We start from the raw sequence: 57,671 nt of genomic DNA, 5'->3' as shown, positions 1-57,671 counted from the left end.
CCTATGACTAAGTGGACATGCTTGCTTCGCGAACGGGCTTTGCCTGCCACCGTGGCAGGTTTTTTGGCTTTATCCCGGTCAGCTTTCAAATCCGCTCAATACAGCGAAAAACTCTCTGAGGAATTCGTAGAACAGCTTCTCTGTGGGCGGCAGTTCGCGGTCGCTGGGGATGATAACGCCGACCGTGCGGGTGACGGCGGGCTCGGTCACAGGGATCTTTACGGTTGTTCGCGGTATGCTGTCGTACAAGGTGATTTCGGGAAGCAGCGTTATGCCAAGCCCGGCCGCGACCAACCCCTTGATCGCATCGATGTCATCTCCTTCAAAGGATACCTTGGGTTGGAATCCGAGCTGGCGGCAAGCGTTGACCACGATCTCCCGAAGAATGAACCCTTCCGGAAACAGTACGAATGAATCTTCCCGCAGCTGGCTCAACTGTAAGGTGGACTGGCCTGCCAGCGGATGACTGGTCGGCAGCAGCGCAACAATGTTTTCCAAAAAGAGGGTTTCCCCTTTGATTTGCTTCTCCTGTTTTGGCACCGGCCCGAGCAGCGCCAGGTCGATTCCCCCTTTGATCACCGAGTCGATCAGACTGCGGTAGGATCCTTGGCAGAGTTGAAACTTCACGTTGGGGTACTTCTCGCGAAAAGCCGAAATAACCGTCGGCAGTGTATACGCTGCCAAGCTGCTGGGAAAGCCGACGCGAATCGTTCCTCGCTGCGGGTCAAGAAATTCCTCGATTTCCAGCTTCGCCTTTTCGATGACCTGCATCGCTTGTTTCATATGCTCCAGAAAGACTTTCCCGACCGGTGTCAGCCTGACATTGCGCCCTTCGCGAATGAACAGCGTCACGCCCAGTTCAGCCTCCAGATTAAAAATCTGCCGACTCACAGCCGATTGTGCTACATGCAGAACATGTGAGGCCTCTGTCACATGCTCCCGTTCCGCTACTTCAATGAAGTACTGAATTTGCCTCAATTCCATCTTTTTCACCCCTTCTTTATTCATCTCATACCGGCATCATTGTTATCTAAATTCTATATTGTTTCGATCAATTCTGGAACCGTAAAATACAGGTATGGTTACATCTATGAATGTGAAAAAAAGTACAACCTACCATCCGTTCGCAGATATATTTGATCGAAAAAAATCATAGAAGGCGGGAGAGAACAATGGCGACTGTGCAAGAACTGCAAGCAAGCGATGTTGAAACCCTAAATCCTTATGAAATTGTTCAGACACAAATTGAGAATGCGGCCGCAATCCTTGGGCTGAAACGCGATATAGTGGAAATTCTGAAAAAGCCGAAGCGGGTGCTTTGCGTCTCTTTTCCGGTAAAAATGGATGACGGCAGCGTTCGGGTATTCGAAGGCTTCCGGTCCCAGCACAACGACGCGATCGGACCGACCAAAGGCGGCATCCGCTTCCATCCTGACGTGACGCTCGACGAAGTCAAGGCGCTGTCCATGTGGATGACCTTCAAATGCGGTGTCGTAAGTCTGCCGTACGGCGGCGGAAAGGGCGGCGTCATTTGCGACCCCCATACCTTGAGCAAGGGTGAAATCGAACGGATCAGCCGCGGTTTCATGGAAGCGATCGCAGACATCGTCGGACCGGATAAAGACATCCCTGCACCGGACGTGTATACCAATCCGCAAATCATGGGTTGGATGATGGATACCTTCAGCCGGATCAAGGGTTCCTTCAACCCTGGTGTCATCACCGGCAAGCCGCTTATCGTCGGCGGATCAAAAGGGCGCAATGAAGCGACAGCGCGCGGATGCGTATTTACGATCATGGAAGCGATTAAAGATGCCGGCAAGAGCCTGCAAAATGCAACCGTAGCGATTCAGGGATTCGGAAACGCCGGACGGATCGCCGCTGATCTGCTGGCCGCAGAGGGCTGCAAGATTGTAGCGGTGAGTGATTCCACGGGCGGTCTGTACAATCCCGAGGGATTGGATCTGGATACGGTGAAAAAGCTGAAGGACACTACCGGAATCCTGAGCTACGACTCCCGTCATCACCTGCAGCGTCCTGAAGAAATTCTCGAGTTGGATGTAGATATCCTGATTCCGGCCGCGCTTGAAAATGTCATCACACGGAAAAACGCTCACAAGGTCAAAGCCCGGATCGTAGCGGAAGCGGCCAACGGCCCAACTACTCCGGAAGCGGATAAAATCCTGCACCAAAACGGCGTACTCGTCATCCCGGACATTCTAGCCAATGCCGGCGGCGTTACCGTATCCTACTTCGAATGGGTACAAAACCTGATGAACTACTACTGGAGCGAAGCGGAAGTGAATCAAAAGCTGCGCGATGTCATGGTGCAGTCTTACTGGGCAGTGCGCTCGCTCGCGCAAGAGTACAAGTGCGATTTCCGCACAGCCGCTTACATGATCTCCTTAAAGCGTCTCGCCGAGGCGATGAAAGCCCGCGGTTGGGTAAATGAATAACAAACGGAGACGAAGCAGTCCGGCCTATCTCAGCCGGACTGCTTCTTTGCTTATTAAGACTAGGACATCTTCACATACGCTCCGTCAACGTAAGCTGTTTTTCCTTCAAAGGAAATTTTCATCCGGCCTTTGGGCGTGATTCGTTCTTTTCTTATCATGCAATTTCCCGTTTTCTACACATATGTATGCATTCTGACAGCCCCTGTTATTAGACTACTAGATGACTGGGGATTAGACAATCAGGTTTTGTCAATGAAAACCGGCGCAAACAAAAAATGCTTCACCCCTCGCAGGAGTGAAGCACTTTCGTTTGAGCGCCGGGATTACACGACCTCTTTTTTGCGGTTTTTCCCGGTAAACTGGCTGTTGTAGAGGTCGGCATAAAAGCCGCCGGCCGCAAGCAGCTCTGTATGGCTGCCCTTCTCGATAATGCTGCCGTTTTTCATCACCAGAATCAAATCGGCGTCGCGAATCGTCGACAGCCTGTGGGCAATCACGAAGCTGGTTCTGCCTTTCATCAGTTCGTTCATCGCTTTTTGAATATGCACTTCGGTCCTGGTATCGACGCTGCTCGTCGCTTCATCGAGAATCAGGATGGCCGGGTCGGCCAGGATCGCGCGGGCGATCGTCAAAAGCTGCTTTTGTCCCTGCGAAATGTTGGACGCTTCTTCGTTTAATACCGTGTCGTACCCTTCGGGGAGCGTACGGATAAAGTGATCCGCGTGTGCCGCTTTTGCCGCCTGCACGATTTCCTCTTCCGTTGCGCCCTCACGGCCATAGGCGATATTATCCCGGATCGTGCCGTTAAACAGCCACGTGTCCTGCAGCACCATGCCGAACAAGCTGCGCAAATTGCCGCGCTTCAGTTCGGTGATGTCAACGCCGTCAATGGTAATTTTGCCGTCGTTGATTTCGTAGAACCGCATCAACAGGTTGATCAACGTCGTTTTCCCCGCTCCGGTCGGGCCGACAATGGCGACAGTCTGTCCGGGCTTGACGTCGATATTCATGTTCTCGATCAGCAGGGCGTCTTCCTTGTAACCGAACTTGACGTCCTGGAACCGTACAGAGCCTTGCGGAGACTGCAGTTCTACGGGGTCGGACGCATCCGGCAGCTCCTCTTGCTCGTCGAGGAGTTCAAAGACCCGCTCCGCCGAAGCGATCGTAGACTGAATGACGTTGGCGATATTCGCCAACTGTGTGATCGGCTGGGAAAACTGTCTGGCGTATTGGATGAACGCCTGAATATCCCCGATTTCGATCGCTCTTTTTGTCACCAATAGACCTCCGACGACGCTGACCAGCACATAGCCGATGTTGCTGATAAAACTCATCAGCGGCATGATGATGCCGGAGATAAACTGCGCCTTCCAGCCCGATTGGTAGAGCCTCTCGTTAATCTCGTTGAATCTCTCAAGCGATTTCGTTTCGTGACCGAATGCCTTTACAACCTTGTGGCCCGTGTACATTTCCTCCACATGTCCGTTCAGTTCGCCAAGAGCTTTTTGCTGCCCGACAAAATAGCTTTGCGAGCGGGAGGCAATCGCTTTGGTAATCGCCAGACTCAGCGGCAAGGTCAGAAATACGATCAACGTCATCAGCGGGCTGATCGTAAGCATCATCACGATGACACCAGCCAGGGTGACGACAGAAGTGATCAGCTGGGTGAGACTTTGCTGCAAGGTACTGCTGATGTTATCCAGGTCGTTCACGGCGCGGCTGAGAATTTCCCCGTTCGGACGCGAATCAAAAAATTTCAGCGGCAGCCGGGACAGCTTGTCATTCACCTGTTTGCGCAGATCGTAAACCGTTTTCTGGGCGACGCCGGCCATCACGAATTGCTGAATGTAGCCAAACAACGCGCTGGCCAGGTAGAGGCCGCCCAAAACCAACAGAATTTGCGTGATGTAGTGGAAATCGATCGCGGCACCCGGTACGCCCTCCCATTTCAGCTTAACGCCTTCGAACAGCTTCGTCGTAGCCTTCCCCATGATTTTCGGGCTGGCGATACTGAACACGGTGCTGAGCACAGCCGCCAGGAAAACGACCGTCAACTGGACCCTGCGGGGCTTCAGATAGCCCATCAGCCTTTTTAACGTGCCTTTGAAATCCTTCGCTTTTTGCACCGGCATGCCGATCGCAGGCCCCCTGCCGTGGCCCATTCCGCGGCCAAATCTCATCTCTCTGCGTTCCCCATTCATGCGATTTCCTCCTCTGACAGCTGCGAGGACACGATTTCCCGATAAACGTTGCAGGTATCCATCAGTTCCCGATGAGTGCCGATGCCGGCAATTTTCCCCTCGTCCAGGACGATGATCCGGTCGGCGTCCATCACCGTGCTCACTCTTTGGGCGACGATCATCACCGTGGAATCTCCCGTTTCCTCCTTGAGTGCTGCCCGCAGCTTTGCGTCTGTCTTAAAGTCAAGCGCCGAGAAGCTGTCGTCAAAAACGTAGATTTCCGGTCTTCGCACCAAAGCCCGGGCGATGGAGAGCCGCTGCTTTTGCCCGCCGGAGACGTTCATGCCGCCTTGGGCAATCACCGAATCGAAGCCGTCTTTCATCTCCGAGATGAACTCGGTCGCCTGTGCTATTTCAGCGGCATGCCGGATCTCCGCGTCTGTCGCGTCTTCCTTGCCGTAGCGGATGTTTTCTGCGATCGTTCCGGTAAACAGGACGGCTTTTTGCGGAACGAATCCGATGCGCTCCCGCAAACTCGCCTGGGACATCTTCCGCACATCGACGCCGTCAACCAGGACGCAGCCGCTGTCAACGTCGTAGAAACGCGGAATCAGACTGATCAGCGTTGTTTTTCCTGAACCGGTGCCGCCGATGATCGCGGTGACTTCGCCCGGTCTGGCCTGGAACGAGATGTTGGAGAGCGCCGGCTTTTCAGCGCCGGGATAGCTGAAGGTCACATCGCGAAATTCAACGTACCCTCTCTTGCTGTTTGTCTCCTGCAGCTGCTCCCCGTCCTTGATGTCGGGATCCATCTCCAGCACCTCGTTAATTCTGACTGCAGAAGCCGCGGCGCGGGGAATCATGACAAAAATCATCGTCACCATCAACAGGGAAAACATGATCTGCATGGCGTATTGGATAAACGCCATCAAGGCCCCGACCTGCATATGTCCGTGATCGATGCGGATGCCGCCGAACCAAATAATCGCAATGGTCGAAAGATTGAGCACCAGCATCATGGTCGGCATGAGCGAAGCCATCAGCCTGTTCACTTTTACCGAAGTATTGGCAAGATCGAGGTTTGCCTCGTCAAAGCGCTGTTTTTCGCGGTCAATGCGGTTAAATGACCGGATGACGCGAATACCGGTCAGGTTTTCCCGGAGGACGAGATTTAATTTGTCCAGTTTGACCTGTATCGCTTTAAACAGCGGCATTCCCTTGGTGGCAAAGAACGCAATTACAGCGATCAGGACGGGGATGACGACGACCAGAACCAGTGACAGCTTGGCATCCTTGGACACCGCCATGATGATCCCGCCAATGCACATCAACGGAGCCATCACCATCATCCGCAGCATCATGTTCAAGACCTGCTGGACTTGCGTGATGTCATTCGTTGTCCTGGTGATCAGCGAAGCCGTGCCAATCTTGTCAAACTCCTGCAGCGAGAAGTTTGTGACGTGGGAGAAGACCATCGAGCGAAGTCTTTGGCCGAAACCTGCGGAGACTCTGGATGACAGGAAGCTCGCAGTGACGGAGCAAAGCACTCCTCCGGCGGCAACCAACAGCATGAAACTGCCAATTTTCAGGATGTACGGAGTGTCCCCATTGACGATCCCGACATCGACGATATCTGCCATCAAGGTTGGCAGGAACAGATCTGACAGCGTCTGCAAAAAGATGAGCAGCAGAACCGCAATCACCAGCCAGCGGTACGGCTTGATAAAGCGAAACAACTTGATCATGCTTCATCACCCTTGCTTTGTGACTGCTCCAAACGCTTCTTTCTTTCATCGAAGTACTGGAACACCTGGTCGAGCAGATCGGCAAGCTGTTTGCTTTGTTCTTCTCCCAGGTACTCGACCAAGCCGTTGAAGGAATCGGAAAACTCCTTGAACGCCTGTTCCGTCACCTTTTTTCCGGCATCCGTAAGCGTAATCCGCACGACCCGCCGGTCTTCCTTGTCGATGCTGCGCTCAACCAGGCCGTTCGCTTCAAGCCCTTTGATCAACTGTGTAACCGTCGGTGAGGTAACATTCAGCATACTGCTGATTTTCGATACCATCACTCCTCGGGAATCGTGCTTTAGCTCTCTTCTGATACAGATCAACACCATCATTTCGCTAGGCACATGGCCTGCAACAAAACGCTTGCGCCAATCGGCCCGCCTCAATCTCCGAAATGCCTGCATCAACCTCTGTGCCGTTGGATGACCGTTGAATTCCATATGTTCACCTCAAATATATGTTGGTTTGCAAATAGTTTGTTATATAATTTATTTGGCTACCTAATTATATGGGTGTGTAAAATTCTTGTCAATCGCATTCTGCCTGCGTCCCTTTGGAAAATAAACCAAAAAGAAGGAGCCGACGAATCCGGCTCCCTTCCAAGTCTTTAAGGTTCGTCGGCCCTGATCTTTTTCCGCTGCAAGGCCAGCAATCGGCCGAACAAAAAGACTGCTCCCGCGGCAAGTCCGGTAATTAATCCGATCCAATAGCCAAACGCAGCGAATGAAGTGTAATTCGCCATCAGATAACCGAGCGGCAGCCCGATCACCCAATAGGAAATAAGCGCAACGACGAAAGTGACGGTGACCTCCTTGTAACCCCGCAGAATTCCCTGGATCGGCGCCGCGACTGCGTCCGACAAAAGAAACAGAATCGAATACATCAGGAAATGCTGAGTCAGGCGAAGCACTGCCTCATCGGTGGTGTACAAACCCGCCACCTGTTCATTGAACAACAACAGGCCAACGGCAAACAGCGCCGCCATCACCAATGCGATACTAATCCCCAAGTAGCTGTACTGCCGGGCATCTTTGAATCTTTTGGCCCCGGCTTCAAACCCGACGAGAATCGTCAATGCCATCGAGATGCTCATCGGAACCATGTAAATAAACGAGGCGAAATTCATCGCAGCCTGGTGAGCGGCAATCGTAATCGTATTGAACTGACTCATGAAAAGCGTGACGGCAGCGAAGATGCTTACTTCAAAAAAAATGGAGAAGCCAAGCGGCACTCCAATCCTCAGCAGTTCCTTCCAGGCTGCCATGGAAATGCGGTAAACCTTCGTTAATATTCCATACTCGGAAAAAGCCTGCACCCGGTGAACGACGTACAAACTGATCAATGTGATGCACCAATACGTGATCGCTGTCGCATATCCTGCCCCGACTCCCCCCAGGCGCGGCATGCCGAAGTGGCCGAAAATGAGCACGTAATTGAGCAAGACGTTGATCGGCAAGGAAACCAGCGTAATCAACATGGTGATCCGCGTCCAGCCCAGCGCGTCAATGAAGCAGCGAACGACGGTGTAGACGAACAGCGGAACGATTCCGAACGCCAGAGCGATCAGGTAGCGCCAGGCAATGTCATGAACCTCTGGTTCCAACTCCATCATGTTTAAAAGCGGACCAAGCGCAACCGCACCTATGAGGACGACCGCGATGGCAATCGCGACAGCCAGGTACATCGCCTGCACAACGGTAAACGGCACTTGCTCTTTGCGCATCGCGCCGATCATTTGCGCCACGATCGGAGTCACAGCCATCAATATCCCGGTCAATCCCGCCTGCACCGGACTCCAGATGCTCGATCCGATGGCTACCCCCGCCAGATCGATCGGACTGGCGTGGCCTGACATAATCGTATCGAAAAAGATCATTGCAAACAGCGCCAATTGCGATATGAGAATCGGCAGCAAAACGATCAGCAGCTGGCGCGTTTTCTCCCAAACCGTGAATGTCTGATTCATTTTTATCTATTCCATCCTCAATGTTTTTTCCATATTCTTGATTTTAACATCATTCGAATGAACATCAACCAAATGATTTTTACTGCCTTCCCATCCCGATCTCTTTCTTTCCCCTGCTGCCGCTAAGCAATTCTTCGAAAGCGCCTGAGCCGAGCACGACGCCCATCAGGATCAAGAAGAAGCCGACGATATGTACGCCCGCTATTTTTTCGCCCAAAAACAAGACTGCGCCGACTAATGCGAAAAAGGTATTTAAATTGATAAAAACAGCGGATTTCGCTGCACCAACCTTGCCGATCGCGTAATTGTAGACCATGTGTCCCAGAGCGGTAGCGACAATAGCCGATGCAAAAAACACCGCCCACACGCCGGCAGAGCCGGTTGCCATGCTGGCCAGTCCTGCCGGTTCGATGAACAGGCTGAGAGCGAACAGCACAACCGAGCCGATCAGCAGCATATACCCCGTCATCAGCCGCGGATCCAGCGTATCCGATACCTTCTTGATGATGACAAAACTTGCCGCTTGAAAGACAATCGCCATGAATACATCTGCATCTCCCAGTGAGACTCCGCTTAAGCCGCCATTTCCCCCCAATACGATGAAGGAAACACCCGCGATCCCCAAGATGACCCCGATCATTCGCGTCACTGTCACCTTGCTGCCCAAAAAGAGGATAGCCAAGACTGTAGTCAACAGCGGACCCAAGCCCAAAATCAGCCCCCCGTTGGTTGCTGACGTTTTGGACAGGCCGATCGATAAGAAATAATGATGTCCGACGACGTTAAACATCGCTCCAAAGAGAACATACCAAAACTCCCGCTTCGTCAGAGCGCGTACCTGCTTGCAGCAAAGCATGATGAGCAGCACACTGATTCCCGCCGTAAAATGCGGAGGGCTGTCATGGTAACCGGCAGAAAATGGGCTACCAGCACCTTCGTCATGATGACATTAAAACCCCAGGCAATCATGACGCAAAATAAGGCGAAATAAATATGATACTTCTTCAAGCGTCCCCACTTCTTTCCATCATGCTGGACTTTTTATCTTTTTTCCCACTTTCTCTCTGTCAATCATACAAAAAAAAGACGTCATACACGTCTCTTTGGATATCTGCCAAAAAGTCTTGAACCAGACTTATCTCTTATGTTAGAATGGAAAAACGGCTTACACTCAAAACGTAAAAATCAACATTATTTCCCTACGATAATCTTACCACAAAGGATCCATCTTGTCAAACCTTTCAGTGAAGATAAATCATCCCAACGAAAAGGAGCGATTCCATGAGTACAGTCGAACAGGATTGGCAAGCGGAACAACAGCGGATCGAGCGGGTCACCCGCCTTATCGACCAGCGAATCTCCGGTTTGGAGCAGGATGTCGGCGGGTTAAAAACGGATATCGTCAAAATCCGCAAAAACTTTTGGGAGGACGTAACCGTCAACTTTGACGACGCCCATGAGGCAGCCGAAACCTACGCTAGCATTAAGCAGCATGCGGAATTGCTGGCAGAGCGGGAACGCAGTCACCTTCACTCCCAGAAGCAGTTGAACACGCTCGTCCGGCTCAGACAATCCCCCTACTTCGGAAGAATCGACTTTAAAGAGGAGGACGAAAAGGAGTCCGAACGCATATACCTGGGGATCACCTCCCTGCTCGATGAGGATGACGAACACTTCCTCGTCTACGACTGGCGGGCTCCGGTGGCCAGCATGTACTATGACTATCCGCCGGGACCTGCCCGATACGAGACCCCTGGCGGCACGATTGTCGGCACGATGGAGTTGAAGCGGCAGCTGATCATTCGCGAGGGGCGCATCCGCAGCATGTTTGACACGGGCGTCACGATCGGAGACGAACTGCTTCAAGCGGTGCTGGGGCAGCAATCCAGCACACAGATGAAAAGCATCGTGGCGACGATCCAGATGGAGCAAAACCGGATCATCCGCAATGAGCGAAGCCCGCTCTTGATCGTGCAGGGCGCAGCGGGCAGCGGCAAGACATCAGCGGCCCTGCAGCGCGTTGCCTATCTGCTGTACCGCTACCGGAAAACATTGCAGGCCAACCAAATCGTGCTGTTTTCGCCAAATGAGATGTTTAACAGTTACGTTTCTACCGTTCTCCCCGAACTGGGTGAAGAAAACATGCAGCAGACGACCTTCCAGGAATACCTGGAGCGGCGTCTGGGAAGAACCTTCCGGGTAGAAGATCCGTTCGGCCAGTTGGAGTATGTCCACACCGCAATGGATGAGCCAGGTTATGCCGCCCGCCTTGAGGGAATCCCCTTTAAATCCTCAACCGGCTTCTTGGGGATCATCGAGCAGTACATCCAACTTCTTGGACAGGAAGGCATGCGTTTTTGCAACCTGGAATTCAGGGGCAAGACGCTCATCTCGGCAGAAAGTTTGTCCGAACAGTTCTACTCACTGGATCGTTCCCTGCCGATTCCCAACCGGATGAACCTGCTTGCCAAGTGGCTGCTCGCCCAACTGGAGACCCGAGCGCGGGCAGAGCGGAAAAAGCGCTGGGTAGAGGAAGAGATCGAACTGCTCGATCAAGACGATTATCGGGAAGTGGAGCAGGAGCTGCGGAAGCGAAAACGGATGCGCGGAAATACCTTCGACGACTATGCCATGGAACAGAAGCTGCTCGCCTCCCTCGTCGTGAACCGCCATTTCGACCCGTTGCGTGCGTCGGTAAAACGTCTGCAGTTCATCGACATGCCGGCCATTTATCGTCAGCTGTTTGCGGATCCAAGGCTCAGTTTTTCTTTGGACAGCAAATATCAGCCCCCTGGCAGATGGGCGGAAATCTGCGATTGGACCGTTGAACGGTTAGACCGCGGCGAGATCGCCTATGAAGATGCCGTCCCCTACCTGTATCTGAAAGAGCGGATCGAGGGCTTTCGCTCCAACAATGCGATCCGGCACGTCTTTGTTGACGAAGCCCAGGACTACTCTCCCTTCCAGTTCGCCCTTTTGCGAAGGCTCTTTCCGAACAGTAAAATGACGGTGCTCGGCGATTTGAATCAAGCGATCTACGCCCACGCTGCCGGCACCGACTTTTCACAGCTAGCCCAAATATTGGGTTCTGAGCATGCAGAGAGTATCGTCCTGACCCGCAGTTACCGCTCGACCCGGCCGATCGTTGAGTTTACCCGCGGGCTGATCCCCGGCGGCGACGCCATCGAGCCGTTTAATCGCGAAGGCAAGAAACCGACTGTGACTCGAGCCAAGGACGCCCTCGACCTCGCTGATAAGGTAAAAGATTGCATCCGTTCTTTGCACGGGAACCGGACGATTGCCGTGATCTGCAAAACGGCCCGGGAGTGCCGGGAAGCCTATCAGGCACTGCAAGGCGAAGAGCCGCTTCACCTGGTGGAAAAAGAGACGGGTTCCTTTCAGGCAGGCACGCTGGTCATCCCCTCCTACCTGGCGAAAGGCATCGAGTTTGATGCAGTGATCATCTACAACGCGTCCCAGTCCCGGTACGGCAAGGAACAGGACCGGAAGCTGTTCTACACGGCCTGCACCCGGGCCATGCATGAATTGCATCTCTATTATACCGATGAGATCAGCTGCTTTCTCCGCGACCTTTCACCGGAAACGTACGTCAGCCAGGGTCGTTGAACCTGCACCCTGGCTGTTTTTTACCCGTTTATCACCCGGATATCCGCTTGACAGGCGGAAGCTTGTACCCTTTTTCCAGCATCCTGGGTTTGGGTTCGAACATCCTCAGGACCAGGTTAAAATCCCCTGGCGGCGAGGGAAGCCAGTTGGATTCCTTGCCCTTCACCTCCACCCGCCCTATCAGCCAAACGGTGTTGGTCGGAGCCTGGATTTTTTCTTCCGCTGCCTTCCCCTTCCAGGTCGGGCCGACGATCGCGTACTGACCCGGCTTGCCCCCTGTCGATCGACTGGAGACGTTTCGAAACGTATTCGTATAGGCGTCAAGCATTTGAACCGTATAGTACCGGCCGCTTTATTCTCCGGAACACGAAGAATCACCGGACCGGAAGCGAGGTCGAGCCATGCGGAAACATACAAGGTATTGCTGTTGGGAGCGACGATCTCTTTAAAGTCTGGACCGGCTAAGGACTCCGAGTAAAAAAACTGATGGATCGGTGCTCTGGTCCTGACCATCTGCTGTTTGGTTTCTTCCATTACGACCAGCGGGTGTTTTCCAGGTCCTTGTCCAGCCCGGGGGCAGCCGCCGAGCGGCGAAAAAAGCGCCGTAAGCGCTGCAATCAATGGCATGATGACCTGATTCTTTCGCTGCATTCGTTAACCCCTTTCGCCATGCAAATTTGCCCTGATATTTACTGGGTTATGTTTCCTCGCGAATAACAGATTATTCGCAACTTCTCCCCGGAGCTTTATACGGCTGTCAGCATGCGATATGCTATGATGATAGTTGTGCAGGCAAAACAAGTCGTACAGTAAAGAACAGGGTGATGGACGATGCGCAACATTCTCGTTGTCGATGACGACAGGGAAATCGCCCAATTGATTTCCTTGTATTTGACCAATGAAGGCTTTCACGTTCTCCATGCGCATAACGGGCGGGCGGCACTGGAGCTGTTGGAAGCGGAAGCGGTGGATCTGCTCATACTCGATGTGATGATGCCGGAGGTGGACGGGATCGAAGTGTGCCGCAAAGTGCGGGAAACCAAGACCCTGCCCATTTTGATGCTGAGCGCCAAAACAGAGGATATGGACAAGATTCTCGGTTTGATGACGGGCGCCGATGATTACATGATCAAACCGTTCAACCCGCTGGAGCTGATCGCCCGGGTCAAATCGCTGCTGCGCCGCAGCTTTTTGTACAACCACGATGCCAACGGGCAGACAGATGAGATATTAAAGATTCACGATGTGGCGATCAACCGGACCGCTCATTCAGTTACGGTGAACGATTCACCTGTTGTGCTGACGTCAAGGGAATTCGACATCCTTTACCTGCTGGCCAGCAACCCGGGAAGAGTCTTTGCCGCAGAGGAAATCTTCCAGCGGGTCTGGAAGGAGAAATACTACGCCTCCAACAATACCGTCATGGTCCATATCAGCAATCTGCGCGACAAACTGGAGAAACAGCTCGGATACAAACTGATTCAAACCATTTGGGGAGTAGGGTACAAAATAGATGCGTAGTCCGTTGTCAGGAATCCGCTGGAAAATCATCGCTTTGTTTTTCTTAAGCATGGTGCTGTCCATGTTTACGGTCGTTGTGCTCTATGTTTTCGCGATCTTTACAGTAACCAGGCACATTCAGCCTTTCAGTTCCCTTCTCCAGCTCCTGGATGCCTGGGTTGGCGCACCGGTCGTATTTGCCTTGACCGGGATTGTGTTTTTCGTCTTTTACGTCGTCTTGTTAAGCCGCGGTACCGTCAAGTACCTGGTGGAGATAACAAGAGGCGTTCAGCAGCTGTCACACGGCAACTTCGACCTGCAGATTCCGGTTAAGTCCAATGACGAATTGGGCAATCTGGCGGAGAACATCAACTGGATGGCCCGCCGGCTGCAATCATCCATCGCCGAAGAGCGCCTCGCCGTCCAAGCCAAAAATGAATTGATCACCAATGTGTCCCACGATCTGCGCACGCCACTCACTTCCATGATTGGCTACCTGCGGCTGATCGAGGAGGACCGTTACCGGGACGAAGTGGAGCTGCGCTACTACGTAAACATCGCCTATGAAAAGACCCGCCGCTTGTACCGGCTGGTAGAAGACTTGTTTGAATATACCAGGGTAAGCTACGGACAGGTGCGTCTGGAGCTTTCCCCGATCAATCTGGTCGAACTGCTTGGGCAGCTGGCCGCGGAATATTCGCTGCAGCTGCGCGACAGTCAGATGGAGATTCAGTTGGCTTTCTGCGAGGAGAAGGTCATGATTACGGCTGACGGGGACAAGCTGATGCGCGTCTTTGAGAACCTGATTGCCAATGCGATTAAGTACGGCCGGGAGGGAAAAAGAGTGGAGATTGCGGTATCGCGCGAGAACGACATGGTCGTCATCGATGTCGTCAATTACGGCGATCCCATACCCGCGACTGATCTGCCGCATCTTTTCGAGCGATTCTATCGGGTGGAGAAATCCCGTTCAGAAGAAACAGGCGGTACGGGATTAGGGTTGGCCATCGCCAAAAGCATGATCGAATTGCACCAAGGGTCGATCACAGTCTCCAGCAGCACAGCCAAAACGGTCTTTCGGGTAAAGCTTCCCGTCAACCTTTCGGAAGTCCCCTGAATATCGAATCCGCAGAGAACTCGGCGAAAGCCGGGTTTTTCATTTTTTAGGGATCCTTAAGAAATTCTTTAACTTTCCTTTCAAAAAATTTATAGACGAGTCTGTAAAGTAGGGAACAGATTGAGTCATCGCAAAGCGAGGGCGCGAGCAAAGCTGCGATGGCAGGAATGGATACAGGAGGCTTACCTTATGGACAAGAAAAATATTGCCGTATTGTTTGGCGGCTGTTCCAACGAATACGAGATATCATTAAGCTCTGCCGCCGCGGTTCTCGATCATCTGGATCGAGATCAGTACAACATCATTATGGTAGGAATTACCCGTGACGGGCTGTGGCTCAGGTACAGCGGCAGCGTAGATGACATACGAAATGATGTCTGGCATGCGCATCCCAGCTGCTCGCCCGCCTTTATCTCGCCATCCCGGGAGATGAGAGGGCTCGTCGAATTGGCAGACAGTGAGTTTCACCTGACAAAAATCGATGTGGTATTCCCGGTCCTGCACGGCAAGAACGGTGAAGACGGAACCATCCAGGGACTTCTGGAGCTCTCGGGCATTCCGTTTGTCGGCTGTGACACGCTCTCCTCTGCGATCTGCATGGACAAGGAGATTGCCCATACCCTGGTGCGGGCAGCCGGAATTGCAACACCCGAATCATTCGCTTTGGCCAATGGCGAAAAAATCGAAAAAGCAGTGGCTGCCGCGGGCAGGATCGGATATCCGCTTTACATCAAACCTGCCAGGTCGGGTTCTTCATTCGGGATTACAAAGGCGTACAACGAGCAGGAGCTGATCAACGGTGTGAAGCTGGCGCGCATGCATGACCACAAGGTCGTCATTGAACAAAACATCGACGGCTTTGAAGTAGGATGCGCGATTTTGGGCAACGCCGAGCCGATCATCGGCGAAGTGGATGAAATCGAAATCGCCAGCGAGTTTTTTGACACCAAAGAAAAATACTCACTCGAAACGGCGGCCATTCATCTGCCCGCCAGAATAGCAGCCGTGACAGCGGCCAAGGTAAAGGAAACGGCGCTGCTCATCTATAAAACGCTGGGCTGCAAAGGGCTTGCCAGAGTAGACATGTTCCTCACCCGCGATGGACAGCTTGTGTTTAACGAGGTAAACACGATGCCCGGCTTCACATCCAAAAGCAGATACCCGAATATGCTGCGTTCGATCAACCTTTCCTACCAGGAGATACTTGACCGATTGATACAGCTTGCCGCAGAGGAGGATGAGATCGCATGGGGCAGATAAGAGACCTCTTTATCCCCCGCAGACCGCCTGCCGCCAAGTACGATCAGATTAGGCTGGACCGGACAAAGATTCACGAAGGCCATTTGATTTTGGTAAACCGCCAACATCCCGTAAAACAAAGCGGAACAGGACCAAACCTGCTGCCGGTAAGCGCCGTGCAAGCTGTTCAACTGCCAGGTGCGGAAATCTCCCTCGAGAAGACATGCCTGGAGCGTCTGGGCGCATTGCTGCATGCGTGCCGTGCCAGGGACCGCATCGTGATCGTCAGCGGTTATCGTTCGAAAAAAGAACAGGAAGAGCTCTACGAAACCTCTTTGCAGGAAAACGGCGCCGTTTTTACGGCAAGCTATGTGGCGCGTCCCGGCGAAAGCGAGCACCAGACCGGCCTCGCCGTTGACGTCGGAGAAAATGCCGGGGACGTGGATTTTATCTGCCCGTCGTTCCCCGACTACGGCGTCTGCCAAACCTTCAAACAGCTTGCGGCCGAGTACGGCTTTATCCAACGGTATAAGGCAGACAAGGAGCACATCACCCACATCGCTTGCGAGCCGTGGCATTTTCGCTACGTCGGCTATCCGCACTCGGCCATCATCGAGCAGCGCGGCTTTTCCCTGGAGGAATACACCGAATTTTTAAAACAGTACACCTTTGATCGCGGTCATCTGTTTATGGAAACGGACCGCTCGCTCATTGAAATCTACTACGTCCCGGCTGAGCAGGGTACGACAGCGGTCCCGGTCAATCCCGCTGCCAGGAACAACCTGTCCGGAAACAACCAGAACGGCTTCGTGGTCACAGCATTCCACCCAAAAGGCAGTGAAGATCGTGGCCGCTAAGCACAACTACATCGGACTGGACCGCTTTAAAATCATTGCAGCTTTGCTGGTCATCGCCGTTCATACGGGTCCCTTGACATCCTACAGCGAATATGCAGATTTTCTTTTGACCGGCATTTTGGCGCGCCTGGCCGTGCCGTTTTTCTTTTTCGTTTCCGGCTTTTTCTTCTTTCAAAAGCTGACGGGAGAGCACGGGCAGGACAGGAAGGCGCTGCGCCGCTTTGCCTCCAGGATAGGGTGGCTCTACCTGTTTTCCATCGCGCTATACCTTCCGTTGAATTGGTATGCCGGGCATTTCGCAGATGCAAGCCTGTCCTCCCTGTTCAAAGATCTTGTCTTTAACGGCACTTTCTATCATCTTTGGTATCTCCCGGCGTTGATTCTGGGAATGTACATCACCTATTTCCTCTATGGAAGGATGCCATCGGCGCTCCTGCTTGCCGTGACCGGGTTCTTGTATCTCATCGGTCTATTAGGCGACAGTTACTTTGGCCTAGCGGAACAAAACGCGCTCCTGCATTCCGTCTATACCAGTATGTTTACTCTGTTTGATTACACGAGAAACGGACTGTTTTTCGCTCCCGTCTTTCTTGCATTGGGTGCGTGGACGGCAAGAGCGTCTGAGCAAAAAATACCCGCAGGCGTCAGCGCCATCTGCTTTGCGCTGTCACTGGGCATGATGTTCATCGAAGGGATGATGCTGCACGCGCTTCACCTCCCGCGGCACGACAGCATGTACGTTTTTCTCATTCCCGCCGTCTACTTTCTCTGCCAACTGCTGCTCTTGCCGCAGGGAGAGGGAAGCCGCGGCCGATACCTCAGACAGGTAAGCACCTGGATCTACCTCTTGCATCCCTGGTCGATCGTGCTCGTGCGGGCAGCGGGCAGGGCGACCGGTCTGACAGATGTCCTGGTGGCGGACAGTCTGATTCATTATGTCGCCGTGACTGTCTTGTCGATCGTGCTGTCTGTCGCTGTTGTTCGCTTGACCCGTTTTCGTAAAAAAAAAGATGGCAAGTACAGGGCTTGGGCCGAGGTGAATCTGAGCAATCTGGAACACAATCTAGCCCAGCTGCAAGGCGTTCTACGTCCAGGCTGCGGGATCATGGCGGTCCTCAAGGCCGATGCATACGGGCACGGAAGCGTCCAAGTGGCCAGACGCCTCAACAAAGCCGGTGTAAGGCACTTTGCCGTGGCAGAGGTCGCTGAAGGGATTGCCCTGCGCAAGCACGGGATAAAAGGGGAAATCCTGGTCCTGGGGTATACAGCAGAGAGCCGGTTTGGCGACCTGACACGCTATAAGCTTACGCAAACGGTGATTTGCGCCGATTATGCAGAGGCCTTGCAAAAGTACGGCAAACAAATAAAAGCCCACGTGAAAATAGACACCGGAATGGGCAGACTCGGGGAAAATCACGAGAACTTCGCGCGCATCTGCTCGATGTACCGCCACAAAAATGTACAGGTGACGGGTACCTTTACCCATCTGTCTGCATCAGACAGCCTGGAATTGGCGGATGTCGCATATACGCACCGGCAAATCGAACGCTTCAACGAGGTGATCGATCGCCTGAGGGTCGAAGGAATTCACCCCGGTGTGCTGCATGTCCAAAGCAGCTATGGGATTTTGCATTATCCCGATATGGAGTACGAACTGGCGCGTCCGGGAATTGCGCTGTACGGACTGCTTGGCAATGAAGCCGATACGGATCGCGTGAAGAGGCAGGTTGACTTGCGTCCGGTCCTCTCCCTCAAAGCGAGGGTGGCGCACGTCAGGGACATCAAGGCCAAAGACCCTGTTGGCTATTCGCGCCGTTTTCTCGCAAAGGCGGACAGCAGGATCGCAACGGTTTCTATTGGATATGCTGACGGCATCCCCAGAGATTTATCGGAAACAGGCGGATATGTGCTGATCCGTGGCCAAAGGGCGCCAATCGCCGGCAATATCTGCATGGATCAATTGATGGTGGATGTGACGCATATCGAGGGAGTCCGGGCGGGCGATACGGTGACACTGATCGGACAAGACGGAGAGGAGACGATTACGGCAGCGCAGATTGCAGGGCAAAACGGCACCATTGCGAATGAAATCCTGAGCCGGATCGGAAACCGGGTGGTACGAGTATATCAGTAACGTAGAACCTGTTTTTTCCGCACGAATTACGGTATAATAGCTGACCGAACAATCGAAAAAAAGGGGAAGGAATCCGTGTGGAAAGAATTTAAGGCTTTTGCGTTAAAAGGAAATGTATTGGACCTGGCGATCGGGGTCATCATCGGAGCGGCATTCGGCAAAATCGTCACCTCCTTGGTGGAGGATATGCTCATGCCGGTTATCGGCCTGCTCTTGGGCGGCTTGGACTTTACAAAACTTGTATTTACCTATGAAAATGCCACTGTCAAGTACGGGGCATTTCTGCAAACCGTAGTCGATTTCTTCATCATCTCTTTCTCGATCTTCCTGTTCGTAAAGGCGCTTAACAAATTCAAACGAAAAGCAGGGGAAAAACCGGCAGAACCGCCAGCGCCTTCCAAAGAAGAGGAACTCCTTGCAGAGATCCGGGACCTGTTAAAACAACGCCAGGGTTTGGCGTAATCTGTTGCGGTATCATAATCCCCTCATGCCCGACTGCAGCCAAGACAGTCCGCCTGAGGGGATTTTTTGCGAGAAAGCCCTTCAGTCAGCACCTCTCCAGCAAGCAGGCTAACAGCGCTGCCCGTTTGGGGATGTCATCCAGATAGACAAACTCGTTGGGAGAATGGGCATACCCTCCTCTGGCACCCAATCCGTCCAACGTGGGAACTCCGCACGCGGCAGCAAAATTCCCGTCACTTACCCCGCCGGTTCCCGCTTCGTCCAGGGATTCCCCCCACTCCTCGCGCATGATCGCGTGGGCCAAAGCGAAGAGAGCCGAGGTTTGCTCGGTCTTCTCCATCGGCGGACGGCGAATGCCGCCCTGCACATCCAACCGGGTTCCCTTGAGCACGGGGGAGAGATGAACAATATGCTCTTCTATTCGTTTGGCCTCCGCCATGCTCATGAACCGGACATCGATCTCGGCTTCCGCATGATCGGCGATCACGTTTGCGCCAATCCCCCCCTTGATCACTCCTACATTGACCGTCGTTCCCCGGCTGTAATCGGTCAACGCTTGCAGGGCGGCAATCTGGTAAGCCAACTCCTCTATTGCCGATATCCCTTTCTGATGGTCAACGCCGGAATGAGCGGAAACACCTTTCACTGTCAAGGTATACCGGGCGCTCCCCTTCCGCCATGTCTTCAGGGCGCCGCCCGGTTCCGCCGGCGGTTCCAGGACGAACGCCGCAGCAGAGCGCATCGCCTCCTCCTCGATCAGCTGGCGCGATGTCGGGCTGCCGATCTCTTCGTCGCTGTTGAGCAGCAGAACGATCCGTTTGTCGGCCGGCAGCCTGTCCAGCTGCTGCAGTGCGTGGAGAGCGAAGATCGCCTGCAAGACGCCGGCTTTCATATCGTATACACCGGGGCCATAGGCCTTCCTGTCCTTGACGGAAAAAGGCCGCCGGGACACCTCGCCTAACGGCCAAACCGTATCGTAATGACCAAGTATCAGTATCTGTTTATCTCCATTCCCGACTGCACAGCGCAGTTGGTCGCCGTATGTTGGATTTTTGACTCGCTCCACCTTTCCCCCTGTCAGCCTCACGAACTGACGGGCAAACCAGTCAGCCATCCGATCCCCGTGCGCCTTGTCGCGCGACGGAGAATCGTGGTTGACGCTTTCCTGGAGCAGTTGGAGCAATTCCGGCGTTTTTTGCTGCAAATACGAGTAAATCGGCATGATGTTGTTTTCCTTCTCCATTAATGTGATTGCGATTGTAATCCGAATAGACGGTCCAACCCGTAAACCTTTTCCAGAATGACAATAAACACCAAGCTAAGCAGGATAACAACGGATGAGATGGACGCGACCAAGGGATCAAGCGTCTCCTGCATATAACTGAAAATGGCCAGCGGCAGCGTTGTCGTGTCTGGTGCGACCAGGAACAATGAGACCGTCACATTGTCAAAGGAAGTCAGGAAAGAGAAAATCATTCCCGACACGATCGCCGGCCGCAAGAGCGGCAGGGTAATATCCCAGAAGACTCTGGCAGGGCTCGCACCCAGCATGTAACCCGCCTTTTCCAAGGTAAAATCGAACGAGCTCAATCCCGTCAGCACCAGCCTGACCACGTACGGCACCGAGATCAGGACATGGGCCAGCAGCAGCCCGGCAAATGTTCCGGCAAGCCCGATGCGTGTAAAGAACAGCAGGGCGGCGATCCCGATGATCAAGGAAGGAACCGTAAGCGGTGACAGCAGCAAACTGTTGATGACCTGGCTTCCCCGAAACTTGTATTTTGCCAGGGCAAAAGCCGCCAGTGTGCCGATCAGGGCCGCGAGAACGGCCGTAATCACTGCCAACTGCAAACTGACCCAAAACGAATCGATAAATTCCGGACGTTCGAAGATTTTGGCGTACCAGCGAAAGGAAAAGCCCTCCGGCGGGAACGACAGATACCCTGCCGCCGTGAACGAACTGGGAATGATCACGAGAATCGGCAAATTGACCAGCAGCAGGACAATGACGGTGATGATCCCGGCTAAACTCGGCTTTTTCATGACGCAAACACCTCTTTGTACCTCTTGGTTTCCGCCAAGCGCGTGAACAGCGCAACCAGCAGGATCGTGCTGCCGAGCAGCAGGAAGGACAATGCTGCTCCGAGCGGCCAATTTAACGTCGACATGACCTGTTCATAGGCGATCACCGGCAGTACCTTGACAGAAGTCCCGCCCATCAGCGACGGCGTGACGAACGCACTCATCGACAGACTGAACACCAGCGTCACCCCGGCGTAAATTCCCGGCAAGCTGAGCGGCAGCGTCACATCGAAGAAACTGCGGATGCGGGACGCTCCCAGAATGGCAGCGGCTTTGGAAAGCGACTGATCCACCGAGTACAGGCTGGTGGCGATCGCCAAAACCATGTAGGCGATGAACGAATCCGTCAAACCGATAACGACACCCAACTCGTTGTACAAAAGGCGCAGCGGCTCATGGATGAACCCGATCGACAGCAGCAGCTCGTTGATCCAGCCTTTTTCACCCAGCACGACGACCCAACCGAAGTTGCGAATCACCACGCTGATGAGGTGCGGAGCCAAAATCAGCATGGTGACAATGCCGCGAACCTTTCCCGAAGCGTTCGCCATGTAGATGGCGACGGGAAATCCGAGCAAAAGCGAGAATAAGACCGTCCAGAGGCTGACACGTATCGTCCTCCAGAGGATGCCGGTGTAAAAGGGATCTTGGATAAACAACAGGTAGTTCTCAAAGCTGAACTGCTGTTGATCGTTTTGCAGGCTGAGCACCAGCATCAACAGCATCGGCAGCAGGAAAACACCGAGCAGGATGATCAGGGACGGGGCAAGCAGCAGAGGAACGGCTAGTCGTCTACCCATGGCTCATCCTCTCTCCCCTGGCATGATCAGGACGTCTTCCGGGCTCCACTGGCAGCAAATATCACTTCCAATGGAGAGCGACAGGCCTGGGTCAAGCATCTGTACTTTTACCGACAACACCTCTGTGCCGATGCGGACATCGCACTCGGTGAATGCGCCTAAAAACGACGTCAGCTCTACTTTCCCCTTAGCCCGATTGGCGTCCGCGGGAGCATCTGCCGCGGTCAGGCGGATTTTTTCCGGGCGGATAAACACAGTTACAGCGTCCCCCTCTGCGACAGCCCTCTCCGGATGGACTGCTTTCAGGCGCAAACCGGATTGGGTCTCAACGGTGAGCAGGCGATCCTGCCTCGCGACGACCCGTCCCTCCAGCTTGTTCGTCTTGCCGATGAAGGTATGGACGAACTCGGAGGCAGGACGATGGTAGATGTCCGCCGGCGTGCCAATCTGTTCGACGTGGCCGTGGTTTAGCACGACAATCCGGTCGGAGAGCGACAATGCCTCTTCCTGGTCATGCGTTACGAATATCGTGGTGACGCCGATTTCCTGATGCAGCCGCTTCAGTTCATCGCGCAGCTCTTCCCGCAATTTGGCGTCCAGGTTGCTGAGCGGCTCGTCCAGCAGCAGCAGGGACGGCTCGATGACGAGGGCCCGGGCGATGGCAATCCGCTGCCGCTGTCCGCCGGAAAGCTGTTTCGGGTAGCGGTCTGCCACATGGGGGAGTTTGACCAATTCCAGCACCCGTTTTGACCGCTCCTGCATCTCCGTTTTACTTACCTTGCGAAGTTTTAATCCATAGGCCACATTTTCGGCTACCGTCATGTGCGGAAACAGCGAGTAGGTCTGAAACACCATGCCCAGCTCCCGCTTATGGGGCGGCACGCCGTTCATCCGCTGGCCTTTGATGAACAGATCTCCCTCATCCGGTTCGAGAAAACCGGCGATCATATTGAGCGTCGTCGTCTTTCCACAACCGGAAGGGCCGAGAAAGGAGATAAACTCTCCTTGCTCGACTTGCAAGTTGAAATTTTGAACTACCACATTGTTTTGAAAAACCTTCTTGATGTTACGGAGTTCAACATCGATCTTGGCTGCCAAGGTGACACCTACTTTCCTGCATTTGGTGCGATCTCTTTGTTAAAGCGGTCAAGCCACTGGGACATATTGCGGCCGATTACTTCGTAGTCAAAGTTGACGACCTTGCTTCTGTCAAATTCAAGCTGCTTGGCTACATCATCCGGCAATTTCACGGGAACAGCAGGATTGTAGTAGAGCTTGGTGGCGTACATCGTTTGCACTTCATCCGTCAGCAGAAAATCGATGAAAGCTTTGGCTGCTTCCGGGTGCTTCGCGCCTTTGACCAGGGTAGCGACGTTTGGCACGATATTGCCGCCCTCTTGCGGGAAGACGAATTCAATCGGCAGGCCTGCATCTTTTTGCGTCAAGCTGCGGGCCATGGTCCAGGTGGTATAGGCTGCACTCTTGTTTTGCAGGTTTTGCTGCAGCTGTGCCGCGCTCTTGGCAAATGTCGGCATGTAGCCTGCTATCGTTTTCAACTTCTCAAAACCTGGCTCCATGTCTTTTTCCGAACCGCCGTTGGCATAGGCCAGCATAATGGTTGCAGAGCGGCCGAAGTTGCTGGCGATGTCGGTCATGGTGATGTTCCCTTTCACCTCTGGACGGGCAAGGTCATTCCAGGAAGTCGGCACCGGAAGGTTTTTCTCTTTTACCAATTCGGAGTTGTAGGAGATTCCCATTGGCGTAAAGTTTACAACCACACCGCTGTTGTCACGCACTTTCAGGTCCTCGGGAACTTTGGCAAGATTAGGCACTTCCTTGTCCGTAATGGCCTCCCACAGCCCTTCCTCGCGGCCTTTGTCCTGCTCGCCGCCTTCAATGACGGTCAGGTCGATCTGCGGAGCATTTTTTTGCGCCTTTACTTTGGCAACGATTTCAGTGGAGACCCCGGATACGTAAGTCAATTTGACATTGGGGTATTTTTCATTAAATTTCTTGAAGATTTCATCCTTCATCAACTGCTCAACCGTTGCCCCGTTTCCGGCAATCACCAACTGATCTTCCAGTTGAGCGTTCCCCCCTGCAGAATTCGCCTCTTGATTGCTCGGTGCAGACGGTGCGGGTGCTGCCGCGTTCGATCCGCAACCTGCCAGCAGCGAACCAGCTAATGCCATCACTGAGAAAATGGATAATGCCTTTCGTTTCATCTAAATTTCTCCCCCGTTCATGATTGGCTTTTGTTCACGAATAGAGAACAATGTTTGCTATTCGAAAACGATAATGATATACTAGCATAACTGTACAGACAATTCAACCAAGAGGGAGAAGTGGAATTGTTTGCATTTCACCCTAATATTTGCTTCCATATGAGTGAGGTTACTCCACACCGTCCTTTCAGTACTTTACAAAGGGGTTTTCAATATATGAGCAACGCTTTATCATCCGTACGCAACGCCTGCAAACTGTTAAAAGTCTTTCTCGATTCGCCAAAGGAATTGGGTGTGACCGAACTGAGCAAACGGCTCGAGCTATCGAAGGGAGCGGTGCACAAGATGCTGGCGACGCTGGAATCTGAGGGATTTATCCGCCAAAACGACTCAACGAGGCAGTACACGCTGGGTTATACGCTGTTGGAGCTGGGCAATAAAGTGTTGAAAAATCACGACATCGTCGAGTTTTCCACTCCTTACCTGAAGGCGCTGGCCGCCCAAACCAAGGAGCTGGCTGTGTTGTGCGTCCTGGACAAGACGGATGCCATCTACGTTTCCCGGGTCGATTCGCCGCACCCGATCCGCTTTAACGTAGATATGCACCGCCGGTTTCCTCCCTACTCCACCACCGCATCCCGCGCTTTGCTGGCTTTTCAACCACAGGAATACCAGGAAAAGGTGCTGTCAGACGAGATAAAGTCGTACACGGCCTACTCATTTACATCTGTGGAAGAAATCAAGGCCAACCTGCAGGAGATCAGGAAACGCGGCTATGAAATCAGCTCCAACCGCCGCAACACAGGGGTGACCGGCATAGCGGCCCCGATCTTTGACTCCCAGCAAGCCATTGCTTCGATCAGCGTCATTGGCCCGTCTGACCGTATGCTGCCGCAGCAGGCAAGCATTTTGGAAAGCTTGCTCGCGACGGTCCGCTCCATGTCTTACGAGCTGGGATACCATGGGTAAAGAACGATAAAAGAAGGCCGCAAGTGCAGCGGGAACTTCCCGTCACTTGCGGCGTTTTGATTTGGCCCAAACGTTCTCGGCGTCTGGCGGGTAAAAAGGGTTGAACGATTCTCACGATACCCGGAGTCCAAAAGGGATCTCACTAGGAGATATAGTCTTCCAATTCATTGGCGGTCGGAATCCTCCGCATGATCCATAATGGCAGGAGTGCCAGCGGAAACAACACAGCTCCAGCCATAAATATAGCCGTTTGATACCCGTTTACACTGCTGATATACGGCGATAAATAACTGATCACAGCCCAGCTAAACCAGCACGCAGCAGAACTGATGGAGGATGCGGTTCCGCGCGCCCTTGTGGGGAACGCTTCTGTAAACATCCGCGGCATGGTTCCCCAGATGCCTGCTCCGAAATAATTCCAGAGCATGTAGGCAGGTAAAAAACTGGCGTACGTATCAGCAAAGCGGGTCATCCACAACATGATCAGCAAGCCAATGCAGATAAAGACAGTGTTTGCACCGCGTATGCCAATTTTGCCACTTAACCAACCGCATGTGATGAAGCCAAAAATGCCTACCAGACTGCCGTAACCAACCGTTCTCGTAGCTTCAACGAGGTCAAGCTGAAAAGCATGATTCATCCAATAGGGGGCAAACCAGTTTAGCAGTCCATAAGAGACGACAACTAAACTGATATAGATCGAGATAAAAACAATATTTTTCAATATTTCTCCCCTTGTTACTTGTAAGTAGGTAAATTTTACAGCTTCTTCCTTATTCATCTTGAATTTGGTAGAAACCTCGGAGGCCGTTCGATAACCCTGCGCAATGCGATGTTTCATTTCGTTTCGAAATTTGTATAAATCCTGGTACCTGACAGGTTCTTTCACATACAGCCGAATCAAAATGATAATAAACGCTGGAATGGCTGCGATCAAAAAAGCACTCCTCCATCCCCAGGCCGGTATAACATACAGGGAAATCAGCGTAGAAATCGCCGTTCCTGCAGGCCAGCCTGCTGCCATAATGCCAACGATCCACCCGCGATGTTTGGGCGGTACGGATTCGATGAGGATGGTGGCACCTACCGCATACTCGGCAAAAGCACTGCCCGTGGCCAGCAATCGAAAAATAACCAGTGAAGAAAAATTCCAGGCTAAACCGCTCAAAAACGTACCGATTGTCATAACAAAAAGAATCCACTGAAAGATCAGTTTTCTGCCGAAATAGTCCATCAGCGGACCAACAAACAGGTTGAATACAATCGAAATTAAGAAGCCAAAGGCAACAATAATACCAAACTCCTCAAGGGAAAAATTGAATTCTTCCATTAAGTGCGGGGCAACGAAAAAAAACAAGGAGGCATCCACAGCTGATATGGTCCATCCCAAAAATGCAATCGCTGTCAAAAAAAAATGGTATCTGTTTAAGCCATTTTTTTGAACCATGATAACCCCTCCCCTGATGACATGCTGCGTCGCCCGTATTACACATTCATTCGCCCAAGCTCTCGGAAACGATTTGGAGTGAGCAAGGTTTCCTTTTTAAAGACCTTCATAAAATATTTTACGTCATTAAATCCCACTTCCCTGCTGATCTCTTGCAAATTGCTCTGTGTTTGCAAGAGCATTTGCTTGGCTGCTTCAATCCGTATTTTTGTGACGTAGTTTGTGAAGTTAATGCCAACCGATTTTTTAAAGGATAAACTTAAATAAGCAGGTGAAATACCCAAATGGTCTGCCACCTGATCAAGGGAAAGCGAAGAGTCCCGATAATGTTCTTCAAGAAACGCTTTGGCGAGCTGGCTATAATCCAGCTTTGTCGTGTGAAATTGCATCACAATGTAATTCAGGATCGGGAGGAACACCTGGTTCTTCCACAAGATCAGTTCGTCCAGGCTTCGTAAAGCTTTAAAATCCGAAAACCAACTGTCACTTTTAAGCAAGCTTGAGGGTATGTGAAAATATTTGCCGATCAGAATGATGAGTTGAAAATAGAAAGACCACTGCTGTTGAAAAGTACTGTACGGAATCAGCAACTGGTTCATGTAATGTACGACCATTTGCTGATCGCCAGTTTGAATCATGTGGATGAACTCGGCCTCCTCCTTCACAGATATTGATGTTTTGGCAATCCCCGTACTCTCGCGATGACTGCTCTGTTGATAGGATAAGATAGCTTCCCTGAATGCTTCATAAACGGAACGCGAATTTCGATGACAGACTTGACTGATGCCTTGATGCTCGGCTGGCAACGATTCTTGGCAGCTTTCCAGAATTCCCTGCACATGCTCTAAAGACTCACCGCCGATCATATAAAGGTATTGAGCATCAAGCTGCACCAGATAGATATGCTCTTCTTCCCTTACAATATCGTCCGGCAGCGGATAAAAAGAAAACAGCATACCAAAATAGTCAAACGGAAATATGAATTCCTCTTCTGTTTCATGTTCGCCATGGGTAATTTGCTCGAAGATGTAACTCCTGAGTTTCAAAGCAGTATGCTTGCGCTTTTCTCGCTTTTCGTCCCGAATTTTGGATATAATGTGAATAATTGACGCTTTGAGTTCATTTGGATCAATCGGTTTCAAAATATAATCAACGACACCATACTTGATCGCTCTTTTTGCATACTCAAAATCATTGTAACCGGAGATGATGATAAACTTGGGAGTATGATCTGAAAGCTCGATGATTTTTTCGATCATCGCCAATCCGTCCATTTTGGGCATCTTGATGTCAGTCAAAACCAAGTCGGGCTTATATGTCTCAAATACTTGGAGAGCCTCAACCCCGTTTCTTGCATGACCCACGTATTGGATACAGAGCTCCTCCCACGGGATTGCTTTCTCTAATCCCCTTCTAATCCACGGTTCATCTTCGACGATCATCATTTTGTACATGCCAATCACTCCTTTCCTTATGATAGGGAAGCGTCACTTCAACAATCAAACCGTGTGGCCGGTTGCTTCTAAAATGAAGCCCGTACTCTTCACCAAAGGCAATTTTGATTCGCTGATTTACGTTATAGATGCCAATTCCAACACGCTTATTCGGTTCTCCCTGTCCTTCCGTAGGACACGTGCTGGCCATGGCCGCATTTAACATGTTAACTTTTTGTTCCGCCATGCTTTGACCATTATCAATGACCTGAATCACGACCCTATCGCCTTCTCTACGGCCGATGATCCAGATTTTCCCGCCATCGGAGCTGTCATTGAATGCATGTACGAAGCAATTCTCTACGATTGGCTGTAAAATGAACTTGATTGTTTTGCATTCCAGGATCTGTGGATCAATCTCCATTTCCTTTTCAATCAATCCGTCGAAGCGGATCATTTGCACATGCAAATAATGTTCGATATGTTCCAATTCATCTTTGATCAACACGTTCTCTCTTTCTTGCAGGCTATTGTAACGGAACATTTTTGATAGCGAGCGAGATAACTGGGCAATGAGGGGGACATTCTCGATAATCGCAATAGAGTTTATCGTCTCCAGTGTATTGTATAGAAAATGTGGATTGATTTGGGATTGCAGAGCCAATAATTTAGCCTCATCCGAACTAACCTTTAGCTGGTACTCCAGTTTCATACGCTCTCGTAACTTGGAGACAATTTCATTAAAACTGAGACTGATGTCCCAGATTTCGTCTTTCACCACCATGTCGTATTCGTAAAGCGTGTTAAGATCACCTTGCTTCAGCTTCTCCATTTCCTTGCGAAACCTGCCGATTGGGGCCGTTACGTGCGAAGAAATCAAGCTGATGGAAAACAGACTCAAAGCCACACTTACTGCAATGAGCCATACAATCAATTCCTTAAAAAAGTCATATTTTTCATAGATGACTTTTGTCGGCGTGAGTGCGACCAAATACCAATTGGTGCCGGGTTGCAAATAGTAGGTAACGAGTGTGTCTTGTTCCTGGTTCTTTATAAGGAAACTTCCGCTTTTGGCTATGATCTCGGAGTAAATGCGTTTCTGTAGCTCGGGAGTCATCACGTCCAAATCTGTCTGATACCGTACATTTTCTGCTGAGTCAATGACAAAGAGCTTGCTGGCCATGCTTAAACTTGCGTTGCGAAGCAGGGAGTCGATCATTTGTCTTCTTTTAGGCTCTGCAGCCTCGTCTGTTGCTGAGTGGACATCTCGTTCAATCATATCCAACGTATCGCTTACTTGAATGGCAAATTGCATTTGAATATCCACGTAGTTGCGGTACATTTTGGTATGCAGGATCTGATAAACAAGAAGATCAATCATGATGATCGGCAAAATAGTCATGATCGAATAGAAAATGATGTACTTGTATTTTATACGTAAAAACACGATGAGCCCCCGTTCCAATACAGGATTTATTAGGAAACGATTCTCAGCATGCGTTCCATTTGGCGTCATGCCGGCAGGCGGTTCCTTCTCATTGCGAAGATTCATGGGAATAATCGCTTGAGCATTCACATTCCTGGCAGCTTCCTAATTCTTCACTGGTCATACCCTGCGTCCAACATGAAGAAATGAACTCCCTTTTTTCTGCTTGCAAAACCTTGTGGATCAAGGGCTTAGATTTCTGCAAAATGCTCGTATATTCATTTTTTTAATTTTATCGATCTTCCTTTTGCGTGTCTACTGACAAGAAAGTAGGGAGCCACCTGCGGGCTCCCCTGTCTTCGTTCGTACAGTTGGAATTCTGACGCTTCCTTATTTGCTTTGAGGAAAAGATTTGTACGGCTCATACTTGGTGTATATATCCTGCCTTCTCGTCCGATCCACAAATGTCGTGGCCGCACCTGTCCTTCTGTTTTCATACAACTCGTCTATATTAACTGTTCCGGTAATCACCATACGCTTATTGGTTTCCGCTTCAGCTACGACTCCGTTTGGATTCCAAGCGGTATCACACGGACTGAGGATGGAAGCGCGCCCATATCCATTTGGAAGGGGGGCACCAGGTTGACCGATTGTGGGACAATGGACAAAATACACCTGATTTTCAATACTGCGCGCTTGCGCACAGTGCCTCACCCTCCAAAAGCCGTATTCGGTGAATGTATAGGATGGGCAAAAGATTATCTCTGCGCCGTTATAACTCAGTACACGTGAAATTTCCGGTATTTCCGACTCGTAACAAACAGCCAGCCCGATTTTCGCCGGCCCAATGTCATACACAGCTAAATCATCCCCCTCTGAAGTCTGCCAATTTGCTTCCGCAGGAAAGATGTGTGTTTTTTTATGCTCGACATACGTGCCGTCATCCTTGAAAATATAGCAGATGTTGTAATACTTCTCTCCCCTTAGCTCCAGATGGGAACCGGCTATGATGACTTGTTTTCGATCCCGGGCCAAACTCGCGAATAGTTCTTTATACTGATCGGAAAACGTATCTATGCGGTACAAGTCGGCTGCTGTCAGCTTCTCTCTGTCACCGAGAGCGGTTAACAAGCCTACCGTGAACAACTCAGGAAACACAACGTAATCGGAGTCATGAGGAACTTGATCCATCAGTTCGTAGACTTGCTTGCTGAAATCGCGGAAATCTTCGGTTGGTTCCACTTCGAACTGACACGCAGAGATTTTTACGTTTCTCATGTGGTTTCCTCCTTTTTTCATTTTGAAGTGGTTGAAAGGTCATGATGTCGGAAGACAAACACCATTATTCTTCATAGTAGTTGTCGTAGATTTCACCTAACGTCGCAAACCATGCGCCCCTTGATTCCATGTACTGAATCAGTTTCTCCAGCATTTGAATGGTATGGGCTCGTCCAATCGTTTGCGGGTGGGTCGTAAGCACATAGCAAGCGCCATCCAGTTGATCGCAGGCATAGTCAAATATAGAAGCCCAGCGATCGAAAATGTCACGGGTTGGACGCATGCCTTCCTGTCCCCCGGTCAGATATTCCATTTGAGGAAAATCGTCCAGGTACCAGGATACGGGGATTTCCACAATATTGTACGCAGGACCGAAGACATTCGCTTTATCAGCGTGGACCTCAACCGGACGTGGGCGATACGGGTGTAGATCGTTCCCCATCAGGCTACTGTCGTATTGGAATCCATATTTCTCCAACAGGCTCAATGTATTCGGACTGAAATCCCAATACGGAGATCGATAGCCGCGTGGTTTTACCCCGATTCGATCTAACGACTCCAATCCCATCAGCAAAACTTTTTCTTCTTGTTCATAACTCAAAGGCGTGGGATTTTCGTGCACGTAACCATGATGGGCAACCTCGTGACCTTGTGCCACTACTTCTTTGCAAATGTCCGTAAAGGTGTCAACGGTATGGCCAGGAATGCACCATGTTGTTTTGATATTATACTTTTCAAACAGTTTTAAAAGGCGTGGAGCAGCTACTTCCGCACCAAATTCTCCTCGAGACATATAAGCGGGAGACGTCAGATTAAAAGAACCAATCCAAATGGATTGAGCATCAAAGTCACAACCGATATTCACAGCCACTCGTTTGCCTGGGGGGAGTTTGACCTTACCACTCTTTTGCATCATGTTTCCTCCTCGTTTTTGGAATGGATGATAAGCTCTGTTGATTACGCTTTCATTATAGACACGCCAGTTTATCGCCGAAAATTCCAAATTATTTAACAGGGTGTAATTTTTTAATCTTCTCTTGACGTTTTACATACAGAGTCAATCTTTGGGACAGCGTGTAGAAAATCCCCATTTCTGCAACTAAGAAAACTGCGGGTCTGTCACCTGCAGTTTTTTGTTACTGCCACAGCATAATGTCTAAGCGGTCAAAAATGCAAAACGGGTATGTACCCACAAATTTGAATTAACGACTGATCTCAAAAGAACAAGCCCGCTCTTTTTCCAAGAGCGAGCTTGTTCTTTTTGTGTATGTCAACTTACCTTCTGGCCCATTTCACCAGCAGATATATAAACGGAGTGCCTATTACTGACATCGCTACCTTGACGCTGAATTCCGTCGAAGTAGCCAGAAGCATTTCAGATATCGGCATAACCCCCCAGAAGCCTACGATGAAGAAAACCACTGTATCCAACAGCTGACAGATGATCGTCGAAACATTGCTGCGCAGCCACAGATACCTTCCGTTTGTTTTTTCACGCAGCGTTGTAAATAAATAGATATCAATGTTTTGGCTAATGGAATACGCGACCAAAGAGGCAAGCACCATTCTCGGTACGCCGCCCAGGACCGTCTCCAGCTCCTTTTGGTTTTCAAAATACGGTGCTGATGGCATGTGAATGACAAGGGTAAACACCCCAACCATGAACAGGTTCATGCATAAGCCTGTCCAGATCGCCCGCCGAGCTACCTTCCTTCCCCAGATTTCCGAGATCGTATCCGCCATCACAAAAGTGATCGGATAGAAGAAAATAGCTGCCGTCACATTGGCGAACCCCACGTCGACCACCTTGATCGCGACGATATTGGCTACCATTAACGCCGCTATAAAACTCGCTGCCAATACGATCAGCTTCTTGGTAGTCTTGTCTATCGACAGGTACGGAACAGCTCCTCCTTCCGATAGACTGCTAGTCGGTGTCGTCCCTCTGTTCAATTTTCATTCCCCCATAGTTTTGTTTATAGACAGGATGGTTTCGAACTGTCTTGATACAGCATATTACAAACAGCTTCACTTTTACAGCAAAAAATTTTTTACCAAAAAGCGTTGGTCAGCCGAGCAACAGTTGGCTTGCGGATGAAACCATTTTTCCCGGCTAAGCATTTCGTCCGTTATACTGCCAGGCCTCCCAATACACACGATATTACCAGCAAATTATATCGTTGACAACAATAAATTACACATGGTAAAATTAAAATTTTTTATTACCAAACCAAACTATGTTATACTTATAGCAGGAGGTGTGGGTATGTTTCAGGTTGGCGACAAGATCTTTTACCCGATTCATGGTGCAGGCATCATTGAAGCGATTGAGGAAAAGAATTTTCTGGGTGAAAACCATCTCTATTACGTTTTAAATATGCTGTTGCGAGAACTCCATATCATGGTTCCTGTCGAAAAAATATCCTCTCTGGGCATCCGTCAAATTGTCGATTCAACTGTGATGGAACGCGTACTGGCCAGCTTTCATGAAGGTGAGCCGGAGGTTATGGCGAATGCGAATCTGCGCTTCCGGATCAATACAGATAAGTTGAAAAGCGGCGACATACACGCCGCGGCCGAGGTGATCCGGGAATTGCTGTGGATTAGCAAACAGAAGGGGCTGGGAACAGGGGAACGAATGATGCTGGATCACGCCCAACAGGTTTTTATGAGCGAACTTGCCCTCGTCAAGGGAATCGATGCCGAAGAGGCGTTCGATCTCTTGAGGCAAGCTATCGAGCATTAAAACAGGAAGGGAGGATTCCTCCTCCCCTTTCCCCTTACCCAGTTTCCTGGTTATTCACATAATTGGCAAAACCTTTGAAAAAGAGCGCCCCCACAGCAGCTCCCGGATCCTGGTGTCCGATTGAGCGTTCGAGATACCTGCCGGCCCGGCCGTGCCGGGATTGCATCCCGATCGTTCGCTTTGCACCGTCTTCTGCGGCCGCGTAAGCATCGTTGATCGCTTCCTTTAACGGCTTGCCCGCTTGGTGTGCCGCTTCCAACGCATTCATCGCGGGAACGATCGAATCGAGGATCGTTTTGTCTCCGACCTTCGCCTTGCCCCGCTCCACCAAAGCCTGAACCATCGCGCTGGTCATGGTGAATAAATCCTCCACATGCAATTCGGCTTTTCCCTGCATCACCTTTCCCCCGCGGATCAGAGCGGACGCCATTAAGGTTCCCATCGTGGATGCCACCGTTTCCCCCATCACAAGCGCGCTTCGCATCAAGACAATACCGATGTTCTCATCTGGAATGTTGGGCAGATTTTCCGTCACAGCCCGGAATCCTTTGGACATCGTCAAGCCGATGTCACCATCGCCCAGCGCTCCGTCCAGCTGGCAGAGGTAATCTTTCTGTTCGTCCATCAGCCTGGTAATCTCGATCAAAATATTTCGCATGTCAGCCAACGTCAGCGTTTCTTTCACATCTCTTTCCACCTTTGTCTCTTTTGTTGGACTTACAGTTGGTTTTGCGTATAGAAGGGCGTATGGAAAGGCGCATCCAGCAGCTCGCGCAGTTCATCGTTCAGACGCAATATGGACACGGAAAGGCCGGTCATTTCCAGCGAAGTGGCAAACTCGCCGATATAGCGCTTGTAAATCTTTATCCCTTTTTCTTCCAAAAGTTTATGCACGGTTCTATAGATAATATATAGTTCTTCCAGAGGCGTGGCCCCTAATCCGTTGATCAGAACGGAAACATCCTCGCCCTGTTCAATCGGCAAATCGGCCAGAATCGCCGTCACCAAGGATTTTGCGACTTCGTCGGCTGATTCCAGCTTTCCGCGTTGAATTCCGGGCTCGCCGTGAATCCCCATGCCGATCTCCATCTCGCCTTCCCCGATCGTAAATGTCGGACGACCGACTGCCGGCAGGATGCAAGGCGTGAGCGCAACGCCCATGGTGCGTACATTCGCATTGGCCAATTCGGCGATTCGCTTTACCTCATCCAGATTGGCCCCTTGTTCCGCTTTGGCAGCAGCCAGTTTGTACAGATAAAACATGCCTGCCACACCGCGCCGTTGGTGCTCATATCCTGCCGGCATCGATGCCACGTCATCCGTCGCCACAACGGTTTCCACGCGAATCCCTTCCAGGTCGGCCAATTCGGCAGCCATGTCGAAATTCATCACGTCCCCGCCGTAATTCCCGTAGATGTACAGCACTCCCTCTCCGCCGTGTATGGCTCGCGTCACATCCAGCATTTGCTGGGAACTGGGCGAGGCAAAAATATCCCCTACGGTAACCCCATCCAGCATTCCTTTCCCCACATAGCCGAGGAACAGGGGAAGATGCCCGGAACCGCCGCCTGTAGCGATGGCCACCTTTCCCCGTACGGGAGCATCGATTCTGGCCAGCGCGCGGTTGTCGCTTCTGACGCTCTTCAATTGATCGGCATGCGCGAGCAGCAGTCCCTCCAACATGTCATCCACGACTTTTTCCGGATCGTTAATAAACTTTTTCATCACATTCACCTCTTGGCTCATCTGCGTTCCCTCCGCTTCTTCAGCATGTTTTTTCACCCTGCTTTTTTGTTGCTTACAGAGTCGATCAGTGCGGCAAAAATAATGACAATTCCCATGATCAATCCCTGGTAGTGCGAGGAGATATTCATGAGATTCATCCCGGTGTTCAGGACGTTGATCAAGAGGACCCCAACCAGGGTGCCAAAAATCGTCCCCCTGCCGCCGGACAGACTGGTACCGCCAATCACCACGGCGGCAATTGCCATCAACTCCAGGTTTGAACCTGCCAGGGGCGTTCCCGAGCCGAGCCTGGCGGTCATCATCAAGCCGCCGAGGCCAGCCAGGGTGCCGGCGATGACATAGACCATCATTTGGACGCGTTTGACATTTATCCCGGAGAGCTCGGCCGCTTTCTTGTTGCTGCCAATCGCGTAAACATGGCGGCCGAACACCGTGTTGGACAATACGTAGTGAGCCGCCAGGAACATGACGACCGTAATCAGGATCATCACGGGAATGCCGGCGATTTGACCCATGCGGAGAAATTGCAGAGTCGGGTCTTTATAGACGGAGATGGTCTGGGCGTCCGAATAGACCAAGGTCACTGAACGGGCCGCAGCCATCATCCCCAACGTGACAATGAACGGTGCCATGTTACATCTCGTAATGAAGAACCCGTTTATCATGCCGCTCAGCGTGCCTGCCAACAGGCCGACCAAGACAGCGACAATCAACGGCATGCCCGATTGAACCATGCCTGCGATAAACATTCCGGAAACGGCGACCACAGATCCAACGCCCAGGTCAATCCCCGCTGTAATAATCACATAGGTCATCCCGATGGCCACCACACCCATGATGGCGCTTTGCAAGAAGATGTTCAGGATGTTATCGATCCGCAGAAACTGTTCCGTTGCTGTCGAAAAAAACAGGCAGAGCAGCAGCAAGGCAACCAGCACTTTATTTTTTAGCAGCAGCAAGAGAACGCTGCTTTTTTGCTCCGCTTTTCTTTTGACTGCTTCAACAGAGGATTCATGTAAGGATGCACCCTGGTCGCTCATACTTCCCCCCCTTTTGTCGCACAAAGCATAATCTTCTCCGGCGTGACCTCTTCACGGGTGAACTCGCCGGTAATCCTGCCGTCGGCCATCACCAGAATCCGGTCGCTCATGCCGATCACCTCCGGCAGTTCCGATGAGATCATGATGATGGAGGTGCCTTGTGCCGCAAGCTGTTGGATGATCTGGTAAATCTCCGATTTGGCGCCGATATCAATGCCGCGCGTCGGTTCATCCAGGATGAGAATGCGCGGCTTTGACTCCAGCCATTTTGCGATGATGACCTTCTGCTGATTGCCCCCGCTCAGATTGGTTATAACCGTACCGCCGTGAGGAGATTTGATCCGCAGCTCCGAAATGTGGCGATCCGCTGCTTCCCTCTCCCGCCTCGCGCTTACTTTGCGGAATCGTCCGGCAAATCGCTTCAAGGTAGCAAGGGTAATGTTATGGGTGACGGAAAAATTCCCGATCATTCCATGCTGTCTGCGGTCCTCCGGCACCAGCGCAAAGCCTTGCGATATGGTATCGCGGGTTGATCTGACTTTTTTCTGTTTGCCGTCGATCCAGATTTCTCCGCTGGAAATCGGCTCGACGCCGAAGATAGACTCCATCAATTCAGTCCGTCCGGAGCCCATCAGCCCGGAAAACCCGAGAATTTCCCCTTTATGCAATTGGAAAGAGATGTTTTCAAAGACGCCCTTCCGCCCCAAATTCTTGATCTCCAAAACGACTTCCTGGCTCACTCTTCCCTGTCTCTTGGGGAATATCTGCGTCAATTCTCTTCCGACCAGCATGCCCACGATCTGATCCGGTTTGAGCTCCTTGGAGAGCCCGCCGCCGGCATTGCATCCATCGCGAAGGACGACGACTCTGTCACAGATCTCGTATATTTCTTCCATCCGGTGAGAGATGTAGATAATCGCAATGCCTTTTTCCTTTAAGGAACGGATGATTTCAAACAGCTTGGCTGTTTCCTGCTCTGTAATCGCCGACGTCGGCTCATCCATGATGATCACTTTCGATTGAAAAGAGAGCGCTTTGGCGATCTCGACCATCTGCTGTGTGCCGACAGTCAGATCGTCGACAATCGCCTTGGGATTGATTTCAAATCCGAGCTCGCCGAGTAGGCGTTCGGCATCCAGAAACAGCCTTTTCTTGTCTAAGGAAAATCCCTTTCGCGGCAGAGAGTGAATATAGATGTTTTCCGCTACCGTTAAATGGGGCAGCAGATTTAGTTCCTGGTGGATGATGCTGATCCCTGCCCTTTGCGAATGCTTGGTGCCGCGCAGCACGATTTTCTTTCCTTCCAACCAGATGTCGCCCGAATCCGGCGTGTAAATCCCGCTTAAAATTTTCATCAGGGTAGATTTTCCTGCTCCATTTTCCCCGAGCAGACCTACAACCTCCCCTTCGTTTATGCTGAAGTCAACGTTGTCCAGGGCTTTCACACCGGGAAATGTCTTGGAGATCCCGGTCATCTTCAGCAGAGCTGCCTTCTCCATTCCAGATCCTCCCGCGTTTCGTGTTTTCCCCATTCCTCCCTGCGTCAGTTACTCTTCAATTCCGTGGCCCATAATTTTTCCGTATCCACATTCTCCTTCGTCACCAGGAAATTGCGGGTATAGGTATGCGCTTCAACCTGTTTCTTATCGATCAAGGCCTGCTTGACGTAATCGACCGCCATTTCACCCATCTCGATGGGGACCTGTGAGATCGTCGCATCGATGCGCCCGTCTTTGATCGCCTGTACTGCTTGGCGGGTGCCGTCGATTCCGATGATGATGATATGCTCCTTGTCCTCAAGCGGTTTAAACCGACCTGCTTGGTCAATCGCATTCGCCGCTCCCACCGTATTGTCGTCATTGTGGCCAAACACAGCGTCAATTTGCGGGTTGGCCTGTAAAATGTTCGTCATGACATTCAATGCCTTTTCCTGGTTGAAATCAGCCGCTTGGCGAGCAATAATCTTAATATTCGGATATTTTTGTTCGATTTGTTCGTTAAATCCCTTGCCGCGGTCACGCGCAGCCGTTGAGCCCAGCAGCCCTTGCAATTCTACGACATTGCCGACGTAATCCCCATGCCTCTCTTTCAACTTCTCGGCAATATAGTCTGCCGCTTTGCGCCCCATCTCTACGTTGTCTGTCTCCAGGAAAGAGAGCAGAGTACCGGCTGATGCCCCCCGGTCAAGCGCAATCACGGGAATACCGGCCTGATTGGCTTTTTCGATCGCGGGCACGATGGCATCGACATCCTGCGGATTGACGATAATCACGTTCACGCCTTTTTGAATCATATCTTCTATGTCAGATACCTGTTTCGCCGCGTCCCCGTTTGCATTGGTATGAATCAGTTCAAATCCGTTCTTCTCCGCCCCCTGTTCCACTCCTTGCTTCAGCGCTACGAAAAAGTCGATGCTGAGAATCGAGTTGGACATCCCGATCTTCAGTTTTCCGGTTTCGGCGCCGGCAGAAGCATTGTTGTCGGACGGGGCGCTGCCGGATGTGCCGCCTGTTTCCGTGCTCTGGCCCGAACTGCAAGCAGCAAGCAATCCGACCAGAGCAAAAGCCGTCAGCAAGCTGATTATTTTTTTCATTTCATTGACCCTCCATTCATTTTTTATCTGATCAAACCTCTGGCGGCATGCGGTCCTTTAACGAGTGTGCGTGCCGCAAGAGGTTCCAATGATTAATTTGGGCGTTACCAAAAACTCCTTGGGCTGTTGGAGATGCCGGTCGGTTTCAATTCGCTCAAACAGGATCTCAGCCGCTATTTTTCCGACTTCGTAAGGATCTTCTTTGGCTACGGTAAAACGGGGACGCAATATGCCGTACTCGTCGATATCGCCAAATCCTACAACCCCCACCTCATCCGGGACATTTACTTCCATCTCCCACAGTGCCCTGATCGTCCCGGCAAGTGCGATGTGATTCGTAGCGTATATGCCATCTGGCAGGCCGTCCTTTTCCAATTTTTGACGGACAGCAGCTGAAACGGCTTCGATCTGGACGCCGACTTCCAAAAAAGCTTGTGTCTCCGCATCCAGCCCCAACAGCTCAATCGCTCTTGTGATCCCTTCGTACCTTTCCACTTCCACCGAATTGCCCAGAGCTCCATGGATAAACAAAAGTTTGCGGAAACCGTGGAAATACAAATGCTGCACCAGTGTAATAGAAGTGTTGATATTCTCGTGAACCACCGTATCGAAGCGGGAATTTTCAACTCTGCGGTCCACCAGTGTGACAGGAATCGTATTGGGCACGATCAGCTCATCCAGCTTCCTGCCGGTCGGCACCATGACAATTCCGTCCACCCGTTTTTCGATCAACCACTCAAGCGCCTTCCTTTCCTGTTCCGGATTGTTGTTGTGCGAACAAAAAATCAGACTGTACTCCATTTCATTTGCGACGTCTTCCACCGACTTCATGATTTTCGTCATGTACGGATTGGATATATCCTCAACAGCCATCCCGATCATGTTCGTCTTTGCCTGTTTGAGACTTCTCGCAACGGCGTTGGGCTTGTAATTTAACAGCGAGATCGTCAAGAGGACCCGCTCTCGAATCTTGTCACTGACATAACCGGAATTATTGATCACCTTTGAGACTGTGCCAATCGAGACTCCTGCTGCCGCAGCTACATCTTTTATTGTGGACGTCATAGATCACCTCGTAATGAAACGTTTCATTATACATGAAAAAATAGGGGATCGATCCTGTTTTTGTTATTCATTTTCACCGCTTCACGAGAGTAAAACGTTTCATTGCCATCAGTATAAAACGTTAGCGCTTTCATTTCAACTCATTATTTTAAATTTTTTATATTTTCCTAACAATTCACTGGGTAAATGAAACGTTTCATCGGTCTTTGCTCACGCACGAAAAGACGCCGCCCAGTTGATGAGCGGCGCCATATCACATTCCATTGTACTGAAGCAAATCAAATCGATTGCCGTACAAGTCTTCAAAAACCACTTCTACTCCCCAGGGAACCGTCTTTGGCTCGCCAAAAAAATGAACACCTTTGGCTTTCATCATCCGGTAATCCCGGAGGCAATCGTCTGTCTGCAGCACCAGCAGCACATGGTTGGCAGCCTGGCTGCCCACGCGCTCCAGTTTTTCTGCCGTATCCGCTTTGACAAACACAATGGCCGTTTCATTATTTTGGGAAGGTGCAACCGTTACCCATCTCATCCCGTTGCCAAAGGAATTGTCCGTCAACAGCACAAAGCCTAAACACTCCGTATAAAAGCGGATCGCTTCATCGTAATCCTTGACCAAGATGGTGACATGGCCAAATTTTCTGTTCAAAATGGATCTCTCCTTTCCTTCTCTGTCCATCAGGCTTTCCTTGTAACGCTTATCAGATACATTCCCCTGATAGAACAGCAGACGGCGCGATTCAGCCAGCTTACGGAATCAACAGCACCTTGCCCCGGCTGCGCCGCTGCTCCACCCAATCCTGCGCCCGGGCCGCCTCTTCCAGAGAAAACTTCCGATCGATGATCATGCGCAGCCGTCCGGAAGCGAGAAGCGAGATCACCTCTTCCCCGCTCTGACGCAGCGCCTCTGGACGCTCGCGCCGGTACGTCCCGAGACTGTACCCCAGCATGGAGCGGCAGCCAGGACTCAACGAACCCCAGGAGATGCTGCCCGCCGTACCTCCGGCATTTCCGAACTGGACGAGACGACCGAACTTCGCCAAGCTGGACAGGCTGTTTTCCAAGACATGCCCCCCGATGGAATCCAGGATTACGTCGACGCCTTTTCCATCAGTCAGCTCCAGTACCTTGGTGGAAAAATCGGCACGGTCACCGGCAATGACGAAGTCAGCACCCGCCTGATAAGCAGCGTCCGCCTTGGCTTCACTGCCAACCGTACCAATCACCTGACGTGCTCCGAGAATTTTTGCGAGCTGGATCGCCGTTGTCCCCACTCCGCCGGCTGCGGCATGGATCAGCACGGTTTCACCCGCTTGCAGAGCGGCGACTTTACGAAGCATGTTGTAGGAGGTAAATGATACAATCGGACAAGCCGCCGCCGTCTCCATGTCCAGCGTGTCGGGAATGGCGTAGGTCAGCACCTGGTCTGCCGTCGTATACTCCGCATAAGACCCCCGGTTGGGGAAGGCAATCACACGCTGGCCCACCTGAAATTGCGTGACTTCTCCGCCGACTGCCTCGATCGTGCCGGCCACGTCCAGCCCGGGTATGTACGGAGGTGTCTTTGCTCCGTGGTACTTTCCGTATCGCGCTTTGATGTCGGCAAAATTGACGCTGGCTGCGGCTACCCGGATCAACACTTCGGTCGGTCCGGGAGAAGGTATGTCGGTATGCTGGCAAGCTAAAACATCCGATCCGCCAAATTTTGTTACGAATATTCCTTTCACGGTATGACCTCCTTGATCGAAAATAGACGTCTACTGATTGCCTTGGTTTTTTACAATAATTCAGATAACAGAATCGGCTTACAGTTTTCAGCGTAATCGAGTTATTGTTGATACAAGCGAAATTCCGTCTGTGTGAATTGTATCATTTATTCCAACTTCAGAGCTATACACCGCATCCGCGAACACAACTCTGTTGTATAATCATGGTAGTAATCTACTATCTGGATTTAAAGGAGCCAAAGGATGTTTACCATACTCGGCTATGGACATTTATCCTCTTTATTAAAATTCATTAGTCATACTCCCTTCTCCATAAGAAAATGGTTTGCTTAACCTGACATTAATGATATCCCATGCTGATAATTATCCATAATGATAACGGCCTTCGACCTGTGTTTGTTGAGCATTCCTTTCAACTTCGGTTACATATGAAAAGTGGCGTCAAGGTTATGATTCGACAAAAAAACGTGCAGACCCTGTACCATGTGGTACTTTGTCTACACGCTGAGCCAAGTGTTTATATGTACACTCGGCTTTATCTTGATTTACCATTGAATTGTACCGTTCATCACAAATGGCCGACCGCCTTGCGCACCTCTGCACAACGGCTCGGTTTGGGAAACAGTTTGTCAGGGTTCAATAAGTTCTCGGGATTAAACACACTTCGAATCTGAGTCTGGGCCTGAATCTCTTCCTCGGTGAAAATAAAGCGCATCTCCTCCTGTTTTTCAATGCCGACGCCATGTTCTCCCGTGATGGAGCCTCCGACATCGGCACAAACCTTTAACACCTCGGAGCCAACCCTTGCAGCCAATTCCGTCTCCCCCGGCTTTCTGGCATCAAACAGGATCAGCGGATGGAGATTTCCGTCCCCGGCATGAAATACATTGGCAATTCTCAATCCGGAACGTTTACTGATCTCCTCTACCTTTTCCAACACCTCTGGAAGCCGGCTTCTGGGAATGACGCCGTCTTGTACCAAATAATCAGGCGAGATGGCCCCCATCGCCGGAAACGCGGTCTTCCGGTTTGCCCACCACTGGGCCCGCTCCTGTTCATTTTCCGCGACCTTTACCTGAATGACGTTTCTCTGTTTGCACACCTTTAAAATTTCCTCTATTTGATCTTCAATTCCCGCTGAAATCCCGTCCACCTCAATGAGCAGCAGCGCTTGCAGACCCGGGGGATGGCCGACCGGATAGTTACCGGCCTCCACTCCTTCGATGGCGGTTTTATCCATCATTTCCAATGCCGCCGGGACAATCCCTATGGCGATAATGTCGGAAACCGCGTGACTGGCGTCTTCCACGCTGTCGAAGTAGGCCAGCACCGTTTTCTTGTCCTCGGGATTTTTCAGAATGCGGACCGTGATTTTGGTAACAATCGCCAGCGTTCCCTCTGAACCGGTTAAAAGTCCCATCAAATCATAGCCTGGAGCATCCGGCACTCCGCCGATCTCAACAATTTCACCATTGGCCAGCACGAGCTCCATTCCCAGCACATGGTTGGTGGTCACGCCGTATTTCAGGCAGTGGGCTCCACCGGCGTTTTCTGCCACATTTCCCCCAATGGTACAGGCGTATTGACTGGATGGATCAGGCGCATAGTAATACCCTTTGCTCGCCACCGAGTTGGTTAACTTCAGGTTGACGAATCCGGGCTGTACGACAGCCAAGCGGTTTTCCCAGTCTACATGCAGCAGTTTTTTCATTTTTACCAGACTGATGATGACTTCCCCCCCCAAAGGGGCAGCCCCTCCGCTCAATCCCGTTCCCGCTCCGCGCGGAATAAACGGAATCTTCCGCCGATGGAGCAGTTTTACAACCTGTGATACTTCTTCTGTCGTAGCCGGAAATACCACCGCACGCGGCGGCTGCTTGTGAATCACATAGCCATCGCATTCATAGGAAATCAGATCTTCTTCCCGGTACAAAACGGATCCTGTTCCGACAATCACCGCCAGCTCGCGAATAAGCGCGTCCTGAGCCTGCATCGCCCACACCTCCTCTCCCTGTCATTTTCCGCTCTCCCCTTCCGCCTGGTAGGCCCGGTCGAGCAGTTGTATCGTATGAACGACTTTTGCGCTGCGTCCGTGCTTCCTGACGCCGATCGCCATCTGCAGCATGCATCCGGGATTGCCCATCGAGATCAGCTCCACATCCTCCGGGACATAGCTCATTTTTTCATCCAAGACCTTCCCGGCCATGTCAGGATTGGTAATGTTGTAGATACCGGCACTGCCGCAGCAGCGGTCGGCATAAGGCATCTCGACCATTTCCACACCCGGGATATCCCGCAGCAGCTCTCGCGGTTCCCGGCGAACACCTTGCCCGTGCGCCAGATGGCAGGCATCGTGATAGGTCACACGCGTTCTTACTGTTCCTTGCGGCTTCTGGTACCCATGGTTCATCAAAAATACAGCCACGTCCTCTATCTTCCCGGCAAATTCCACTGCTTTTTGCCCATACTCCGGATCGGAATGGAGCAGCTCCGGATATTCCTTTAACGCACAGCCGCAACCTGCAGCATTGACGACGATCTTATCCACTCCCGCAGCCAAAAAAGCGTCAATATTTTGCCTGGCCAGCCGCTTCCCTTCGTCGCGGTCTCCCGCATGGACGTGAAGAGCGCCGCAGCAGCGCTGGTTGCGCGGGATCACTACTTCGTATCCGTTGCGAACCAACACCCGAATGGTCGCCTCGTTGATATCGCCAAACATGACGTCCATCACACATCCGGTAAGCAGAGCGACTCGCATTTTCCTTCTGCCCTCGGCCGGAGCGACTTCCGGGTATTTCTTTCTCACCGGGACCTTGACCTCTGGCATCACAGCCTCCATATTTTGAAGATGCTGCGGCATCATCTTCAAGAGACCCATCCCGCGGGCCAAAGTCTGCATGCCGCTCTTCTGGTACAGCTTGATCAGATTTCCCAAGGTATGCAGACGATGGGGATGCGGGAAAACCCCCCGCAGAAAAAACTTGCTGACAGCGGCCTTCCATCCTGTCAATGGAATGGATTTGCGGATCTGACCGCGCGCCTGTTCGATTAAGGAGCCGACTTTTACACCGGAAGGACATGCCGTCTCGCAAGCCCGGCAGTCCAGACAGGTAAAAATGGGATCTTCAAATCCCGCATTTAGTTCGATCCTGCCCTGGGCAACCGCCTTGATTAAATGCACACGCCCTCTGGGGGATTGGTGTTCGTGCCCGGTTTCCAGATAAGTCGGGCATGATTCCAGACACATTCCACAGTGTACGCATGCCGAGAACTTATCCTCATCAGGCGGATCTTCCCACAGGTAATTGCTTTTTGTCTGGGACTCCGGGTAATCCTTTACTTGGATACTCATGTTAAATCCCTCCTATAAACCGTTTTGGGTTTAACACGCTGTGGGGATCGACTGTCCGCTTGATACCTTCCAGAAGTGGAAAGTAAGCCGGCTTTTCTCCCCAAACATCGACTTTTTGGCGCAGCGACAAAGGAGCGTGCTGGACAACGGCATAGCCGCCACGCGATTCGGCGTGGCTGCGCACTGCTTGGACGAAGGGGAGCAGCTTCGACTCCTCTCCTTTCACGTAGGCGCGAGAGATTCCATGACCCGCCCCTCCATGAACGATTACCTCTGCCTGCAGTTCCTGACCAAGCTGGTGGCAAAACGAGACCACCTCAATGGCATCCAGATTCTTGCTGCCAACCTTCAGCCCGATCTCCTGGTCCTCTGCAGAGCCAGGATGGGCTCCTTTGGGAGAGATCCGGGCAAAACGATCCCACCACAGGTCCGCCTCATCCTGTGAGAGCACCGAGAGGGAAGCGTTCTTCGGGAGGTGGCGCTTCAGCCACTCAACCTGGTACTGAACTGCCTTTTCCACATCCTCGAACGCTATGACCAGGCCATACTCCCTCATCCCATGCAACCGCTCGTTTAGGGATGGGCTTAACACTTCAAGGGATACAGGTTCAATTTGAGAGTCCAGGATGGCTGTGGCAAACGAACGGATCGCCTGCCAGTCTCCGTCGGGAAAGGCGAGGATTGCCAGACTTTTATAGGCAGGACATGGGCGCAGCTTCAAGGTTAGTTCACTAATCACGGCAAGCGTTCCCATCGATCCGACAAACAGCTTGTTCATATCGTACCCGGCTACATTTTTCACCACTTTTCCGCCCGTTCGGATCACTTGACCGTTGGGATAAATCAGGCGAAGGCCAATTAGCAAATCCCTGGCGGAGCCGTATCGCAAACGCTTGGGGCCGCTGTCATTAGCGGCAACCACACCCCCAATCGTGGCAAATTCCGGCCAGGCCGGGTCAATGGGGAGCATCTGCTTGTTCATTTTGAGGTAGTCGCCGATTTCTTTCATCGTTGTGCCCGCTTTGACGGTAATCGTCAAATCCCCTTTTGAATACTCCACGATCCCACGGTGGCGTGAAAGCGACAGCAAAAGATCGGCCTGCTCTTCAGTCCCGCCAAATCCTCTTTTCGTTCCGCCGCCCATGGGAACGACCTTCAAACCGTGCTCATTCGCGTATTGTAAAATGGTTGAAATCTGTTTTTCAGAATCGGGGTAAGCAATCCATTGTCCGTTGTTGCCCAATGGATGGAATTCCCCCGGCACGACTTGAATCTGTTCTTCTGCAAAAAGTTGATCCAAAGCTGTTAATACCATGCTCTTCACCCCCGGTATGCTTCCGCTGGCTAACGACAGCCTGTTATCCCTCTCTTGACCTACCGCTTATCTGGCGTCTGTCTGACAGGATCATGCGGCCATTTACTTTTCAGATATCAGATAAGTCATCTGTGTACTTCATTATATTTTCCGAAAACTATTTTGTCAATTTCGCAATTTTAAAATATTCATACACAAAAACATCCGAGAAATGCGAAAGGCGAAACATTTTAATGTTCCCCCTACCCTGGCCAACAGAATCTCTGATATTTTAATTCTTGGCATTTTATTCTGTGATTTTTTAAATTCAAATAATTATATCTGAATACAAAAAAACATCCCGTTTCACCTGATGAAGTGCAGCGGAATGCTTGTCGATTTCCCGATACTGTTTCAGAAAGGGCTAATGATTGTCTTGGACTTGATTTAATAATGCTTCCACATACGTCAGATGCTCCAGCATGCGCTGTCTGGCCGCTATACCATCTCCCATTTCAATGGCTTTGTAAATGTTTTCATGTTGGTTAAAAATATTTTGGCCTAGTTGTGAGTCAGACAAGATAATTCTGTGGCATTCCTGGATAGCCTTCTTCGTGGTTGACGAGATAATCTCCATCAATTGTACGAGTATTTCATTTTGCGTGGCTTCGGCGATGGACAGATGAAATTCGTAATCGGCCTCCCAACCTTCGATTGAATTGACCGACTTCATGCTCTCAATTGCATTTTTCATCTTGGCCAGGTGTTCAGGCTGCCGATCAACTGCAGCTGCCTCGGCAATACCCGCTTCCAAGATCTTGCGCACATTAAATATTTTTATGACATCTTTTCGCTTTAACAGGATCGATTCATAAAACAACTGGGAATAGTTATAGTGGCAGACATAAGTCCCTTCCCCCCGTTTTACATCGACGAGTCCCTTCCCTTTTAGTGCAGTAATCGCATCGCGAATAGCCGAGCGCCCTACGTCAAAAGCTTCGCATAACTCCCGAACAGACGGGAGCTTGTCTCCCGGCTGTACCTTGCCTGATACAATCCATTGTTCTATCTTCTCCGAAACGATATCAGATATCTTCCTATTAGGAATTTTCTCTATGTTCATTTCGTTCCACGCCCCTCTGTATCAAGATATCTGATCCTGAATTAAGATCATTTAATCACAGAGAATATGGCATAGCAAGGGAGCAGAAAATACAAAGCCATCGGACAGGATGATCGCTGACCCGACGGCGCTTGAAAATGATCGGAATCGATTGGAAAGGGACTTCCATCCGAATATTACGACTCAACCGGCAAACCGCTGCCCGATTCCCCGTCGAGAGCCTTTCCCTTGTTCTTCTTCGGATGTCGCCGGATCTCGCTAAACCCCACAAACGTCTTGCTCTCTTCATTCCAGACGCGAAATCGCAGGGACCGCAAGCTGGATGACAGCGTGATGCTTGGAACCTCTTGCAAAAAAGGATTTTCGCTGTGAACGACAGGCAGATAGTAGTTCGGTACCCGCGGACTCAAGTGATGAATGTGGTGAAAACCGATATTTCCCGTGATCCAATGCAGGAGCTTCGGCAGTCTGTAAAAAGAACTTCCTTGAAGCGCCGCCTTCACGTAATCCCAATCTTCTTCCTTTTCAAAATAAGTGCCTTCGAACTGGTGCTGCACGTAAAACAGCCAGATACCCGCGGCCCCTGAAATGAGAAAGATCGGGCCTTGAACCAGGAGAAACGCCTGCCACCCCAGAGTCCAGCACAAAACCCCCGCAATCGCGGCGATGCCCGCGTTGGTGAGATACGTGTTGAGCCGTTCCTTCAGCCCGCAGCGCCTTCGGTTAAACCGGTAATCAATCAGGAAAATGTAGATCGGGCCGAGCCCAAACATCAGTACCGGATTTCGGTAGAGCCGGTAAACGATCCGCTTCCACAGAGGCGCCGACACGTACTCGTCCACCGTAAGCGTCCAGATATCCCCGGTTCCTCTCTTGTTCAGGTTGCTGCTCGTGGCGTGATGGACGGAGTGGGTATAGCGCCACTGTTCATAAGGACAGCAAGTCAAGATGCCGGTGATCGTCCCGACGATCGCATTCGCTCTCCGATTCCGAAAAAACGACTGATGACAGCAATCGTGGAAAATGATAAATATCCGGATCAAAAACCCTCCGGCCACAACAGCCAAAAGCAGGGTCAACCAGTAAGAAATCGACAAGCACAGGTAAGCACCGTACCACATTAGAGCAAACGGTACAAGCGTATTGAAAAGCTGCCAGACACTGGACTTGATGCGGGGCTTCTCGTAAGGGGCGATACTCTTTCGCCAGTTGGCTTGTTCTTGTTGAAGTGTGCTGATTGTAATCTTCCTCTCTTTCGATTCTTTGTTCCTACTAGTGTTATCTGGATTCCGAATCAAAGGGGAAGACTGATTCATGCCCAAATCTAGTATGAAGGGGGTTTTTGGGAGGACTTTCAAACGTTTTTTTCATTGTAGCAGATTGGAGGAAAAGAAGCGATGAACGATATTTTTGTATGCAGTTCACTCCTGCTGCGGCTTCTCGTTCTCGGGGTACAGAGTCACTATGATGCCACCCATATTGTCACCCGAAATCGTATAGTAGCGATTGACTGGCACATCGATCGTAGTATCGCGGGAAACAGGGTAATATGAGATTTCATATGTTTCACCATCGACTTGAACCGACAAGTGCTCATTTTCTCTCACGTAATCCAAATACTCTTCCAAAGCAAAATGATGATCTTGAATAATCGCACTGTGCGGCATACCTACGTAACGGTAATGCCAGGGTTCAAATACCGTGCCTGTGATCGCTCTTTTGTCCTCCGGATAGCGTAAAATAAATCCGTATTTCCAAGCGTTTTCTTCAAGCCATGTTCCTTCAGGCGCTTGCTCCATTTTCATTTGGGTAGACCCGATATCAAGGGCTAAACCCAGATTGTGTTCGCTGTAACCGCCCGGCATAGCCAGCTCCGGGCCCATTTCTTCATAAAGCTGATTTTGTTCTTCAAAGCTGCGATAACCGCTGTTGATCATAAAATGGCTCACGTTATCCTTTTGAGCGGCTCCAACCATCTCCAAAAATGCTTTGGCTACGCTCTCTGACGCTTGAATGGAGCTGTCGAGCAAACCGTACCCCCTGACCAGCTCCTCATTCTGATACAGATGAACCACATCGGATTTTACTCCCATTTTATGAACCGGATACTCTTTATTCACCAGCAACAGATTTCCCTGGTATACCTGATCCTTCGCTATTTCGATCGTTTGGTATGCCCCCGGTGAAATCACTCCTTGCGTTGGATTGTGCTCGTTGCCTGCAGACCCATATACGCCCCCTGCTATCTGTTGAAAGGCTTTACAACCGAGAAGTAATAGGATGATAAGCCAAAAAACCCCCTTTTTCATTCCCAGCTTCCTCCTTCATGTTTTGCTCATTCAGGATAGAGAAAACTGTTTAAATAAAAAGTGGGGTAAAAATAAAATATTTCTTAAATGATCGGGTTTGTTTCGCGTTTCCAACCGGATTCTTCTGATAAGTGTTCTTGCGGCAAACGCACTTCAAAGATCGTACGAACGGTACTGCTTTGGGCAGTAATCGTTCCGTTATGCTGCGTTATAATATTTTTGGCAATAAACAAGCCGAGACCTGTACTTCCCCCTTGGTGAGATCGCGCTTTGTCCCCGGTAACAAACATGTCAAAAATATACGGCAGCACCTCCGGCGGGATCTGATCTCCGTAGTTGATCACCTGCACCACCACATCTTCTCTGTCAAGATAGCCGTTAATATCGACAAACTGGCCGTCATTTCCATAACGGATGGCATTCGTCAGGAGATGTTCAAATACGCGTGCCAGCAGTTCTCCATCGCCGCGGATCGGCATATGCGGAGTCACGTTCAATCTGGATGTCAGTTCGTTTTTTTCAAAGGCAGGATACAGTTCTTCATTCACTTGTTTAAGCAGTTCGCTCAGATCGATTGGTTTTTTTTCAATGGAAAGCATACCGTAATTCATTCTCGTTATTTCGAATAACTCATCGATTAGTTTTTCCAATCGCTGGGACTTGGTAAAAGCAATGGTTGTATAATGCCTGACTTGTTCTTTCGTCAAGTGATCGTCATTCAGAATGAAGTCCAGATACCCTATTACAGAAGTCAACGGGGTGCGCAAATCATGAGCCAAATTCAAGACGAGCTGGTCTTTGCTGCTTTCTGCAAAATCTCCTCTTTCTATCGCTTGCTGCAATTTTACGATTGCCAGATTAATGTCTTTGGCAATATCTCCAAACTCATCATCGGATGAGATCTGAACCCGGCTTGTAAAGTCGCCATTGGCAAGCTGATGGATTCCAGCGGAAATCTCCTTAAAATAATCCGCATAACGCTTGGTGAGAAGAAAGAAAAACAAGATCGCAAGCGGGATAAAAACAATCAAAAAAACGTTAACATCGCCAATATTCCGGATGAATGCGCGGACGTCATGCAGTGGATCCTCGTATCGAACATTGGAACGGTAATAAAGCTGGAGAGCTTTGTAGAGCAAATAGGTGATCGCACCGGACAGGAGCATACTGACGCCTAATAACACGATCATTTTAAACCGAAAGCTCCGTATGATTTTAGCCATTGAACGAGTACCCCACACCCCATACGGTTTTGATCCATTTATGTTTATTCTTATCTTCTCCAAGCTTTTTTCGTAAGGTTCGGATATGCACCATGACGGTATTGTTGTTTTCGTAGTATGCTTCCCCCCAGACCTACTGGAAGATATTTTCGGCGCTGTAGACTTTTATGGGGTGGCGGGCCAGCAGATACAAAATATCAAATTCTTTTGGCGTGAGCTCAATCGGTTTGCCATACAGGCTGACGGTGCGTTGATCTGGAGAAATGACCAATCCGCCTGCCTCCAGTACCGTGTTGTTTACCGGTGTTGGCTGATTCAACCGCATGGCGCGACGCAGCTGAGCATTTACGCGAGCAACCAATTCCATTGGATTAAACGGTTTGGTCATGTAGTCATCTGCCCCCATCACCAGTCCCGAGATCTTATCCATGTCTGAAGCCTTGGCACTCAAAAAGATGATCGGCATGTGATGCTGCTCGCGAATTTGTCGGGTTGCTTCGTAGCCGTCTAACCTGGGCATCATGATATCGAGAATCGCCAAGTCGATCGAATGGGTTTGAACAGCGTGAATCGCGTCCTTGCCGTCAGAAGCGATTACGGTGTGATAACCCTCTTTTTGGAGATAAAGGGCGATCAGCTCCGCGATCTCCGCCTCGTCATCGGCTATTAAAATGGTAATCGGCTTCAATTTATCCAACCCCTGTCTATCATCTTTTTGATAAGTATATCAGGTTCAAGGCCAATCTACTCTATGAAGCTCTGCCATTCGCTCGCCATCAAGAAAATAAGCTCTCGATCCACCGAAGGAATCAAGAGCTTGAAGACCGGTCTCTATCAGGGCAGCCCGGGTTACCGATAGCTGCTCCTTTTTGTATTCCTGCAGGCGACGCTGAAGCAAAGCTTAACGAACTTAGCCGCTCATATAGGTCTTGAAGCCTTCTACCGCCTCGGCCAGATCCTTGTCACTCAGCGGCTTTACGCTGTTTAACAGGTGGCATCCAAACGCCAGGTGAGCCACCTCTTCAATGGCCTCGGCCCGCCTGAAAGCGTCCTTTAATGTCTCTCCGACGGCAATCACGCCATGATTGGCCAGTAAAACACCGTTATTGTCACCCAGGGTATTCACCGCATTGATCGCCAGTTGTTCGGATCCATATCGCGCATAAGGCGCTACGGCAATTTGATTGCCGATGTCCGCCGCGATGTAATGGACGATCGGGATGGGAATGTGGGCACAGGCAAACATGGTAGCGTAAGTCGAATGCGTGTGGACGATCGCCTTGATTCTGCTGTTATGTTTATAGATACTGCTGTGCATCGGCGTTTCAGTTGAAGGTTTCCGCTTGCCTGCAAGAACGGCGCCGGAAACAAGGTCAACCTCCAAAATGTCCTCTTCCTCGATTTCCGCATACGGCAGGGCGGATGGTGTAATATACATCGTATTGTCTATTCTCACGCTGATATTCCCGGCTGTTCCTATGACCAGACCATTTGCCTCCATCAATTTTGCGTAATGGACGATGTCTTTTTTTATCTGCATGTTATCACTCCCGCTCAAATTTTTATCGTTCGTTTATGCTGCTTCGAAAAGCAGCCCATTTTTGATACAAGCTGCGCAAATACGAGCTTTCCGGTGCACTCATATCCAACCCAGTCGCTGATGCTCGTAAAGGCTGATATTTTCTCCCGAATATGGGGCTGCCTTTCCTTTACGCCGCGCAGTTTCAGGGCAGAAAATCGCGTACTGATCCAGCGGCCTGTCAATCCGTAAACCTTGTCAAAATCTTTCATGTCACTCTCCCACTCTAATCCGCGATTCTCAATATGGGGGAATCCAATCAATGAATTTCCATCCCTGCCCAACAAGACAATTCCTTGTCTTTGGTTTGTGGAGGAGACAGCCAAAGCTTCTACATCAGGCGCTTGATTCAGCACTTCTTTCGCTAACTGAATGATGGTTTCCCAGATTGGCTGTAATTGAAAAAAGTGGCTGTCGGGAAAATCAGCGTCTTGATGGTACTGGATGACAGAGCTCTCCAACGCCAACACTGAGATACCCTTTTCTCATAACGGACTCACCCCTATTGATTGGGAACGAATGACTTTCTGTTGAAAATGTTTTGTTGACTTTGATGCTTCGCCCACTTTACCAGACTTTCATTCATGATGACGGAGTGATGGTCTTACACTTCATAGCTGGCTCCTGCGATATGGGGAGTTGCCAAGACATTCGGCAGCTGGATCAGCTCGTAATCCTGTTCACTCGGCGGTTCCTGATCGAACACGTCCAGGATGGCGCCTCTTATCTGGTTGTTTTTCAGCAGCTCCAACAGACTTGCATTGTCAACGACGACAGCCCGTGCCGTATTGACAAAGATCGCTTCCTTTTTCATCCTCTTCAGCAAATCAGAGGAAATCATTCCTTTGGTCTGATCGTTTACAGGCAAATGAATGGAGACGATATCGCTCTGTTCGAAGATTTCTTCCAAGGCAAGCTGCTTGTAACCGACGGACTCGGCAGCCACAAACGGGTCGTAATACTGGATGAAACAAGGAAAGTGTTTGATCATATTGGCGATTTTTTGCGGAACTGCTCCAAATCCGACGAACCCGACTGTTTTCCCCGCCAGTTCATTCCCTTTAAAATTCAGGTAAGCGCTAAATGATTCGCCTTCCCAATTTTTCTCCGCCAACCATTTCGTGCTTGGAATGGTATGCCGCATAAATGCGATGACGTTCCCAATGAACAATTCTGCAACCGCCTGCGCATTGCGGGCAGGCGTGTGAAACACCGGGATTCCCTGTTGGGAAGCTGCAGCCACATCCACATTGACAGGATTCGCCCTGCATACCCCGATAAATTTTAGCCTTGATAGCTGTTTTTAATAGTTTCATCCTTCAGCAGAATGTCTCTGATTTCCTTGCTCTCTACGATCATCGGAGCAGGCAGGAAGAATGGTTTTGCATCGATCGCATACGCCCAGGTTTGGATAAGGGCCGAGGCAGGGATCTCGTTTTCTTTCGTCCCCGCACTGCCGCATAATTGAACCAGCTTCAATTGAGGCCGCGGTTCGCACAGATGCATGAACTGACCGACGGAGTACATGGTTCTCCCCCAGCTTAATCCGACCGAACCTTGGAAAGGCAAAATACTGTTTAGATCATTCGCAATCGTTGTTTCAAACGAATAGCCCTGATGCCGTTTTACCACGACGGCATCTTTTAATTTGTATTGCATGACTAATTTCGCTTCCAAATCGCTTTTTCTTGCATGGTCTGTCTTGGACTGAATGTGAAATTGTACAATCCCCTCCTCCCTTGCTTCTTGTAAAAAGCGAACGACCGAAGACCTGCCAATGTCCAATTGTTCTGCAATCTCTTTTTGGGTCAAACCAAGGATATAGTACATTTTGGCAATTCTCTCCAAAAAGCCCCTCGCGGACAAAAGTTCATCACTAGACACTCATACAAATGAAAACGCTTTACAAAAAAGGAGCTGCAACGAATATGACAAGCATAAACGGAAAAGGAAAATTTTTATCCTCCATCGGAATACCTCCCAGCTTGTTCTGGGGCTATCTCGGCATCATTATTTTCATGATGGGAGACGGAATCGAACAAGGCTGAGTCCTTACCTGGTTGAACACGGATTTTCTGTTCAGCAATCAGCTTCCTTGTTTACAGTATACGGAATTACCACTGCCATATCATCCTGGTTTTCCCGGCAATTTCGCGTTCATCTCGGCATTGGGACTTATCTGGGGAGCTTTGCTGGCGGGTAATGTGCCTTTATCGGCACTGGTTCCTTCATTGGTCAAAGAGGACAAAGGCGCAGCGCCATCCTGTATTTTGCGGGCGCCTACCTGACGAAATTCCTGACCCTTGATGAAAAGTGATGCGGACCCTTCGCTCTGCCGAAGACCAGACGTATGCCGGAGTCCGTGCCAGTGGCGTGACTCCGGTTACGTCTTCTGACAGCTTTGTCAGTCCTCCAGCTTCAGTTTGGCAAGAGCATCCTTGAGCGCGGTATTCATCATGCCGTCTGCTTCCTTTTCCTGCTGTTTCAGATATTGGGCTACTTCTCGTTTGGACATCTTGCTGTTTTTTTCCTTGCTGCGCCTCGCCTGGAAAGCAGACAGCTTCTCTTTGTAGCCGCAAACGCAGACGAATGTTTGCCCCTCTCCCTCGCCTCTGAGCTCTAGCCGTTTGTGGCACTGCGGGCATCTCGCATTTGTCGATTTGGCGACGCTTTTCCGGTACCCGCATTCCCGATCCTGACAGACAAGCATTTTGCCTCTTTTCCCGTTTACTTCAAGCAAAAATTTTCCGCACTCCGGACATTTCGTTCGCGTCAGATTATCGTGCCGGAATTTCTTCTCGCTGTGCTTGATTTCCTGAACGACCGCCTTGGCATAGTTCTTCATCTCGCCGATAAACGCTTGCTTGCTCAGCTTCCCTTTGGCAATCGCGTTCAGCTTCTGCTCCCACTGCGCAGTCAGCGTCGGGGACTGCAGCTCTTCAGGAACCAGCTCCAGCAGCTGTTTCCCTTTCGACGTGATGTAGATGTGCTTTCCTTTCTTTTCGATCAGAAAGCTATGGAACAGCTTTTCGATGATATCGGCCCGGGTCGCCACGGTGCCAAGCCCGCCCGTTTCCCCGATGGTCTGGATCAGCTCCTTGTTTTCATGGGCCATGTACTTCGCCGGGTTCTCCATCGCCGACAGGAGACTGGCTTCGGTAAACGGCTCAGGCGGCTTTGTCTCCTCGGTTGTTTGGGCGACTGAGGTGATGGAAAGCCGATCCCCTGTGGAGATGCTTGGCAGCAGTTGTTCGGCTATGCCGTCTTTGGCCTCCTCTTCCTCGTAGTCGTGATCGTACACCTCTCTCCAGCCTTGAGAGATGACCCTCTTTCCTTTGGCGACAAAGGCCTGATCGCCGATTTTGGCCTGAATCGTAGTCTGTTCGTATTCAAAAGGAGGAAACAAGACGGCCAAGAAGCGTTTTACCACCAGGTCAAAAATCTTCCGTTCCCTGTCGCTCAGGTTCCCGAGAAAAACGGTCTGCTCTGTCGGAATAATGGCGTGGTGGTCAGACACTTTGCTGTCATCGACAAAGGATTTGTTTGCTTTGATCCCGCCGCGCAGGACTTTTGCCGCCAGTTGGGAGTACGGCTTGATCTGCACCGCCTTGACCCGGTCCGTCAGCGTTTCCACGATATCGGAGGAGAGATAACGGGAATCGGTACGGGGATACGTCAGCACCTTATGATGCTCGTAGAGACTCTGCATAATGGAGAGCGTCTCCTTGGCGGAAAAGCCGAAAAACTTGTTGGCATCCCGCTGCAGCTCGGTCAAATCATAGAGCGGAGGCGCGTAGCTTTTTTTGTGCGCTTTCTTGACCTCGGTCACCTCCGCCTCCTTTCCCTTTATGGACTTTATGATTTGCTCGCAGGTCTCCTTGGAAAAGGTCTTGATATCCTTCGTATTCGCCTCCTGCCAAACCAGCCGCAGGCCGTTCTTGGCCACAGCTGTGATTCCGTAAAAAGGCTTCGGGGTAAACGCGCGGATTTCTTCCTCCCGCCTGGCGATAATGGCAAGCGTAGGCGTCTGCACGCGGCCGCAGGAAAGCTGTGCATTGTACTTGCACGTCAAGGCTCGCGTCGCGTTGATGCCTACCACCCAGTCCGCTTCCGCGCGGGCGGCGGCAGATGCGTAGAGCTGTTCGAATTCTTTTCCGTCTCTTACCCGCCGGAAACCCTCTTGAATCGCTTTATCAGTCACAGACGATATCCAGAGGCGCTTGATCGGCTTGTTTACCCGCACCATCTCGAGAATCCATCTGGCTACGAGCTCTCCTTCACGGCCCGCGTCAGTAGCGATCACGATTTCCTTTACGTCTTTGCGGCCCATCTGCTGTTTGACCGCCTGAAACTGCCTGCTGCTCTCCCGAATCACCACCAGCCGGAAGGAAGCGGGCAGGATCGGCAAATCCTCGATCTTCCACGAACGGTATTGTTCGCCGTACGCTTCCGGATCCGCCAACGTGACGAGATGCCCCAGCGCCCACGTCACAATATATCTATCTCCCTCAAAAAAACCGTTTCCCTTTTTTGGACACTGCAATACTCTCGCGATGTCCCGTCCAACCGAAGGCTTTTCAGCCAGTACCAGCGTTTTGCTCATTTGCGACATCCTTTCAAACCATCTCACAATCAATATTTCCATTCTAAACAAAAAATACGGTTGACGGGGAGTTAATCTTAAAGACGCTGTCATTTACGAGGTGAAAGTTATAAGAAATCGAAGAAGCAGCCGAACATAACGGTATCTATAGAAGAAGGGGCATTATTGAGCCACGAACTGTGGACCCGTAAGATTTAGAAAAAAGTACCCTCTTGCGGGTCACAGTTCATTACAATTAGTGCCCCAGTGTTTAAATTATTTCTAATTTATCAATAAGTTTATAAAC

Annotated in this window: 47 protein-coding genes and 4 pseudogenes; 11 read left to right on the top strand and 40 right to left on the bottom strand. The window is 50.8% G+C overall.

The annotated features are described in order from the left end of the window. Nucleotides 1-78: 78 nt before the first annotated feature. On the bottom strand, nt 79-984 hold the full coding sequence (gene gltC, locus HGBM_RS09905; RefSeq protein WP_019120948.1) for a glutamate biosynthesis transcriptional regulator GltC: 906 nt from the start codon (nt 982-984) through the stop codon (nt 79-81). 188 nt (nt 985-1,172) lie between these two features. Between gltC and HGBM_RS09900 the strand changes: the two genes are divergently transcribed. Continuing rightward, nucleotides 1,173-2,456, top strand: a complete 1,284-nt coding sequence (locus tag HGBM_RS09900) for a Glu/Leu/Phe/Val family dehydrogenase (RefSeq protein ID WP_019120947.1) — start codon at nt 1,173-1,175, stop codon at nt 2,454-2,456. A gap of 323 nt (nt 2,457-2,779) precedes the next feature. On the opposite strand, the gene HGBM_RS09890 is transcribed toward HGBM_RS09900, so the two are convergent. The 5 genes and pseudogenes from HGBM_RS09890 to HGBM_RS27150 all read right to left on the bottom strand — a co-directional run bounded on the left by HGBM_RS09890 (nt 2,780) and on the right by HGBM_RS27150 (nt 9,358). After that, the gene (locus tag HGBM_RS09890; protein WP_019120945.1) at nt 2,780-4,657 is read right to left on the bottom strand and encodes an ABC transporter ATP-binding protein; all 1,878 of its coding nucleotides are present in this window, start codon (nt 4,655-4,657) and stop codon (nt 2,780-2,782) included. Continuing rightward, a complete protein-coding gene (locus HGBM_RS09885; RefSeq protein ID WP_019120944.1) occupies nt 4,654-6,381 on the bottom strand; it encodes an ABC transporter ATP-binding protein in 1,728 nt (575 codons plus the stop codon). The genes HGBM_RS09890 and HGBM_RS09885 overlap by 4 nt, the downstream gene beginning before the upstream one ends. Next, a complete protein-coding gene (locus HGBM_RS09880; RefSeq protein WP_019120943.1) occupies nt 6,378-6,863 on the bottom strand; it encodes a MarR family winged helix-turn-helix transcriptional regulator in 486 nt (161 codons plus the stop codon). The genes HGBM_RS09885 and HGBM_RS09880 overlap by 4 nt, the downstream gene beginning before the upstream one ends. A gap of 167 nt (nt 6,864-7,030) precedes the next feature. Beyond that, nucleotides 7,031-8,389: an MATE family efflux transporter gene (locus HGBM_RS09875; protein ID WP_019120942.1), complete on the bottom strand. Its 1,359-nt coding sequence runs from the start codon at nt 8,387-8,389 to the stop codon at nt 7,031-7,033. 79 nt (nt 8,390-8,468) lie between these two features. Next, nucleotides 8,469-9,358 (bottom strand): annotated as a pseudogene (locus HGBM_RS27150) (DMT family transporter). Between the two features lie 312 nt (nt 9,359-9,670). Here HGBM_RS27150 and helD point away from each other — a divergent pair. Next, nucleotides 9,671-12,016: an RNA polymerase recycling motor HelD gene (gene helD, locus HGBM_RS09865; RefSeq protein ID WP_019120939.1), complete on the top strand. Its 2,346-nt coding sequence runs from the start codon at nt 9,671-9,673 to the stop codon at nt 12,014-12,016. A 31-nt stretch (nt 12,017-12,047) separates the two neighbouring features. On the opposite strand, the gene HGBM_RS32070 is transcribed toward helD, so the two are convergent. Together HGBM_RS32070 and HGBM_RS32065 are read right to left on the bottom strand one after the other, a co-directional pair. Next, nucleotides 12,048-12,344, bottom strand: coding sequence for a DUF1254 domain-containing protein (locus tag HGBM_RS32070; RefSeq protein WP_019120938.1), 297 nt, complete (start codon nt 12,342-12,344; stop codon nt 12,048-12,050). A gap of 83 nt (nt 12,345-12,427) precedes the next feature. Continuing rightward, nucleotides 12,428-12,529: pseudogene (locus HGBM_RS32065) on the bottom strand (hypothetical protein); the annotation flags it as partial. Nucleotides 12,530-12,847: 318 nt separating this feature from the next. Here HGBM_RS32065 and HGBM_RS09855 point away from each other — a divergent pair. From HGBM_RS09855 to mscL, 6 genes are all read left to right on the top strand, one after another. Further along, entirely contained in the window at nt 12,848-13,537 is a 690-nt protein-coding gene (locus HGBM_RS09855; protein ID WP_019120937.1) for a response regulator transcription factor, read from the top strand. Then, nucleotides 13,530-14,633, top strand: coding sequence for a sensor histidine kinase (locus HGBM_RS09850; RefSeq protein ID WP_019120936.1), 1,104 nt, complete (start codon nt 13,530-13,532; stop codon nt 14,631-14,633). Before HGBM_RS09855 ends, HGBM_RS09850 begins: the two co-directional genes overlap by 8 nt. 189 nt (nt 14,634-14,822) lie before the next feature. Next, nucleotides 14,823-15,893, top strand: a complete 1,071-nt coding sequence (gene vanG / locus HGBM_RS09845; RefSeq protein ID WP_019120935.1) for a D-alanine--D-serine ligase VanG — start codon at nt 14,823-14,825, stop codon at nt 15,891-15,893. Continuing rightward, a complete protein-coding gene (locus HGBM_RS09840; protein ID WP_019120934.1) occupies nt 15,881-16,729 on the top strand; it encodes a D-alanyl-D-alanine carboxypeptidase family protein in 849 nt (282 codons plus the stop codon). Before vanG ends, HGBM_RS09840 begins: the two co-directional genes overlap by 13 nt. Continuing rightward, on the top strand, nt 16,719-18,863 hold the full coding sequence (gene vanT, locus HGBM_RS09835; protein ID WP_019120933.1) for a serine racemase VanT catalytic subunit: 2,145 nt from the start codon (nt 16,719-16,721) through the stop codon (nt 18,861-18,863). Before HGBM_RS09840 ends, vanT begins: the two co-directional genes overlap by 11 nt. Nucleotides 18,864-18,938: 75 nt before the next feature. Further along, a complete protein-coding gene (mscL, locus tag HGBM_RS09830; RefSeq protein WP_019120932.1) occupies nt 18,939-19,325 on the top strand; it encodes a large conductance mechanosensitive channel protein MscL in 387 nt (128 codons plus the stop codon). A gap of 85 nt (nt 19,326-19,410) precedes the next feature. Here the strand turns inward: mscL and HGBM_RS09825 are convergent, their stop codons facing one another. The 5 genes from HGBM_RS09825 to HGBM_RS09805 are packed head-to-tail and all read right to left on the bottom strand — an operon-like array spanning nt 19,411 to nt 24,432. After that, complete coding sequence (locus HGBM_RS09825; protein WP_019120931.1) at nt 19,411-20,547, bottom strand: M20 family metallopeptidase; 1,137 nt, start codon at nt 20,545-20,547, stop codon at nt 19,411-19,413. A 20-nt stretch (nt 20,548-20,567) separates the two neighbouring features. Beyond that, nucleotides 20,568-21,368 (bottom strand): ABC transporter permease, encoded by an 801-nt coding sequence (locus tag HGBM_RS09820; protein ID WP_019120930.1) that lies wholly within the window; start codon nt 21,366-21,368, stop codon nt 20,568-20,570. After that, complete coding sequence (locus HGBM_RS09815) at nt 21,365-22,207, bottom strand: ABC transporter permease (protein ID WP_019120929.1); 843 nt, start codon at nt 22,205-22,207, stop codon at nt 21,365-21,367. Before HGBM_RS09815 ends, HGBM_RS09820 begins: the two co-directional genes overlap by 4 nt. Before the next feature lie 3 nt (nt 22,208-22,210). Further along, complete coding sequence (locus HGBM_RS09810) at nt 22,211-23,305, bottom strand: ABC transporter ATP-binding protein (RefSeq protein ID WP_019120928.1); 1,095 nt, start codon at nt 23,303-23,305, stop codon at nt 22,211-22,213. Between the two features lie 8 nt (nt 23,306-23,313). After that, the gene (locus HGBM_RS09805; RefSeq protein ID WP_019120927.1) at nt 23,314-24,432 is read right to left on the bottom strand and encodes an ABC transporter substrate-binding protein; all 1,119 of its coding nucleotides are present in this window, start codon (nt 24,430-24,432) and stop codon (nt 23,314-23,316) included. Nucleotides 24,433-24,648: 216 nt separating this feature from the next. Here HGBM_RS09805 and HGBM_RS09800 point away from each other — a divergent pair, with 216 nt between their 5' ends. After that, a complete protein-coding gene (locus HGBM_RS09800; protein WP_019120926.1) occupies nt 24,649-25,401 on the top strand; it encodes an IclR family transcriptional regulator in 753 nt (250 codons plus the stop codon). A gap of 142 nt (nt 25,402-25,543) precedes the next feature. Here HGBM_RS09800 and HGBM_RS09795 read toward each other — a convergent pair whose 3' ends face one another. The 6 genes from HGBM_RS09795 to HGBM_RS09770 form a co-directional block, all read right to left on the bottom strand. After that, nucleotides 25,544-26,848 carry an MFS transporter gene (locus HGBM_RS09795; RefSeq protein WP_019120925.1) on the bottom strand — a complete coding sequence of 435 codons (1,305 nt, stop codon included), beginning with the start codon at nt 26,846-26,848 and terminating at the stop codon, nt 25,544-25,546. Between the two features lie 38 nt (nt 26,849-26,886). Continuing rightward, nucleotides 26,887-28,302: a response regulator gene (locus tag HGBM_RS09790; RefSeq protein WP_019120924.1), complete on the bottom strand. Its 1,416-nt coding sequence runs from the start codon at nt 28,300-28,302 to the stop codon at nt 26,887-26,889. Further along, nucleotides 28,274-29,857, bottom strand: a complete 1,584-nt coding sequence (locus HGBM_RS09785) for a sensor histidine kinase (RefSeq protein WP_019120923.1) — start codon at nt 29,855-29,857, stop codon at nt 28,274-28,276. The genes HGBM_RS09790 and HGBM_RS09785 overlap by 29 nt, the downstream gene beginning before the upstream one ends. Nucleotides 29,858-30,097: 240 nt before the next feature. Then, on the bottom strand, nt 30,098-30,985 hold the full coding sequence (locus HGBM_RS09780) for a nitrilase-related carbon-nitrogen hydrolase (RefSeq protein WP_019120922.1): 888 nt from the start codon (nt 30,983-30,985) through the stop codon (nt 30,098-30,100). 64 nt (nt 30,986-31,049) lie between these two features. Then, nucleotides 31,050-31,898, bottom strand: coding sequence for a polysaccharide deacetylase family protein (locus HGBM_RS09775; protein WP_019120921.1), 849 nt, complete (start codon nt 31,896-31,898; stop codon nt 31,050-31,052). Between the two features lie 362 nt (nt 31,899-32,260). After that, on the bottom strand, nt 32,261-32,938 hold the full coding sequence (locus tag HGBM_RS09770; RefSeq protein WP_019120920.1) for a queuosine precursor transporter: 678 nt from the start codon (nt 32,936-32,938) through the stop codon (nt 32,261-32,263). 313 nt (nt 32,939-33,251) lie between these two features. Here HGBM_RS09770 and HGBM_RS09765 point away from each other — a divergent pair, with 313 nt between their 5' ends. Further along, the gene (locus HGBM_RS09765) at nt 33,252-33,731 is read left to right on the top strand and encodes a CarD family transcriptional regulator (RefSeq protein WP_019120919.1); all 480 of its coding nucleotides are present in this window, start codon (nt 33,252-33,254) and stop codon (nt 33,729-33,731) included. A 34-nt stretch (nt 33,732-33,765) separates the two neighbouring features. Here the strand turns inward: HGBM_RS09765 and dhaL are convergent, their stop codons facing one another. From dhaL to HGBM_RS09665, 20 genes and pseudogenes are all read right to left on the bottom strand, one after another. Further along, nucleotides 33,766-34,416: a dihydroxyacetone kinase subunit DhaL gene (gene dhaL, locus HGBM_RS09760; protein ID WP_019120918.1), complete on the bottom strand. Its 651-nt coding sequence runs from the start codon at nt 34,414-34,416 to the stop codon at nt 33,766-33,768. Between the two features lie 32 nt (nt 34,417-34,448). Further along, on the bottom strand, nt 34,449-35,477 hold the full coding sequence (locus HGBM_RS09755) for a dihydroxyacetone kinase subunit DhaK (RefSeq protein ID WP_019120917.1): 1,029 nt from the start codon (nt 35,475-35,477) through the stop codon (nt 34,449-34,451). A 32-nt stretch (nt 35,478-35,509) separates the two neighbouring features. After that, complete coding sequence (locus HGBM_RS09750) at nt 35,510-36,517, bottom strand: ABC transporter permease (protein WP_019120916.1); 1,008 nt, start codon at nt 36,515-36,517, stop codon at nt 35,510-35,512. Next, nucleotides 36,514-38,016 carry a sugar ABC transporter ATP-binding protein gene (locus tag HGBM_RS09745; protein ID WP_019120915.1) on the bottom strand — a complete coding sequence of 501 codons (1,503 nt, stop codon included), beginning with the start codon at nt 38,014-38,016 and terminating at the stop codon, nt 36,514-36,516. Before HGBM_RS09745 ends, HGBM_RS09750 begins: the two co-directional genes overlap by 4 nt. Before the next feature lie 44 nt (nt 38,017-38,060). After that, complete coding sequence (locus HGBM_RS09740) at nt 38,061-39,110, bottom strand: sugar ABC transporter substrate-binding protein (protein WP_019120914.1); 1,050 nt, start codon at nt 39,108-39,110, stop codon at nt 38,061-38,063. 57 nt (nt 39,111-39,167) lie between these two features. Continuing rightward, entirely contained in the window at nt 39,168-40,175 is a 1,008-nt protein-coding gene (locus HGBM_RS09735; RefSeq protein WP_019120913.1) for a LacI family DNA-binding transcriptional regulator, read from the bottom strand. A 253-nt stretch (nt 40,176-40,428) separates the two neighbouring features. Further along, the gene (locus HGBM_RS09730) at nt 40,429-40,824 is read right to left on the bottom strand and encodes a VOC family protein (RefSeq protein ID WP_245552928.1); all 396 of its coding nucleotides are present in this window, start codon (nt 40,822-40,824) and stop codon (nt 40,429-40,431) included. 100 nt (nt 40,825-40,924) lie between these two features. Then, complete coding sequence (locus HGBM_RS09725; RefSeq protein WP_019120911.1) at nt 40,925-41,902, bottom strand: quinone oxidoreductase family protein; 978 nt, start codon at nt 41,900-41,902, stop codon at nt 40,925-40,927. Between the two features lie 568 nt (nt 41,903-42,470). Further along, nucleotides 42,471-43,895: an FAD-linked oxidase C-terminal domain-containing protein gene (locus HGBM_RS09720; protein WP_019120910.1), complete on the bottom strand. Its 1,425-nt coding sequence runs from the start codon at nt 43,893-43,895 to the stop codon at nt 42,471-42,473. Nucleotides 43,896-43,916: 21 nt separating this feature from the next. Then, nucleotides 43,917-45,254, bottom strand: coding sequence for a (Fe-S)-binding protein (locus tag HGBM_RS09715; RefSeq protein ID WP_019120909.1), 1,338 nt, complete (start codon nt 45,252-45,254; stop codon nt 43,917-43,919). Nucleotide 45,255: 1 nt separating this feature from the next. Further along, nucleotides 45,256-46,569: an FAD-binding oxidoreductase gene (locus HGBM_RS09710; RefSeq protein WP_019120908.1), complete on the bottom strand. Its 1,314-nt coding sequence runs from the start codon at nt 46,567-46,569 to the stop codon at nt 45,256-45,258. 403 nt (nt 46,570-46,972) lie between these two features. Continuing rightward, nucleotides 46,973-47,671 carry a FadR/GntR family transcriptional regulator gene (locus tag HGBM_RS09705; RefSeq protein ID WP_019120907.1) on the bottom strand — a complete coding sequence of 233 codons (699 nt, stop codon included), beginning with the start codon at nt 47,669-47,671 and terminating at the stop codon, nt 46,973-46,975. A gap of 176 nt (nt 47,672-47,847) precedes the next feature. Then, the gene (gene desA, locus HGBM_RS27145; RefSeq protein ID WP_051029647.1) at nt 47,848-48,909 is read right to left on the bottom strand and encodes a Delta(5) desaturase DesA; all 1,062 of its coding nucleotides are present in this window, start codon (nt 48,907-48,909) and stop codon (nt 47,848-47,850) included. A gap of 183 nt (nt 48,910-49,092) precedes the next feature. Further along, nucleotides 49,093-49,980, bottom strand: a complete 888-nt coding sequence (locus HGBM_RS09695) for a D-Ala-D-Ala carboxypeptidase VanY (protein ID WP_019120905.1) — start codon at nt 49,978-49,980, stop codon at nt 49,093-49,095. An 83-nt stretch (nt 49,981-50,063) separates the two neighbouring features. Continuing rightward, nucleotides 50,064-51,203 carry a HAMP domain-containing sensor histidine kinase gene (locus tag HGBM_RS09690; protein ID WP_019120904.1) on the bottom strand — a complete coding sequence of 380 codons (1,140 nt, stop codon included), beginning with the start codon at nt 51,201-51,203 and terminating at the stop codon, nt 50,064-50,066. Then, nucleotides 51,196-51,891, bottom strand: a pseudogene (locus HGBM_RS27140) (response regulator transcription factor). Before HGBM_RS27140 ends, HGBM_RS09690 begins: the two are co-directional and overlap by 8 nt. 222 nt (nt 51,892-52,113) lie before the next feature. Further along, nucleotides 52,114-52,743: a class II aldolase/adducin family protein gene (locus tag HGBM_RS09680; protein ID WP_019120902.1), complete on the bottom strand. Its 630-nt coding sequence runs from the start codon at nt 52,741-52,743 to the stop codon at nt 52,114-52,116. 14 nt (nt 52,744-52,757) lie between these two features. Further along, the gene (locus HGBM_RS09675; protein ID WP_019120901.1) at nt 52,758-53,252 is read right to left on the bottom strand and encodes an FGGY family carbohydrate kinase; all 495 of its coding nucleotides are present in this window, start codon (nt 53,250-53,252) and stop codon (nt 52,758-52,760) included. A 134-nt stretch (nt 53,253-53,386) separates the two neighbouring features. Continuing rightward, a complete protein-coding gene (locus HGBM_RS27135) occupies nt 53,387-54,031 on the bottom strand; it encodes an NAD(P)-dependent oxidoreductase (protein ID WP_019120900.1) in 645 nt (214 codons plus the stop codon). 35 nt (nt 54,032-54,066) lie between these two features. Further along, nucleotides 54,067-54,630 (bottom strand): sugar-binding domain-containing protein, encoded by a 564-nt coding sequence (locus tag HGBM_RS09665; protein ID WP_147512847.1) that lies wholly within the window; start codon nt 54,628-54,630, stop codon nt 54,067-54,069. Nucleotides 54,631-54,710: 80 nt separating this feature from the next. Between HGBM_RS09665 and HGBM_RS31615 the strand changes: the two are divergent. Then, nucleotides 54,711-54,925: pseudogene (locus HGBM_RS31615) on the top strand (MFS transporter); the annotation flags it as partial. Between the two features lie 261 nt (nt 54,926-55,186). Here HGBM_RS31615 and HGBM_RS09655 read toward each other — a convergent pair. Further along, nucleotides 55,187-57,385 carry a DNA topoisomerase III gene (locus HGBM_RS09655; RefSeq protein WP_019120897.1) on the bottom strand — a complete coding sequence of 733 codons (2,199 nt, stop codon included), beginning with the start codon at nt 57,383-57,385 and terminating at the stop codon, nt 55,187-55,189. Between the last annotated feature and the right edge of the window lie 286 nt (nt 57,386-57,671).

Source organism: Brevibacillus massiliensis (genome assembly GCF_000311785.1).
Classification (GTDB): Bacteria; Bacillota; Bacilli; order Brevibacillales; family Brevibacillaceae; genus Brevibacillus_C; species Brevibacillus_C massiliensis.
This window is presented reverse-complemented; position numbering and strand designations above follow the sequence as displayed.

What these genes read in the sequence shown, in the direction of transcription:
- gltC (WP_019120948.1), bottom strand. Translation starts at nt 984, where the DNA reads ATGGAATTGAGGCAAATTCAGTACTTCATTGAAGTAGCGGAACGGGAG.
- HGBM_RS09900 (WP_019120947.1), top strand. Translation starts at nt 1,173, where the DNA reads ATGGCGACTGTGCAAGAACTGCAAGCAAGCGATGTTGAAACCCTAAAT.
- HGBM_RS09890 (WP_019120945.1), bottom strand. Translation starts at nt 4,657, where the DNA reads ATGAATGGGGAACGCAGAGAGATGAGATTTGGCCGCGGAATGGGCCAC.
- HGBM_RS09885 (WP_019120944.1), bottom strand. Translation starts at nt 6,381, where the DNA reads ATGATCAAGTTGTTTCGCTTTATCAAGCCGTACCGCTGGCTGGTGATT.
- HGBM_RS09880 (WP_019120943.1), bottom strand. Translation starts at nt 6,863, where the DNA reads ATGGAATTCAACGGTCATCCAACGGCACAGAGGTTGATGCAGGCATTT.
- HGBM_RS09875 (WP_019120942.1), bottom strand. Translation starts at nt 8,389, where the DNA reads ATGAATCAGACATTCACGGTTTGGGAGAAAACGCGCCAGCTGCTGATC.
- helD (WP_019120939.1), top strand. Translation starts at nt 9,671, where the DNA reads ATGAGTACAGTCGAACAGGATTGGCAAGCGGAACAACAGCGGATCGAG.
- HGBM_RS32070 (WP_019120938.1), bottom strand. Translation starts at nt 12,344, where the DNA reads ATGCTTGACGCCTATACGAATACGTTTCGAAACGTCTCCAGTCGATCG.
- HGBM_RS09855 (WP_019120937.1), top strand. Translation starts at nt 12,848, where the DNA reads ATGCGCAACATTCTCGTTGTCGATGACGACAGGGAAATCGCCCAATTG.
- HGBM_RS09850 (WP_019120936.1), top strand. Translation starts at nt 13,530, where the DNA reads ATGCGTAGTCCGTTGTCAGGAATCCGCTGGAAAATCATCGCTTTGTTT.
- vanG (WP_019120935.1), top strand. Translation starts at nt 14,823, where the DNA reads ATGGACAAGAAAAATATTGCCGTATTGTTTGGCGGCTGTTCCAACGAA.
- HGBM_RS09840 (WP_019120934.1), top strand. Translation starts at nt 15,881, where the DNA reads ATGGGGCAGATAAGAGACCTCTTTATCCCCCGCAGACCGCCTGCCGCC.
- HGBM_RS09825 (WP_019120931.1), bottom strand. Translation starts at nt 20,547, where the DNA reads ATGCCGATTTACTCGTATTTGCAGCAAAAAACGCCGGAATTGCTCCAA.
- HGBM_RS09820 (WP_019120930.1), bottom strand. Translation starts at nt 21,368, where the DNA reads ATGAAAAAGCCGAGTTTAGCCGGGATCATCACCGTCATTGTCCTGCTG.
- HGBM_RS09815 (WP_019120929.1), bottom strand. Translation starts at nt 22,207, where the DNA reads ATGGGTAGACGACTAGCCGTTCCTCTGCTGCTTGCCCCGTCCCTGATC.
- HGBM_RS09805 (WP_019120927.1), bottom strand. Translation starts at nt 24,432, where the DNA reads ATGAAACGAAAGGCATTATCCATTTTCTCAGTGATGGCATTAGCTGGT.
- HGBM_RS09800 (WP_019120926.1), top strand. Translation starts at nt 24,649, where the DNA reads ATGAGCAACGCTTTATCATCCGTACGCAACGCCTGCAAACTGTTAAAA.
- HGBM_RS09795 (WP_019120925.1), bottom strand. Translation starts at nt 26,848, where the DNA reads ATGGTTCAAAAAAATGGCTTAAACAGATACCATTTTTTTTTGACAGCG.
- HGBM_RS09790 (WP_019120924.1), bottom strand. Translation starts at nt 28,302, where the DNA reads ATGTACAAAATGATGATCGTCGAAGATGAACCGTGGATTAGAAGGGGA.
- HGBM_RS09780 (WP_019120922.1), bottom strand. Translation starts at nt 30,985, where the DNA reads ATGAGAAACGTAAAAATCTCTGCGTGTCAGTTCGAAGTGGAACCAACC.
- HGBM_RS09775 (WP_019120921.1), bottom strand. Translation starts at nt 31,898, where the DNA reads ATGCAAAAGAGTGGTAAGGTCAAACTCCCCCCAGGCAAACGAGTGGCT.
- HGBM_RS09765 (WP_019120919.1), top strand. Translation starts at nt 33,252, where the DNA reads ATGTTTCAGGTTGGCGACAAGATCTTTTACCCGATTCATGGTGCAGGC.
- HGBM_RS09755 (WP_019120917.1), bottom strand. Translation starts at nt 35,477, where the DNA reads ATGAGCCAAGAGGTGAATGTGATGAAAAAGTTTATTAACGATCCGGAA.
- HGBM_RS09750 (WP_019120916.1), bottom strand. Translation starts at nt 36,517, where the DNA reads ATGAGCGACCAGGGTGCATCCTTACATGAATCCTCTGTTGAAGCAGTC.
- HGBM_RS09745 (WP_019120915.1), bottom strand. Translation starts at nt 38,016, where the DNA reads ATGGAGAAGGCAGCTCTGCTGAAGATGACCGGGATCTCCAAGACATTT.
- HGBM_RS09740 (WP_019120914.1), bottom strand. Translation starts at nt 39,110, where the DNA reads ATGAAAAAAATAATCAGCTTGCTGACGGCTTTTGCTCTGGTCGGATTG.
- HGBM_RS09735 (WP_019120913.1), bottom strand. Translation starts at nt 40,175, where the DNA reads ATGACGTCCACAATAAAAGATGTAGCTGCGGCAGCAGGAGTCTCGATT.
- HGBM_RS09720 (WP_019120910.1), bottom strand. Translation starts at nt 43,895, where the DNA reads ATGCAGGCTCAGGACGCGCTTATTCGCGAGCTGGCGGTGATTGTCGGA.
- HGBM_RS09715 (WP_019120909.1), bottom strand. Translation starts at nt 45,254, where the DNA reads ATGAGTATCCAAGTAAAGGATTACCCGGAGTCCCAGACAAAAAGCAAT.
- HGBM_RS09710 (WP_019120908.1), bottom strand. Translation starts at nt 46,569, where the DNA reads ATGGTATTAACAGCTTTGGATCAACTTTTTGCAGAAGAACAGATTCAA.
- HGBM_RS09705 (WP_019120907.1), bottom strand. Translation starts at nt 47,671, where the DNA reads ATGAACATAGAGAAAATTCCTAATAGGAAGATATCTGATATCGTTTCG.
- HGBM_RS09695 (WP_019120905.1), bottom strand. Translation starts at nt 49,980, where the DNA reads ATGAAAAAGGGGGTTTTTTGGCTTATCATCCTATTACTTCTCGGTTGT.
- HGBM_RS09690 (WP_019120904.1), bottom strand. Translation starts at nt 51,203, where the DNA reads ATGGCTAAAATCATACGGAGCTTTCGGTTTAAAATGATCGTGTTATTA.
- HGBM_RS09680 (WP_019120902.1), bottom strand. Translation starts at nt 52,743, where the DNA reads ATGCAGATAAAAAAAGACATCGTCCATTACGCAAAATTGATGGAGGCA.
- HGBM_RS09655 (WP_019120897.1), bottom strand. Translation starts at nt 57,385, where the DNA reads ATGAGCAAAACGCTGGTACTGGCTGAAAAGCCTTCGGTTGGACGGGAC.